The organism is Flavobacterium frigidarium DSM 17623, assembly GCF_000425505.1.
Classification (GTDB): domain Bacteria; phylum Bacteroidota; class Bacteroidia; order Flavobacteriales; family Flavobacteriaceae; genus Flavobacterium; species Flavobacterium frigidarium.
In genome coordinates this window covers 1-57,671 of the sequence record NZ_AUDO01000015.1, presented here as the reverse complement: position 1 = coordinate 57,671, position 57,671 = coordinate 1, and the positions used below count along the sequence as shown (strand labels likewise).

53 protein-coding genes and 4 tRNA genes (1 of these 57 running past the window's edge) are annotated in these 57,671 nt (G+C 34.2%); 22 read left to right on the top strand and 35 right to left on the bottom strand.

The window, feature by feature from the left end; all coding sequences use genetic code 11:
* The 13 genes from rplK to H603_RS0110540 form a co-directional block, all read right to left on the bottom strand.
* A protein-coding gene (gene rplK, locus H603_RS0110600; RefSeq protein ID WP_026708576.1) for a 50S ribosomal protein L11 crosses the window boundary here: on the bottom strand, window positions 1-24 show its start. 414 nt of this gene lie to the left of the window's left edge; the window shows 24 of its 438 coding nt (coding positions 1-24); the start codon lies at window positions 22-24; its stop codon lies off the left edge, out of view.
* 70 nt (window positions 25-94) lie between these two features.
* Window positions 95-646 (bottom strand): transcription termination/antitermination protein NusG, encoded by a 552-nt coding sequence (gene nusG / locus H603_RS0110595; protein WP_026708575.1) that lies wholly within the window; start codon window positions 644-646, stop codon window positions 95-97.
* A gap of 8 nt (window positions 647-654) precedes the next feature.
* Window positions 655-852 carry a preprotein translocase subunit SecE gene (gene secE, locus H603_RS0110590; RefSeq protein WP_026708574.1) on the bottom strand — a complete coding sequence of 66 codons (198 nt, stop codon included), beginning with the start codon at window positions 850-852 and terminating at the stop codon, window positions 655-657.
* Between the two features lie 17 nt (window positions 853-869).
* Window positions 870-940 (bottom strand) — tRNA-Trp (locus tag H603_RS0110585).
* Window positions 941-993: 53 nt separating this feature from the next.
* Entirely contained in the window at window positions 994-2,181 is a 1,188-nt protein-coding gene (gene tuf, locus H603_RS0110580; protein ID WP_026708573.1) for an elongation factor Tu, read from the bottom strand.
* 58 nt (window positions 2,182-2,239) lie between these two features.
* Window positions 2,240-2,311 (bottom strand) — tRNA-Thr (locus tag H603_RS0110575).
* 37 nt (window positions 2,312-2,348) lie between these two features.
* Window positions 2,349-2,429, bottom strand: a tRNA-Tyr gene (locus H603_RS0110570).
* 57 nt (window positions 2,430-2,486) lie between these two features.
* A tRNA-Thr gene (locus tag H603_RS0110565) sits at window positions 2,487-2,560 on the bottom strand.
* A gap of 90 nt (window positions 2,561-2,650) precedes the next feature.
* Window positions 2,651-2,953: a ribosome hibernation-promoting factor, HPF/YfiA family gene (hpf, locus tag H603_RS0110560; protein WP_026708572.1), complete on the bottom strand. Its 303-nt coding sequence runs from the start codon at window positions 2,951-2,953 to the stop codon at window positions 2,651-2,653.
* 38 nt (window positions 2,954-2,991) lie between these two features.
* Window positions 2,992-3,885, bottom strand: a complete 894-nt coding sequence (locus H603_RS0110555; RefSeq protein WP_026708571.1) for a tyrosine-type recombinase/integrase — start codon at window positions 3,883-3,885, stop codon at window positions 2,992-2,994.
* A 77-nt stretch (window positions 3,886-3,962) separates the two neighbouring features.
* Entirely contained in the window at window positions 3,963-4,157 is a 195-nt protein-coding gene (gene rpsU / locus H603_RS0110550) for a 30S ribosomal protein S21 (protein ID WP_007137807.1), read from the bottom strand.
* 258 nt (window positions 4,158-4,415) lie between these two features.
* A complete protein-coding gene (locus tag H603_RS0110545) occupies window positions 4,416-5,585 on the bottom strand; it encodes an acyl-CoA dehydrogenase family protein (RefSeq protein WP_026708570.1) in 1,170 nt (389 codons plus the stop codon).
* A gap of 177 nt (window positions 5,586-5,762) precedes the next feature.
* Window positions 5,763-6,647 (bottom strand): ComEA family DNA-binding protein, encoded by an 885-nt coding sequence (locus tag H603_RS0110540; protein ID WP_026708569.1) that lies wholly within the window; start codon window positions 6,645-6,647, stop codon window positions 5,763-5,765.
* Between the two features lie 290 nt (window positions 6,648-6,937).
* Here H603_RS0110540 and H603_RS0110535 point away from each other — a divergent pair, with 290 nt between their 5' ends.
* Window positions 6,938-8,419, top strand: a complete 1,482-nt coding sequence (locus tag H603_RS0110535; protein WP_026708568.1) for an amino acid permease — start codon at window positions 6,938-6,940, stop codon at window positions 8,417-8,419.
* A 76-nt stretch (window positions 8,420-8,495) separates the two neighbouring features.
* On the opposite strand, the gene H603_RS0110530 is transcribed toward H603_RS0110535, so the two are convergent.
* From H603_RS0110530 to H603_RS0110490, 9 genes are all read right to left on the bottom strand, one after another.
* A complete protein-coding gene (locus H603_RS0110530; RefSeq protein WP_084157740.1) occupies window positions 8,496-8,735 on the bottom strand; it encodes a PspC family transcriptional regulator in 240 nt (79 codons plus the stop codon).
* 58 nt (window positions 8,736-8,793) lie between these two features.
* Window positions 8,794-10,074, bottom strand: coding sequence for a DUF2851 family protein (locus tag H603_RS0110525; protein ID WP_026708566.1), 1,281 nt, complete (start codon window positions 10,072-10,074; stop codon window positions 8,794-8,796).
* Window positions 10,075-10,132: 58 nt separating this feature from the next.
* Entirely contained in the window at window positions 10,133-10,615 is a 483-nt protein-coding gene (locus tag H603_RS0110520) for a 3'-5' exonuclease (protein ID WP_026708565.1), read from the bottom strand.
* 111 nt (window positions 10,616-10,726) lie between these two features.
* Entirely contained in the window at window positions 10,727-12,088 is a 1,362-nt protein-coding gene (locus H603_RS0110515) for a pyridoxal-phosphate dependent enzyme (RefSeq protein WP_026708564.1), read from the bottom strand.
* A 198-nt stretch (window positions 12,089-12,286) separates the two neighbouring features.
* Window positions 12,287-14,245, bottom strand: a complete 1,959-nt coding sequence (locus H603_RS0110510; protein WP_026708563.1) for a putative porin — start codon at window positions 14,243-14,245, stop codon at window positions 12,287-12,289.
* Window positions 14,246-14,360: 115 nt separating this feature from the next.
* Window positions 14,361-15,848 carry a RagB/SusD family nutrient uptake outer membrane protein gene (locus H603_RS0110505; protein ID WP_026708562.1) on the bottom strand — a complete coding sequence of 496 codons (1,488 nt, stop codon included), beginning with the start codon at window positions 15,846-15,848 and terminating at the stop codon, window positions 14,361-14,363.
* 17 nt (window positions 15,849-15,865) lie between these two features.
* The gene (locus H603_RS0110500) at window positions 15,866-19,093 is read right to left on the bottom strand and encodes a SusC/RagA family TonB-linked outer membrane protein (RefSeq protein ID WP_026708561.1); all 3,228 of its coding nucleotides are present in this window, start codon (window positions 19,091-19,093) and stop codon (window positions 15,866-15,868) included.
* Window positions 19,094-19,694: 601 nt separating this feature from the next.
* Window positions 19,695-21,308 (bottom strand): RagB/SusD family nutrient uptake outer membrane protein, encoded by a 1,614-nt coding sequence (locus H603_RS0110495; RefSeq protein ID WP_026708560.1) that lies wholly within the window; start codon window positions 21,306-21,308, stop codon window positions 19,695-19,697.
* A 29-nt stretch (window positions 21,309-21,337) separates the two neighbouring features.
* Window positions 21,338-24,478: a SusC/RagA family TonB-linked outer membrane protein gene (locus H603_RS0110490; protein ID WP_026708559.1), complete on the bottom strand. Its 3,141-nt coding sequence runs from the start codon at window positions 24,476-24,478 to the stop codon at window positions 21,338-21,340.
* Window positions 24,479-24,681: 203 nt separating this feature from the next.
* Between H603_RS0110490 and H603_RS0110485 the strand changes: the two genes are divergently transcribed.
* Complete coding sequence (locus H603_RS0110485) at window positions 24,682-25,347, top strand: ribonuclease HII (RefSeq protein ID WP_026708558.1); 666 nt, start codon at window positions 24,682-24,684, stop codon at window positions 25,345-25,347.
* A 60-nt stretch (window positions 25,348-25,407) separates the two neighbouring features.
* Here H603_RS0110485 and H603_RS0110480 read toward each other — a convergent pair whose 3' ends face one another.
* The 4 genes from H603_RS0110480 to H603_RS0110465 all read right to left on the bottom strand — a co-directional run bounded on the left by H603_RS0110480 (window position 25,408) and on the right by H603_RS0110465 (window position 28,847).
* Window positions 25,408-26,379: a transporter family protein gene (locus H603_RS0110480; RefSeq protein WP_026708557.1), complete on the bottom strand. Its 972-nt coding sequence runs from the start codon at window positions 26,377-26,379 to the stop codon at window positions 25,408-25,410.
* Window positions 26,380-26,383: 4 nt separating this feature from the next.
* Window positions 26,384-27,421, bottom strand: coding sequence for a cytochrome-c peroxidase (locus H603_RS0110475; RefSeq protein ID WP_026708556.1), 1,038 nt, complete (start codon window positions 27,419-27,421; stop codon window positions 26,384-26,386).
* Window positions 27,422-27,564: 143 nt separating this feature from the next.
* Window positions 27,565-28,362 carry an MbnP family protein gene (locus tag H603_RS0110470; protein WP_026708555.1) on the bottom strand — a complete coding sequence of 266 codons (798 nt, stop codon included), beginning with the start codon at window positions 28,360-28,362 and terminating at the stop codon, window positions 27,565-27,567.
* Window positions 28,363-28,472: 110 nt separating this feature from the next.
* Window positions 28,473-28,847, bottom strand: a complete 375-nt coding sequence (locus tag H603_RS0110465; RefSeq protein WP_026708554.1) for a hypothetical protein — start codon at window positions 28,845-28,847, stop codon at window positions 28,473-28,475.
* A 126-nt stretch (window positions 28,848-28,973) separates the two neighbouring features.
* Between H603_RS0110465 and H603_RS16710 the strand changes: the two genes are divergently transcribed.
* Window positions 28,974-29,450 carry a hypothetical protein gene (locus tag H603_RS16710; RefSeq protein ID WP_084157739.1) on the top strand — a complete coding sequence of 159 codons (477 nt, stop codon included), beginning with the start codon at window positions 28,974-28,976 and terminating at the stop codon, window positions 29,448-29,450.
* 36 nt (window positions 29,451-29,486) lie between these two features.
* Here the strand turns inward: H603_RS16710 and hemL are convergent, their stop codons facing one another.
* The 4 genes from hemL to H603_RS0110440 all read right to left on the bottom strand — a co-directional run bounded on the left by hemL (window position 29,487) and on the right by H603_RS0110440 (window position 33,057).
* Entirely contained in the window at window positions 29,487-30,773 is a 1,287-nt protein-coding gene (hemL, locus tag H603_RS0110455) for a glutamate-1-semialdehyde 2,1-aminomutase (protein WP_026708553.1), read from the bottom strand.
* A gap of 42 nt (window positions 30,774-30,815) precedes the next feature.
* Window positions 30,816-31,709, bottom strand: a complete 894-nt coding sequence (locus H603_RS0110450) for a glucosaminidase domain-containing protein (RefSeq protein ID WP_026708552.1) — start codon at window positions 31,707-31,709, stop codon at window positions 30,816-30,818.
* Window positions 31,702-32,598, bottom strand: coding sequence for a 1-aminocyclopropane-1-carboxylate deaminase/D-cysteine desulfhydrase (locus H603_RS0110445; RefSeq protein ID WP_026708551.1), 897 nt, complete (start codon window positions 32,596-32,598; stop codon window positions 31,702-31,704). The genes H603_RS0110450 and H603_RS0110445 overlap by 8 nt, the downstream gene beginning before the upstream one ends.
* A gap of 129 nt (window positions 32,599-32,727) precedes the next feature.
* Window positions 32,728-33,057: a hypothetical protein gene (locus H603_RS0110440; protein WP_026708550.1), complete on the bottom strand. Its 330-nt coding sequence runs from the start codon at window positions 33,055-33,057 to the stop codon at window positions 32,728-32,730.
* A gap of 151 nt (window positions 33,058-33,208) precedes the next feature.
* On the opposite strand from H603_RS0110440, the gene H603_RS17545 reads away from it, so the two are divergent.
* From H603_RS17545 to H603_RS0110375, 13 genes are all read left to right on the top strand, one after another.
* Window positions 33,209-33,385: a DUF5522 domain-containing protein gene (locus H603_RS17545; protein WP_169628294.1), complete on the top strand. Its 177-nt coding sequence runs from the start codon at window positions 33,209-33,211 to the stop codon at window positions 33,383-33,385.
* A 257-nt stretch (window positions 33,386-33,642) separates the two neighbouring features.
* Window positions 33,643-34,173, top strand: a complete 531-nt coding sequence (locus H603_RS0110435) for a DUF4136 domain-containing protein (RefSeq protein ID WP_026708549.1) — start codon at window positions 33,643-33,645, stop codon at window positions 34,171-34,173.
* Between the two features lie 61 nt (window positions 34,174-34,234).
* Window positions 34,235-34,642 carry a group III truncated hemoglobin gene (locus H603_RS0110430; RefSeq protein WP_026708548.1) on the top strand — a complete coding sequence of 136 codons (408 nt, stop codon included), beginning with the start codon at window positions 34,235-34,237 and terminating at the stop codon, window positions 34,640-34,642.
* 6 nt (window positions 34,643-34,648) lie between these two features.
* A complete protein-coding gene (locus H603_RS0110425; RefSeq protein WP_026708547.1) occupies window positions 34,649-35,776 on the top strand; it encodes an esterase-like activity of phytase family protein in 1,128 nt (375 codons plus the stop codon).
* A 388-nt stretch (window positions 35,777-36,164) separates the two neighbouring features.
* A complete protein-coding gene (locus tag H603_RS0110420; protein ID WP_026708546.1) occupies window positions 36,165-37,145 on the top strand; it encodes a DUF3644 domain-containing protein in 981 nt (326 codons plus the stop codon).
* Window positions 37,146-37,323: 178 nt separating this feature from the next.
* Window positions 37,324-37,728, top strand: a complete 405-nt coding sequence (locus H603_RS16705) for a hypothetical protein (RefSeq protein WP_026708545.1) — start codon at window positions 37,324-37,326, stop codon at window positions 37,726-37,728.
* A gap of 181 nt (window positions 37,729-37,909) precedes the next feature.
* Complete coding sequence (locus H603_RS0110410) at window positions 37,910-38,896, top strand: hypothetical protein (RefSeq protein WP_026708544.1); 987 nt, start codon at window positions 37,910-37,912, stop codon at window positions 38,894-38,896.
* A 190-nt stretch (window positions 38,897-39,086) separates the two neighbouring features.
* Window positions 39,087-39,221 (top strand): hypothetical protein, encoded by a 135-nt coding sequence (locus tag H603_RS17745; RefSeq protein WP_262487961.1) that lies wholly within the window; start codon window positions 39,087-39,089, stop codon window positions 39,219-39,221.
* Between the two features lie 854 nt (window positions 39,222-40,075).
* On the top strand, window positions 40,076-40,660 hold the full coding sequence (locus H603_RS0110400) for a hypothetical protein (RefSeq protein ID WP_026708542.1): 585 nt from the start codon (window positions 40,076-40,078) through the stop codon (window positions 40,658-40,660).
* Between the two features lie 204 nt (window positions 40,661-40,864).
* Entirely contained in the window at window positions 40,865-41,866 is a 1,002-nt protein-coding gene (locus H603_RS16700; protein ID WP_051219272.1) for an IS30 family transposase, read from the top strand.
* 152 nt (window positions 41,867-42,018) lie between these two features.
* A complete protein-coding gene (locus H603_RS0110390) occupies window positions 42,019-42,519 on the top strand; it encodes a hypothetical protein (RefSeq protein ID WP_026708541.1) in 501 nt (166 codons plus the stop codon).
* Between the two features lie 1,140 nt (window positions 42,520-43,659).
* Window positions 43,660-44,181, top strand: coding sequence for a GNAT family N-acetyltransferase (locus H603_RS0110380; RefSeq protein ID WP_051219270.1), 522 nt, complete (start codon window positions 43,660-43,662; stop codon window positions 44,179-44,181).
* 410 nt (window positions 44,182-44,591) lie between these two features.
* Complete coding sequence (locus H603_RS0110375) at window positions 44,592-46,349, top strand: aromatic amino acid hydroxylase (RefSeq protein WP_026708538.1); 1,758 nt, start codon at window positions 44,592-44,594, stop codon at window positions 46,347-46,349.
* 524 nt (window positions 46,350-46,873) lie between these two features.
* Here H603_RS0110375 and H603_RS0110370 read toward each other — a convergent pair.
* From H603_RS0110370 to alaS, 4 genes are all read right to left on the bottom strand, one after another.
* Complete coding sequence (locus tag H603_RS0110370) at window positions 46,874-47,494, bottom strand: DUF4230 domain-containing protein (protein WP_026708537.1); 621 nt, start codon at window positions 47,492-47,494, stop codon at window positions 46,874-46,876.
* Window positions 47,495-47,496: 2 nt separating this feature from the next.
* Window positions 47,497-48,459, bottom strand: a complete 963-nt coding sequence (locus H603_RS0110365; RefSeq protein WP_394359127.1) for a GSCFA domain-containing protein — start codon at window positions 48,457-48,459, stop codon at window positions 47,497-47,499.
* Window positions 48,452-49,237: a hypothetical protein gene (locus H603_RS0110360; protein WP_026708535.1), complete on the bottom strand. Its 786-nt coding sequence runs from the start codon at window positions 49,235-49,237 to the stop codon at window positions 48,452-48,454. Before H603_RS0110360 ends, H603_RS0110365 begins: the two co-directional genes overlap by 8 nt.
* A gap of 112 nt (window positions 49,238-49,349) precedes the next feature.
* Window positions 49,350-51,995, bottom strand: a complete 2,646-nt coding sequence (gene alaS, locus H603_RS0110355; protein ID WP_026708534.1) for an alanine--tRNA ligase — start codon at window positions 51,993-51,995, stop codon at window positions 49,350-49,352.
* Window positions 51,996-52,318: 323 nt separating this feature from the next.
* On the opposite strand from alaS, the gene H603_RS0110350 reads away from it, so the two are divergent.
* From H603_RS0110350 to H603_RS0110320, 6 genes are all read left to right on the top strand, one after another.
* Complete coding sequence (locus tag H603_RS0110350; RefSeq protein ID WP_026708533.1) at window positions 52,319-53,296, top strand: M23 family metallopeptidase; 978 nt, start codon at window positions 52,319-52,321, stop codon at window positions 53,294-53,296.
* Window positions 53,297-53,778: 482 nt separating this feature from the next.
* Window positions 53,779-54,111, top strand: coding sequence for a MerR family transcriptional regulator (locus H603_RS0110340; protein WP_026708532.1), 333 nt, complete (start codon window positions 53,779-53,781; stop codon window positions 54,109-54,111).
* Between the two features lie 53 nt (window positions 54,112-54,164).
* Complete coding sequence (locus tag H603_RS0110335; RefSeq protein WP_026708531.1) at window positions 54,165-54,752, top strand: LemA family protein; 588 nt, start codon at window positions 54,165-54,167, stop codon at window positions 54,750-54,752.
* A 123-nt stretch (window positions 54,753-54,875) separates the two neighbouring features.
* The gene (locus H603_RS0110330; protein WP_026708530.1) at window positions 54,876-55,313 is read left to right on the top strand and encodes a TPM domain-containing protein; all 438 of its coding nucleotides are present in this window, start codon (window positions 54,876-54,878) and stop codon (window positions 55,311-55,313) included.
* 1 nt (window position 55,314) lies between these two features.
* Window positions 55,315-56,121, top strand: a complete 807-nt coding sequence (locus H603_RS0110325; protein ID WP_026708529.1) for a TPM domain-containing protein — start codon at window positions 55,315-55,317, stop codon at window positions 56,119-56,121.
* 170 nt (window positions 56,122-56,291) lie between these two features.
* Complete coding sequence (locus H603_RS0110320) at window positions 56,292-57,293, top strand: hypothetical protein (RefSeq protein WP_026708528.1); 1,002 nt, start codon at window positions 56,292-56,294, stop codon at window positions 57,291-57,293.
* A gap of 67 nt (window positions 57,294-57,360) precedes the next feature.
* On the opposite strand, the gene H603_RS0110315 is transcribed toward H603_RS0110320, so the two are convergent.
* Window positions 57,361-57,671 (bottom strand): IS3 family transposase (locus tag H603_RS0110315; protein WP_026708527.1); only part of this gene is annotated, 311 nt, incomplete at its 5' end.

Here is a 57,671-nt window from a genome sequence, read left to right as displayed (position 1 = left end):
TACTTTACTAATTTCTTTAGCCATTTTTTTAAAAATTTTATATTACAATCATTGGAAGCGATTGCAATAGATATTATAGGTAATGTAACAAAAATTATACTTTTTCAACTTGCATAAAACTTAACTCTAACGGTGTTTTTCTTCCGAAAATCTTAACCATTACTTCTAGTTTACGCTTTTCATCATTAATTTTTTCAACCGTACCGTTAAAACCATTAAAAGGTCCATCAATCACCTTAATCGTTTCACCTAAGTTGAAAGGAATAGCATGAGTATCTGTATTAACAGCCAACTCATCAACTTTACCTAACATTCTATTTACTTCCGAAAGTCTAAGAGGAACAGGCTCACCACCCTTAGTCTCACCTAAAAAACCAATAACACTAGTTATCGATTTAATAATATGGGGGATCTCACCAACCAAGTTAGCTTCAATCATCACATAACCCGGAAAGTAAACTTTCTCTTTAACTAATTTTTTACCATCCTTTACAGAAACTACTTTTTCAGTAGGAACTAAGACCTGAGAAACATAATCTTCCATTTCCAAACGAGAAATTTCAGTTTCTATGTAAGCTTTCACTTTATTCTCTTGTCCACTAACTGCACGAACAACATACCACTTTTTTACATTATTATCTGTCATCACAAAAATTAAGCTTTTATCCAATTAAAAAATCCAGCTAATGCTTTTGCAAAAAACTCATCTACTCCCCAAGTTGCCAAGGAGAATAATACTGAAAAAATAGCAACAATAATCGTTAGACGCTGTACCTCAGCCCAAACAGGCCAAGTAACATTTGACTTTAACTCCTCAAATGATTCTGTTATATAATTAACTATGTTTGCCATTTTGATATATTTTTTTGCACGGGCGGAGGGATTCGAACCCCCATCAACGGTTTTGGAGACCGCTATTCTACCCTTGAACTACGCCCGTAGAATTAACCAGCAACAACATAAGAAGTTGCTGGTTATATAATTTAATTTGAATTATGCTACAATCTCAGTTACCTGACCCGCACCTACAGTTCTACCACCTTCACGGATAGCAAAACGTAATCCAACATTCATTGCGATTGGGCTTAACAAAGCAACATTGATTGTTAAGTTATCTCCTGGCATTACCATCTCTACACCTTCTGGTAAAGTAATAACTCCTGTTACATCAGTTGTACGTACGTAGAACTGTGGACGGTAGTTGTTATGGAATGGAGTATGACGTCCACCTTCTTCTTTTTTCAAGATATAAACCTCAGCTTTGAAAGTGTTGTGTGGTTTTACTGAACCTGGCTTAATAATAACCATACCTCTTTTGATATCAGCTTTATCAATACCTCTTAACAATAAACCTACGTTATCTCCAGCTTCACCTCTATCAAGGATTTTACGGAACATCTCAACACCTGTAATAGTAGAAGTTAATTTTTCAGCTCCCATACCAATGATTTCAACTGGATCTCCTGTATTAGCAATACCTGTTTCGATACGACCTGTAGCAACAGTTCCACGACCAGTAATTGTAAATGAATCCTCAACTGGCATCAAGAAAGGCTTTTCAGTATCACGTACTGGCTCTTCAATCCACGCATCAACTGCAGCCATTAATTCAAGAATTTTTGGCACCCATGCAGCGTCATTATTCAATCCACCTAAAGCAGAACCTTGAATAACTGGACAGTTGTCACCATCATATTCATAGAAAGACAATAAGTCTCTAATTTCCATTTCAACAAGTTCCAATAATTCCTCATCATCAACCATATCCACTTTATTCATGAATACAACCATTCTAGGAATACCTACTTGACGACCTAATAGGATGTGCTCACGTGTTTGTGGCATTGGTCCATCAGTTGCAGCAACTACAAGGATAGCACCATCCATTTGAGCAGCACCAGTAACCATGTTCTTTACGTAATCCGCGTGACCTGGACAGTCAACGTGAGCGTAGTGACGATTAGCTGTTTCATACTCTACGTGAGATGTATTAATTGTAATACCTCTTTCTTTTTCTTCAGGAGCATTATCAATTTGATCAAATGATTTTGCTTGACAGTAACCTGCATCAGATAACACTTTAGTTATTGCAGCAGTTAATGTAGTTTTTCCGTGATCTACGTGTCCGATCGTACCTATATTTAAGTGTGGTTTCGAACGGTTAAAGGTTTCTTTTGCCATTTTACTTCGTTTTTAATCTTTTATTAATATTTATTAGTGTTCAAAATATATTTTCTTGAGCCAATGTCGGGAATTGAACCCGAGACCTCTTCCTTACCAAGGAAGCACTCTACCCCTGAGCTACACCGGCAGAGTTCTTTTATTAGACTCAAAAATCTTCTATTTCGTGGGGAGAGCAGGATTCGAACCTGCGAAGTTTACACAGCAGATTTACAGTCTGCCCTCGTTGGCCGCTTGAGTATCTCCCCTCACTTTTTATCTTTTAAATACTGCAATTAGCCTAATGCAATATCATCACTATTTAGAGCCGGCGGAGGGACTCGAACCCACGACCTGCTGATTACAAATCAGCTGCTCTAGCCAACTGAGCTACGCTGGCAGTATTGATAAAAAGTCCGCTATTTCTAACGGACTGCAAATGTAGAAATTTTATCCATGAATCAAAACATTTTTTTAAAAAAATTTCAATTTAAATATGTAACCTGACCTTTTCTTTCCTTTTTAGTAACATACGCTCTAAAGATTCAGAAGAAAGCTCTACCGCCTCTTCAAAAGTTTTACACTGTTTCTTCACCACAAAATCATCACCCGGAACATTTAATTTAATCTCGACAAGCTTATTTTCTTTATCACTTGTATTTTCCACTTTCAAATACACATCTGAACAAACTACCTTATCATAGTATTTCTCTAATCTATCAACTCTTGTTTGAACAAAATTTACCAATTTAGCATCAACCGCAAAGTTGACAGCATGAACACTTACTTTCATAATCAATATATTTAATAGTTACACTTCTTGAAATTTAATTATTTATTCCTGGGATGCGCTTCCTTATACACTTTCTTTAACTGTAATAAACTACTATGTGTATAAATTTGAGTTGATGCTAAGCTCGCATGACCCAATAACTCTTTAACCGAATTTAGATCAGCCCCATTGTTTAATAAGTGAGTCGCAAACGTATGTCTCAAAACATGAGGACTTGTTTTCACTTTTTCTGATGCAGTACTAAAGTATGAATTTATTAAGCGATAGACAAAGGATTCACTCAACTTTAAACCTTTTCTAGATAAAAAAAAATATTCGTCATTTTTCACTTCACTAAGTTCGCGACGCAAAACTTCATACTTTTTCACCTGAGCGATTACAACTGGTAAGATAGGAACCAATCTTTCTTTATTGCGCTTCCCTAACACCTTAACCACACCTAAAGAACAATTAACATCGTTCCACTTTAACGAAATCAACTCTGCCCTTCGTATTCCCGTAGTATAAAGAAAATCTAAGATTAGCTTGTTTCGAATGACTTCAAAATCATCTACTCCTATTTCGACACTTAGAACAGCATCTAGTTCCTTTTCAGAAAAAGGTATTTGGATTTTTTTAGCTGTTTTTAAAACCTTGTGCTTTAAAAATGGAGAAACATCAATCAGCTTGCATCTCATTGAAAACTTATAGAAAGCTTTTAATGACGCTAACTTTCTATTAACCGAAGCATTTGACAAACCCGAATCAACTAATACTACAATCCAAGATCGAATCTCACCATAGCTTGTTTTTATGAAATTATCAGAATCAAAAGTCAAACGGTAATATAATTCAAAATCCACAACATCCTTGAAATAAGCATTGCAAGTTAACTGAGAATATTTCTTCTCCTTGTGTAGATAATCATAAAAAGAATCAATTATAGGACTCATAGCAATAAAAAAAACCGTTAGCATCAAAGTTAAAAAACTTTAATAACTAACGGTAATTATCATGTAAAAAGAGTTACTTAGTTTTCTAAGTTGTCTTTCATGTTTTGAATGTAAGCTGCTTTTTGAACTTTAATTCTATTTTTTACAGAAGGTTTAATAAAAGCAGTACGTGCTCTTAACTGACGAACAGTTCCTGTTTTATCAAATTTTCTTTTATAGCGCTTTAATGCTCTATCGATATTTTCTCCGTCTTTAATTGGTATAATTAACATAATTTTGACACCCCCTTTCGTTAAGCCTGCAAAAGTAAACATTATTTCGACTTAAAGACTATAAAAAGCTAATTATTTTGGGTGTGCCGGCAAAAACACAACTAGATATCACCATTAATTTCGTTTGCCGTCAGGCTATTCGCTACAATCTTTTATTCCGTTACACTCCTTAAAAGGATTTCCACTGCTATCCTTCACACAAAAAAAAAGAGCCAATAATCAAATTGACTCTTTATATAGTTTAACTAATATCAAGAACTACTCAACAGCAGGAGTGTAATTTTTATTATCAATGATCATTTTCGATAAAATCTCTTTTAAAATCTCTGACGTACCGCCACCAATAGGTCCTAAACGGCTATCTCTTAATAAACGTGCCAAAGGATATTCTTCCATATACCCATACCCTCCAAGCATTTGCAAACAGCTATAAATAGTTTCGTCTGCAACCTTAGTAGATTTTAATTTAGCCATAGTAGCTTCTTTAACCACATATTCTTTTTTGTCCAATCTTGCTACCGCAGCATAATTAAACACTTTACAGTGCTCCACATCGGTTGCGTGCTCAACAAGCGTATGCCTCAAAGCTTGAAACTTATCAATTGTCTTTCCAAATGCTTCACGTTGAGACATGTATTCTATTGTATAATCAATAGCATATTCCGCACGTGCATGCGCATTGATTGCCATAATTAAGCGTTCTAAAGCAAAGTGCTGCATAATGTATGGAAAGCCTTTTCCTTCTTCACCCATTAAATTAGCAGCAGAGATTTCAACATTGTCAAATGCAATTTCAGCAGTATCAGAAGCTCTCCATCCTAATTTATCCAACTTAGTCGCCGAAACACCTAATGTATCCGTATCAACTAAAAATATACTTATTCCTTTATTACCCAACTCAGGACTGGTCTTAGCAGCTACAATATAATAGTCAGCATAAACACCATTTGTGATAAAAGTTTTTGAACCGTTAATAACATATTTATCCCCTTGCTTAATAGCAGTAGTTCTCATTCCTGCAACATCGCTACCTCCAAATGGTTCTGTAATACATAGTGCTCCTATTTTATCACCTAAAATACTTGGCGCTAAATAATCCTGTTTAATGCGCTCATCTCCTTCAGCATTTAAATGAGTCATAGCTAAATAAGAATGCGCCCACATAGCCGCAGCAAAACCTGATGACTTAATTTTTTGCAGTTCTTCTAAAAATATAACTGTGTAGAATAAATCCAAATTTAATCCCCCGTATGCTTCAGGATAATTAATCCCAAAAAAACCCATCTCACCAAACTTCTTCCAAATAAAGCGTTCGATAGATCCTGTTTTCTCCCATTTTTCAATATGCGGAACCACCTCTTTTTGCAAAAATTCTTGCAAACTCTTCCTAAATAATTGGTGTTCCTCTGTGAAATAAATTGATTCCATATAAATGTTTTTTTAAACAATCTGAGTTCATCGAAATAAAAAGCAGCAGCTCCTCATATCATTATAGTTAATTTCTTGGTTAATTAATTCATTTCCAATTAGAAGGTTTACTATGCAAATTTAGATAATGAAAATTTACTAACCGCACACTAAACCATACCTTCTAATTACAAACATCTAATTAAAGTCCAAATATAAGGCAATTATTTTTGCTTTATCAACAGGAAATCCCTTAATTTCTAATAAATCCTCAATCTTTTTAAATTCACCATTCATACTGCGATAAATAACTATACTCCTAGATAATTTATAATTAAAGTAAGGAAACTTGCTAATTTCCTTTATTGAAGCGTTATTGATATCTAGCTTATTTACTACGATGCGTTCACCAATTTCAAAACGCTCTCTAACACCCTGAACAGCATCATCAGACAAACCCCAAACTTCACCTATTTGATCCATCGAGACAAAAGCTCCTACCTTTGAACGATAATTTAAAATTCTTTTCGAATATGCCTCTCCTACTCCGTATACTTTTATCAATTGCTCTGCAGTAGCTGCGTTTATATCTTGTTTTACGAGAGCCATCTTAACGCGTTTGCGATCACTATAATTAATGTACGGAGTATTTGATTTTTTGTTTTTAACCCATTCGGGAAATTTAAAATACGACACCATTGTACTTAATAACGAGTCCGAAACTTTCGTGAGCGCCTGAAACTCTTCTGCTGAATTCACAAATTTATTCTTTTCTCGATATGCATGCAAACGATCTATTTCCTCAACCGACATTCCTAAAGTATAACCTTTATAATCAGAAATGAAATTTGGATTGAAAGGATACCGTTTATAAACTGTCGCTTCCTTGCTTCTTTTCAAAGAATCGATATCTACTTGTAATGACAACCATTGTAGCCTCTCATGACTATCTACATTTTCAATATTAAAATCCACAAAAAACACAACTCCCTGCATACAAAAGATAACTGTTAGCAACAATAGAAGCGCCTTACGTTGTTCTTTGTGATAATTAAAGAATTTGTAAAACCGTTGAAAATTCATAAGCATTCAATTTTATATCAGATTGATTATAACACATTTATTAACAACATTATACACTCATAACATTGTGAAATTGAGTGTAACAAGATACAAAAACATAATTAACAACAACGTATCTAAATACCCAATAAACAAACATATTCGCAAAGTAGACTATCAGAATTTTCTATATTCTAAGTTATGTGCGATGAAGACTAGCAATTTTATTTAAAAGTTATCTTATAATATTATTTTTATATTTTATAAAAAACAATACATTTGGGCACTAATAACAATAAACCTAAAAATATATGTCAATTTGGAAAACAAAGCCACTTTCGGTTTTATTAAATGAAGCTTCTGACGATGAGAAAGGTCTAAAGAGGACGTTATCAGCACGCTCATTAGTCGCACTTGGTGTAGGAGCAATCATTGGTGCTGGATTATTCTCATTAACAGGTATTGCTGCCGCAGATAATGCTGGCCCAGCAGTAACATTATCTTTCATATTAGCAGCCGTAGGTTGTGCTTTTGCAGGATTATGTTACGCTGAATTTGCTTCTATGATTCCTGTTGCAGGTAGTGCCTACACTTACTCTTACGCTACCATGGGAGAATTCGTAGCATGGATTATAGGATGGGATTTGGTACTTGAATATGCCCTTGGAGCAGCCACAGTAGCAGTTAGTTGGTCACAATATGTCGATAAATTCTTAGCCAATTACGGCCTCCATATTCCGCAAGAAATACTTCATGGACCCTGGGACACTAGCCCCGGGTACATCAATTTACCAGCGATACTAATCATTTTTGCACTTTCCTTATTGTTGATTAGAGGTACAAAAGAATCTGCTTTACTAAACAACATTTTAGTTATATTAAAAGTGACCGTTGTTATTGTATTTATAGCTTTAGGTTGGGGATTTATAGATGGAGCTAACCACACACCATTTATTCCTGTAAATGAAGGTGAAGCACTTTTAAGCTCTGGTAAAATGACATTTTTAAACTTCTTTAGTAGTGACTACTTTGGTCATTATGGATGGAGCGGTATTTTAAGAGGTGCAGGAGTTGTATTTTTCGCATTTATTGGTTTTGACGCTGTTTCTACAGCTGCGCAAGAAGCTAAAGATCCTCAAAAAGGAATGCCTATAGGTATTTTAGGGTCATTAATTATATGTACAATTCTTTACGTTCTTTTTGCTTTTGTATTAACAGGTTTAGAGAACTACTTAAATTTTAAAGGCGATGCAAGTCCAGTGACTACAGCATTTGCTAAGACAGGATATACTTTCTTAAATTCTGCTTTGACAATTGCTATTATAGCAGGATATACCTCAGTAATGTTAGTAATGTTAATGGGACAAAGTAGAGTATTCTACAGCATGAGCGTTGATGGTTTATTACCTAAATTTTTCAGTACATTACATGCAAAAAACAGAACACCTTATAAAACAAACTTACTATTCATGGTTTTTGTTAGTGTCTTTGCTGGTTTTGTTCCAGTGTCTGATTTAGGTCACATGGTAAGTATAGGTACCTTATTTGCTTTTGCTCTTGTGTGTATTGGAGTTATTGTAATGAGAAAAACCAATCCAGATGCCGAAAGAGGTTTTAGAGTTCCATTTGTACCAGTATTCCCTATCATAGGAGTGGTCATTTGTTTGATATTAATGGCTGGATTACCTATTGTAAGCTGGGAGAGACTTGCAATTTGGATGATTATTGGTGTGGTGATTTATTTCTTATACGGAAAGAAAAACAGTATATTAAATAACCCAAATAAAAAGTAACATTCCAAACTAATTGTAAAAAAGGGATTATAAAGTACCAACTTTATAATCCCTTTTTTTTATCTATTTTTAAATACTACAAGTCAAATACTGAACTTCGTTTTGCACGTATAAGATCTTTCAATTTAAGCCAAAAGGCAATTGTCAAATACACTCCAAACCATAAGCCAGCAGTAACAAATGAGATATAAATAAAAAACAATCTAACACTCGTTACACGCATTCCCAATTTATCGGCTAAGCGTGAAGAAACATGAAAACCATACTTTTCAAAAAAATATTTTATCTTAATTACATTTCTAATTTTCTCCGCCATAAGGACTATCTTCTAATGTTCAAATGCAAAAATAAGCTTTTATTATAAAAAAACATTATCATGTCACTCTAGCTTTTTTTAGTAGCTCCATCCCTATTCCACATTCCAAACATTTCCCCTTATTACAGTATTCGTTCTTTAACTGTAACAAAGACTGCGAATCAAAGGCACTTTTTGAATCTAGCCCAAAATAGCTAAATTTTTGAATAATTGTATTCTTTTCGGGTGCTAGTTGCTCCATTAAAGTGACAAGCTTATCTGTATCACTAAAACCCATAGTTTTGCTATAAGCAAATTGCAACGGAATAATTGTATTGATAATTACTAAATCTACAAATCCCTTTGCTATTTTTTTATGTTTAAAATCACTTTCATTATCAAACGTATAATGTGTTTTCCAATAAGCAGAAACGGCTACCTTGAATACATCATATAAATCCTTTGCAGAAAATGTATTAATTATTTTCGAAAATAAATTTTGTTGAGTAGCATATAAAGACGCTAGTTGGGCTAACCGAATTGTAGGGAAGTTGTCCGGCCGGTGCTTGAAGAATTGCAGAGGCTCGACTATTGTGGTCTCAAGCTGGTATTTATTCAATAAATAAAAATATCTAAATTTAAGATCCTTAAAATACAAATCCTCTTTTTGGACTTCAAGAAGGTGAGCAGTACCAAAGAACAATGCTTCTAAATTTTCAATCTCGCTGGATTCTTTCCTTATTATTTGAATAGGTATTTGTTGTGCAATTTTAAAGAAAGTAGCCCCATTTGTATTTAAACCAAAATTCTTAGCAAGCAAGCAAAACAACACTGCTTCCCAATCATTATTTGTTTGAATCAGTAAATCATTTATAAAAGTAGATTTTCGTTCTAAGCGCTCAAAAAACAACCGCTCTTGCCAATTTTTAATAGTAAAATCATCAATCGTGCTCAAATCATTTTCGCAGTTAATCCAAGACTGAGGCGTCATTAAGGATTGATAACTTGTAAGTGTCTCGTGAGTAACATAATGTTTTAATTCTAAAACAGGTATCTCGGAATTATCTTTTCTAAAGATTTCTGTATCGTGGTTCCAAACCACATGCAATATCACGTTGTCGTAGTTAGCGTCGCGCTCGTGATTATGAACATACCAATCAGAAGAGTTGATGTGTATTTCGACATTACCAGCCCACTTTTGATTTCCTATTATGATCTGCGCATTAAAAAAGTCTGGACCAGCCAGTTCTAAATATTGACCAACATTAGAAATTAAGATTTCCTCATTCTTTACAGTCCGCAAATTCAATGTGTCAAATTTTTTGAATTTCCAAAGGTGATGTAAAAAAGCTTCTTTCATAATACAAGTTGGTTAAACCACTAATATAATGAAAATAAATGCTTTAACAAATCGAAATTTATTTCAATAGGTATAATTGAGCACAAGCTCTTGCATCAGAAAGTGCCTCATGATGATTTAAAGCAATATTCATTTCGCGACAGCAATCACTTAATTTGGTAGGTTTTAAACCTTTTGCTTTATATATTTTGACAGTACACTCCCACTTAGCTGCAATATTCAAACAACTATAATCTAAGTTATATAGCGCCATTGATTTACTTAAAACATTTCGATCGAAGCTTTCATTATGAGCTACGACTACTTTACCTTGAAGCCTTCTTTGGATTTCGGGAAATACCTGAGAGAATGTTTTTGCGTTTGCGGTATCCCTAGGGTGTATACCATGTACTTGAATGGTATAAGGCGAGTACAAATTATTTGGCGGCTTAATTAAAGTAACATATTCATCTGTAATTACGCCGTTTTCGACAGTAACTATTCCCACTGAACAAGGGTGATGTCCTATGGCAGTTTCGAAATCTATAGCAGTAAAAGTCATTTATATTTTTTTATTTATATCGTAAAATCTTAAGCATAAAAAACCACGAATTTTATTCTAAATATAGATCTTGAATAAAAACTCGTGGCCCAATAAATTATTTGATATGATTTATTTTATAGAACCAATAATATCATACTTAGTAATAATATGATGTTTACCATTTCCTAGATCAACCAGCACTGCTTGGTTTTCCTTACTGAATAATTTAGAAACCTCTTCAATCGTAGTTCCTAGTTGTACAATAGGATATGCTTTCCCCATCACTTCTCGTATTGGTCTTTCGGCAGTATTTTTATCAGAAACATAGCTTTGAAATAAATCAGACTCGTCTAACGAACCCACAAAACCTGTAATATCCATTACTGGTATTTGAGAAATCTTATATTTACGCATTCGCTCGATTGCATGAGAGACTAACTCTTCTGTTCTTGCCACTATTAACTGCTTGTCAATATGATCTTTGATTACATCTTCTGCCTTTGTAATTGTTTCGTCTAAGAAACCTCTTTCACGCATCCAGTCATCATTAAACATCTTCCCTACGTAGCGACTTCCTGAATCATGAAACAACACAACAACGACATCTTCTGGCTTGAAATGATCTTTTAATTGCAAAAGTCCTTTGATGGCTGCACCAGCTGAATTACCAACAAATATACCTTCTTCTAAAGCTATTTTTCTGGTATAAACCGCCGCGTCCTTATCCGTCACTTTTGTAAAACCATCTATTATAGAAAAGTTTACATTTTCTGGCAAAATATCTTCCCCAATACCCTCTGTGATATATGAATAAATTTCGTTTTCATCAAAAACACCCGTTTCGTGATACTTTTTAAAAACAGAACCATAGGTGTCGATTCCCCATATTTTAATATTTGGATTTTTTTCTTTGAGATATTTACCAACTCCTGAAATTGTACCTCCAGTTCCCACACCAGCAATAAAGTGTGTGATTTTCCCTTCTGTTTGCTCCCAAATCTCTGGACCAGTTTGCTCGTAGTGAGCTATTGCATTTGATGGATTGTCATATTGATTTACATACCAAGAGTTAGGAGTTTCCGTTGCTAATCTTTTAGAAACTGAGTAGTAAGAGCGTGGATCTGTAGGCTCTACATCCGTAGGGCAAACAACAACTTTTGCTCCTACAGCTCTAAGAATATCCATTTTCTCTTTTGATTGTTTATCAGAGATAACACAGATAAGTTTGTAACCACGTACAATCGCAACAAGTGCTAATCCCATTCCTGTATTACCAGAAGTCCCCTCAATAATAGTTCCTCCGGGTTGCAAGCGACCATCGGCTTCAGCATCATCAATCATCTTGATAGCCATACGATCTTTTACAGAATTACCTGGATTGAAAGTCTCCACTTTTGCCAAAACCAAAGCATCAACATCTTTAGTTACTCTATTTAATTTAACTAATGGAGTATCTCCTATAGTCCCTAATATATTTTCTGCGTACTGCATTTAGTTTTACTTTTTAGATTGTAATTTAATAATAAATACTTTTGCAAAGATAGTATTTTGAATTAAATAACCACAAGCAATCCTAGCTGCATTCAAATCATGGAATAAATTATTCTAGATTTTCACGCATAAAAACAAAGAATAAATAACGGATTATAGATATTACAGAGCAATCTTTATATTTAAATCAATGAGGTCCTAATTGAAAAAGTTCCAGATTAAACCAAAACGCAACATAAAATCTCTATAAGGATTATTAGGAGAAGCGTAAAAATTGTTACCCGTAAGTGAAGAGTTAAAATGTTCTGCTTTAAAATAAATACGAGTGCGTTGAATTTTTGCATTGATAAAAAAATCTAAATTGGGATAATTCCCGATCTCTTTTTTGTCTTGCACAAAAAACTCTCCTACAACCGGATTATATTCATTTGCATAGTATTTAGAGAAATAATTTAATGTAATTCCCGTTTGCAAGAACAATGCTTTTTTAAATAAAAAGTCAGTAAAGTAAATTGTGTTTCGAGTTACAATTTTTGGAACATTTAAAATATTATCATCCTGACTCGCATTTTGGTACAAAATTGTGTTGTCTAAAGCAAACTTCCCATACTTGAATTCGCGACCTAACTTAAGAGAAACGTAGTTGATTGTTTTATCATATTGCTGTGGAGACACGATTTGTTGCGCATCGTCTAAAGCAACATCATTAAAATAAAGATGATCATTTAAGGTAGAGAATTTAGCAGAAGCAGTTAACCACGGTGTTATAGCCTCAGCAGATATTTCATTTACTTTCTCGTTCTTAAAATCATTCGACCAGTTGTAAGCCACATAACTACTTTGATATAAATTGTAATTATCGTTGGGCAATTTATTTAAATTTTGGTATTCAAAGTTAAATTGAAAATCATCATTTAAATCGTATTTCATTTTCGCATCTAAATTCGATAATGATTGGTTAGTTATCGATCTTGAGTATAAAAATTTACCAGTCCATTTATTCTTTTGGTAATCATATTGCCCACCTGCGCTATTGATATTACGAGATAGTGAAGCTGGAATCGTACCATCAGTTCTAATTAATATTTGGTTGTAATAAAAATTACTTTGGTAATCATCCACAAAAAATTGAAATTTACCTAAAGTGAGATTCTCATAAGTTAAACCTACTTTGTTGTACATTTTATTATAATGTGTTTGATCATTGATACCACTATCTTTATATGAATCTCCAAATCTTATAATCGAAGTCGTACCAACAGTAGAGGTAACGGTTGGTTGGTTGAATTCAAAAAATTTATTCTCATAATTAAATTGATGGTTTACATATAAATTATTTGCACCTTTTTTAGAGTTAACTCTAAAATAGTGATCGGCAAACAATCTTCTACCTTTTAAAAATGATTGTGCATCTGAGAAATAAACTTGTAAACGCTCACGATTATCATAATCAGAGTTTTCACCTTCGAAATCAGTAATTGTAGTGATTCCACCATTTTCTTCATTCAAGATATCCTGATATGTATAATGCGCATTTAAAACATAGCGTTCATCCTTGGCACTATAACTTGAAGTAAACCTAAAATTCCCTGTACTTGTCAGTTGGTTAATATAATTCCCCTCTGATCTTAAACCTTTGTAGGCTATCGAAAAATTTAATCTAGGATTGATATTTAAGGTAAAGAAAGCATCTAGGTTTTGTCCTTTTTGCATTACTGACCTAAAATATAATTCGGTTACAGGAGTTGCGACAGAACTGTATTTAATATCGTTAGCCTCAAGAAAGTTAAAGTGCTTAGCTTTAAAACCCATCTCTGGATAAGGGCTGTATTTATCAAGTCCGTATTGTAAGGTATTATATGTTTGACCTTCATTCGGGAATGCTAGTAACCCAAAATTATCTTTATGTAAATAGTTAAATGAATACTCTCTTTGAATCGTCAAAGATGTATCTAGATATGTGGTATCCCTATCAATATTGATAAAACGATATTGATCAATGTTGGCTATTTTTTCTGGTTTGATAGAGTCGGACGAACGTTCATTACTATCTGCCTTAACATTTGTTTTACCAATGCTATTTATATTATTTAAAGTACGTTGGCCAAGTAAGCTTGCTGGCAATATCAATAAAATTACAAAAAGTAAGCTCCTCATGAGATGAAATATATGATTGGATAAAATACAATTAAAATCCAAAGGTAAATTAAAAAAGCAATAGAAAACAAAAAACCCGCTCGAAAGCGGGTTTAATTGATCAGTTAATCAAAACTTAATTGATTAATGGATTATTCAAAATCTCATTTTGTGGAATCTCAAATGTTAACTTATCGTCATTGTATTGAAAACTATCACCTGCAAAATACAAGTGATTAGATCCTCTTGTTACAGTTGCTTTGTTTCTTTTCATTGCTAAGTAAGTTTTACCTTCACCCCAGAATTCAATTCTTGTTTGTAAGTAAATCTCTTTTTGCAAAGCAACTCCCGCTAAAGCGTCTAGGTAAGCACCATCAACTCCTCTAATTGTAAGTAAAGTTTTAAGCATTGTTCTAGCATCTTGATCACTACCTAACATTGCTTTAGCTTCAGCATTTAAAAGATACATTTCTTCAATTCTCATGTATACATAATCTGTAGTAACTGTTCTTTGTCCTCCAATAACTCTGGCTGGATCAAAGAATTTAAAAGAAGGTCTACCGATAGAAGTAAATTGACCTTTTCTAATATCAGTATCTTTTATTTGATCTTGAAGTTTTTTATCCATTGTTTTTGGATCTCCAGCCCAAGCATAACTATATGTATAACGGTCAACCTGTCCCCACCACGATACTAAATCTAAATCGTTAGCAACAGTTAAATCAACTCCCCACATCCAACTAGCTGTAGCAACATTATTAAATCCTGAATCACTATTAAGCAATTTACCATCAGCATCTACTTTGCCCACTAGTTGTGATGCTGTAGTCAAAGGAAATTCATTCTTAGCAATAATTTTATTAGTTACTTCCATAACTTTTTGGTAATTACGTTGTGCACCATAAACATAAGCTAGAAGTCCTTGAGCTACAGATTGATTTAAACTACTTTTATTGTCTCTTTTAAAAGTTGCTAGCAATGTTTCTGCTTCAGTTAAATCTTTAATCATTAAAGCATATACATCAGCGGCAGAACTCTTAGGCTGATTTGGAACCTTTGTATCAGTATAGATTGGTAAAATCAACTCATCAGCTATGTATTCTTTTTGATACAGCTGTGTTAAGTAGAAATATGCATAGGCACGTAATGCTTTTGCTTGTCCAATTATGTGCTTAGCTTCATCAGTTTCTGGTGTAGCATCATTTCCACCAAAAGCTTCAATAATTTGATTACTAGAAAGTACAATTCTATAGTAATACCTCCAAGGTTTGTAATTATTAAGGTCAGTAAAATTGGTAGTTGTTTGGTAATTTACAATATTAGTATACCAACCATAGTTCAACCCTGCTAACACCATATCAGATGCAAGCATATCAGTATAGATATCATAACCTTTTTGTCCGAAATCATCATGACTTGTAGTACCACCAGAACCAGCAGTATACATAGTAGTGTAAATACCTGAGAGCAATGCATTCACAGCTTCTGGTTTAATCTCAGCAATCTCTGATAATTGATCAGAAGAGACAAGCTCTGTAGGCTCTGCTACTAAATAATCTTCACTACACGCAGTAAAGACTAATACAGCTGAGAATGTTAAAATTAATTTTATATTTTTTTTCATTTTTCTTTATTTTAAAATTAAAACTTAGCCTTCAATCCTAATGAGATAGTAGACATTGGAGAATAACTATAAGTACTAGAAGCTCCTGATAAAGATGAAGAAGGGTTAAATCCATCTCTTTGAGAGAATAATAATAAGTTATCTCCTGAAACATAAACATCTAGAGAATACATGTTTAATGATTTCAAAAAGTCATCTGGCATAGAGAATCCTACTCTAACGTTATTTAAAGACAAATAATCAGCTTTAGTAATGAATCTAGATGACACACCATTTCCACTTATATCTTCATTATTAGATAAACGAGGAACATTAGTGATGTCACCAGGCTGTTGCCATCTGTTTCTAATATCTTCACTCCAGTTGTTTGATCCAATTAAATCACTGTGCATTAATTGAGCATAAGCACCGTCATAAGAATAACCACCTAAGCTATATAAAAACTGAGTGCTTAAACTAAATGCTTTGTATTTTGTGCTTAAAGTGAAAGCTCCTCTAACTGCAGGAATAGCTGACTTACCAATGAATTTTGTAGCGGCATCAGCATAATTATTAGTAGTAGTTTCCACGATTCCAGAAACATTATTAGGATTTTGCACTCCATAATCATACAATGACTTAATAAATGCTTCTCCTGTATCTTGAGCACCGTTACCATTAGCATCATAGTAATAAGCGTTCCACTGTGGCGCTCCCGTTTGCACGTCAACTCCTGCCCATTCTCTTACATAAAAGTCATACAAAGATTTTCCTGCAGCTCTTCCGTAATTACCGCTTATGTCAATAATTTTTTGTTCTCCTGTAGCAGGATCAATTGGCATTTTCAACAATTCATTTTTAGGCAACTCCCCATTTACAGAGAAATCAATTGAATAGTCATCACCTTTTAAAACGTGTGCAGTAACATCAAATTCTAAACCACGGTTTAATAATTGGCCATCATTCACCTGTATTAATGCATAACCTAAAGATGGACCTACTCTTCTATCAAAAATTAAGTCTTTTGTGTTTTTAGAATAATAATCTACAGCAACATCTAAATATTTACCTAAACCAAATTCAACTCCAGCCTGAAACTGATTTGATTTTTCCCATGTTAAATCTGGATTACCTTTGTAGTAATCTCCAAGAGAAGCTTGATCATTTAAATTATTGATACTGTATGTATCTTTACCAGGATAATATGATAAGTTACCATTTGCATCTTGAACACCTTGCTCTCCTGTGATACCATAACTAGTTTTTACTTTTAAGAAACTAAATAATTTTTGATTCTCCATGAATGATTCGTTAGAGATAATCCACGACGCTCCTACTGAACCAAAAGTTCCCCATTTATTATTAACAAATTTAGAACTACCATCTCTTCTTACTGTTCCAGATAGGAAGTAAGTGTCTTTGTAATCATAGTTAATTTGTCCAAAGTAACTTTCCAATGAACTCTTGTCAACATAAGAATTAGAACTTTGTTGAACAATAGCATTATTTAATTCTAAACCATTAGGATCAAACAGATTCGTTCTATACGCACTTAAATAATTATTAGTCAACTTATTATTTTCGTGAGCAGCTAAAACTTCTAATGAACTTTCTCCGAATCTAGTTTTGTAACGTAATAAATTCAATACATTATAGTTTAAAAACTCTGTTTTAGATTTGAAGATTGAACCACCTTGAGACGCTGAGCTACCATAAAATGCATCTCCTTTATTGTCTCTTGAAGAGTTGTAATATTGTGCTCCAATTCTGTTTTCGAAAGTTAAAGATTTAGCAAATTTAATATCGAATGAAACATTCATATTAAGTTCGTGTCTACCTGTTTTGTCAATTTCTCTTGTAGCATCAGAAATCGCATTTGTTAATCCACCAAAACGTCTACCGTTTTCACCGTAATCATATTTGTTACCACCGTATATTGGATCTTGTATAATTGATCCATCTGTATTTCTTTCAAACAATGGGTAGATAGAAGGCATATTATCTGCAAACCAAAACACACTTCCTGAATCTGAAGACTGTCCGTTATTATTTGATTTAGAGTAAGAGTACCCAAAATTAATTCCACCTTTTAACCAATCTTTCACTTCATGGTTTACACTTAGACGTGTAGATAAACGTTCAAAGTCAGAGTTGATTGAATATCCTTTATCTTTCAAATACCCAAATGAACTAAAATAGTTCGTTTTTCCTTCACCTCCACCTAATGTTAAATTAGTTTCAGATCTAATAGAAGCTTGGAAAGCATAATCTTCCCAATTTTCTGGTGTATATTTTTTAGTAACATCTGCTCTAACGGTGCGCGTAACTGGGTCAATTAGTTCCCCACCATTACTTACATTCCATGAGTTATATTGTTGTCCACCTAAACCATTCTCCAAGAATAAATTTGTATTTGCATATCCAATTGGGTCAGCATTACCATTTATCACACCTTGATTATACAAAGATTCCCAACCTAGTGCAATGTACTCATCTGCAGATTTTATAGTTTTATATCTTGGCAATAACGCAACGTTATTTCCAAGTTTAGTCTCTACTTGAATGTAAGACCCACCAGCTCTACCTTTTTTAGTAGTAATAAGAATTACACCATTTGCACCTCTAGAACCATAAATAGCTGTAGCAGAAGCATCTTTTAACACTGTAGTAGATTCTATATCTGAAAAGTTGATTGAACTTAAGTTTCCTAAGAACGGAACTCCATCAACAACGTATAGAGGATCAGAATTAGCGTTAACTGAACCAATACCACGAATTTTTACTGTAGCGTTTGATCCTGGTTGTCCAGAAGTATTTACAACTCTTACCCCAGCAACCTCACCAGCTAAAGCTTGCGTAATATTAGTAACGTTTTTACGTTCTAATACTTCAGCCTTAATTTGTTTGAAGGTACCTGTAAAAGCTTTATCTGTAGTAGAACTATATCCTACAACAACAACTTCGTCTAAAGACACTCCACTTTCCATCGTCATGTTAATAGAACTTGATGATCCAACCTTAGCCGATGATTCTTTTAGTCCAATAAATGAAAACACTAGTACATCACCAGTATTTGCCTTTATAGAATACTTACCATCAAAGTCAGTTTGCACCCCTTTTATAGTTCCTTTGACAATTACATTAACACCCGGTAGTGGACCTGTATTATCTGTTACAATTCCTGAAATTGTTTTCTCTTGTGCAAAAGAAAACTGAATACTTAACACTGTTAAAAGTGTCAAAATCCATTTGAATTTTAATCTCATATTTTATGAATTTGAATTAGTTGGCACAAACATCATAAATATATCTTAAAAATAAAATTTTAAAATCATAAAATTTATGAATTTCCACCTCTATTTTAACAAATTCGTCGTTTTTAACGTTATTTAAAACTTAAAACGGTCATTACGCAGTAAATATTCAATGTTTTTATTTTAAATAACTTTAATATAACATTAAGATAACACTTTTAAAAATACAATTAGTTGCTGATTGAGTATTCATGTTTTGGAATAAGTAGTTGTATGTCTTTAGGTATATTTATAGCTAGGTTGTACCTGTAAACCCTCACCTATATTCTGAAGAGAAAATTAGCATTACTTAATTTTGGATCTTTTCCATGTCACCACTATTATAACAAGACTACCTTAAAAAAACCTAAGGAATAATTCTAACAAAATAATTAGACATTATTTGCTTTTAAAATTATTAGAGAAATGCAAGACACGATAAGTCTCACTATAATTCCAAGACTACAAAACGCAAAAAGAGGCTGCCTTTATAAGACAGCCTCTTCTTTATTTAAAACTAATTACTCTAATGTACTGAGAACTGTTTAAGCTCTAATTTTAGTATTAAAACCAGTTAATTTTGATCAGCATTTGTGAGAAATGGATTTGCGTCAAGTTCTTGCTGAGGAATTTTCCATATCCAATTATTATTAACAGAAGGTTTTGCTTGCATAAATCCATCACCGTACAATACTAAAGAAGCACCAGATTTGGATTGATCGATACCCTCGTCCCATCTAATTTGATCATGGAAACTGAATCCTTCTCCCCACAACTCAACTCTTCTTTGCCATTTGATATGGTCCATAAGAGCTGTTTTGGTAGTGTAGATACTTGAGTTATATGCCGTGTCTCTTGATTTACCAAAAGCTTGTAAAACTAATTGAGCACCAGCGATATCATTCATCATAGCTTTAGCTTCAGCTTCAATCAAGTACATTTCAGCAGAACGCATGTAGATTACATCATCAGGATCAATAGAACCAGGATTTTTTTGCTTGAACTTAACGTTCATATAAGGATGTGTATTGTGTCCACTTGTCGCTCCATATTTAGCAATAATTGCAGCTTTTGCAGCGTCGAAAGATGCTTTATCACTGTAATTTGGATCCGTTGTAAAACTTCCACCTTGACCATTAGATGCAGCTCCATTTGTATTAGGCGCTTTAGGCAACCATTCTTTATTTCTAAAATCTGTAGCAGGAATTGCGTCATATAATTCTTTGCTAATAAGTTTAGGATTACTTCTATTTTGACTACCATTAAAAGCAAAAGCGACATAGTAAAAGTAAGATGAAAAGAAAGCAGATTCAGCATCAATTACACGTCCTCCCCAGATAACTTCCGGCAAATCATAAGTATTGAATCCTGAGTCCCACTGAGTTTCATTTAACAATGGAAAACCAGTTCTAGCAAGTGCTGCATTAGCAGCCGCCACAGACCAATTTCCTCTTGACAACGCGATACGTGCTTTAATACCGTAAGCTGCATTTATTGAAATGTTAGATTTATTATCAGGGCTACTTGCATTTTTAAGATAAGCTATTGACTGGTCAATGTCTTTTTCCATTTGAGTATAAACTTCTTGCACTGTTCCTCTTGCAGCCCCCACATAAGGAGTACCAGCAGTAAGCAATAATGGAACTCCCGGATCTGTTGCAGGATTTCCTACAAGATATCCTTTAGAAAAAGTAGTAACTAATCTTAAATAAGACCAAGCACGGTAAGCATAAGCTTGTCCTAAAACATTATTAAGTTGCGGAGTTACAGGAAAACTAGACTCATCAACTTTACTTATTATAGCATTTGAACTCTGTATAAAGTGATATCTTTGGAACCAAAAATTAAAGTTGGTCCCAGAGGTTGGTAGCGTATGACTGTTCCATTTTAGATCAGCAGTCATCCATCCATTCCCAGGAGACGAATGAATTATATTTCCACCAACTGCATCTAAAGCAGGTATAAAATGACTTTCACCTGATCTACTGCTTGTAGCACCAGTCAAAGTAGACTGAGCATACATTTGTCTGTGCAACCCATTTAACACAAGAGCCATGTTTTCTGGAGTAGACAATGCTGCATCTTCTGCTATAGAATCGGTCGGCACCGTATCAAGATATGTATCCGTACAACTTACAATCGTCAACATTGACAATGCAAGTAGTAATTTATATTTTTTCTGTATCATTTGTTTATTTTTTATTTAATAATTCTACTTTAAAAAGTTGCATTAACACCAAAAGATATTACTCTATTTGGATTATAATCAGTACCATCTGGCGTACCAGCAAGATTATACTGTGGATCCAAACCAGTTCTCTTAGCTGCTATGAACATGTTCTCTCCTGAAACGAAAAATTTCAGCTTATCCATTCCAATTTTATCAGACACCGCTTTAGTCAAACTATATGAAAATGTTACGTTTCTAAGAGCTATGTAATCTGAATCTGTAAGCCATCTAGAAGATAAAGTAGGAGATAAATTTGTATTACCATTTTGCAATCTAGGAACATCTGTTATATCCCCTGGATTTTTCCAAGCATTAAGAGCATCAGGATGCAAAGCAGCTCCATAATCTCCTTCATGCATTAAATTTGCATATCCATAATCTAAAGTTTTACCACCTAATTGATAAGTAAATAAGAAACTAAGATCCATATTTTTAAATTTGAAGCTATTAGAAATAGAACCAATTAAATCAGGTAGAGAACTTTCTCCTACATAACCTTTTCCTGCTGTGTTCCAACTGTTTGAAGTTTTTTGTGTTCCATCCTCGTTTAATACAGGTACACCTACAACACCGTCAATTTCCTCATACATATTATATAAAGCATCCCCATTAGTTGGGTCAACTCCTGCAAAATCATAAAGAAAATAATCAAACCTAGAACGTCCCACTTCCCAACGTTTAGAACCAGTAACAAACGGGCTAGGAAGATTCGTAACTTCGTTTTTAAGTGTAGAAGCTTGTAAACCTAAGTCCCAAGAAAAATCTTTAGCTCTTATTACACCTAAGTTTAGACCAAGTTCAAAACCTTGATTGTACATGTCTCCAATATTATTAGGCGCTTCAATTTGACCTTCTGATGCAGGAATAGGCACATTGTACAATAAATCAGAAGTTTGTTTTTTGTAAAATTCAAATGATCCAGATACGCGATTGTTAAATAATCCGAATTCTAATGCAACATCCCAACTAGTAGATTTTTCCCACTTAAGATCTGCATTACCAGTTGTATTCCAGTAAAGGCCAGGAGCACCAGCATTAGGATAGATACCATATAACGGCTGAGAAATATAGTAATTTCTTGAACCATTACTTAATAGATTATCATTTCCTACTTCTCCGTAAGACCCTCTTAATTTTAAATCATTTACAAATGAAACATCTTTAAGGAAATCCTCTTTGTTAATTCTCCAAGATCCACCTACAGAATAAAATGTACCCCATTTATTATTTGTAAATACAGATGAACCATCCCTTCTAACACTTCCACTCAAATAATACTTATTACTCAAATCGTAGTTAAGTCTTGCAAAAAAACCTTCTAGTCTATAATCAGTGCTACTACCACTTGCTGCTGAGATTACAGAAAAGTTATCTAACTCATAAATTCCAGTAACTGTTTGATTCGTTTTAAATGCTCTATTGTTATTGAATTTTCTATTAAAACTTTCATGTCCTAATATCACATCAAAATTATGATTAGCTATAGATTTTTTATAAGAAAAAACTTGACTGAAATTTTCTACGTTTCTTGTGAAACGACTGTCATCTAATCTACCATTAGATCCAGCACCATCTCCTACAAAAGCATTTTCATAACTTTTAGTAACACCTGATTGAGTATCTTGACCGTATACAAGAGCTAAACCTAAACCTTCAACAATCGTTAAATCGGCATTAAACCTGTAACCAATATTATTTCTTTTAGTTGAATTTACATTTAAGATAGCCTCTTCAATAGCATTACGCCCCACATTTGTTGGTCTAGATTGAATTCCAAGATCAGATATACTTTCCCCTCTGTCCCATCTTACATTACCGGCTTCGTCATAAATATATTGACCTGTTACAGGATCTAATAAGTAAGGTGAATAAATCGACCCCATATCTTTGGCAAAAGAAAATACATTTGCAACGCTAGCTCCTCTGGAAGCTGGACCACTACTTACCTCATCTGTAAAACTTAAATTACCACCTAAAGACAACCATTCTTTTGGTTTAAAAGTACCACTCAATCGACCTGTCGTTCTTTTGTAATCACTTTCAATTACATATCCTTTTTCCTCTAAATCCGAAACAGATAAAAATACCGTGTGATTATCACCACCGCCAGAAACATTGATCGAATGATTTTGTCTCGTACCTGTTCTTTCTAATGCATCGTACCAGTTTAGGTCTTTAGCAATTACTTTCGCATTTGGATTTAATACACCATTTGCATCTACTATTTGATCATTAGGAACATTAAAAGGATTTCTCCCCAAACGATTGAAGATATTTGCAGCAGCAGTAGCTCCTGCATTAGCACCAGTTAAAGTATTTTTATATGCTTGAAACATCAACTCATAATACTGCCCAGGATTAACTGCATCATACTCATCAATACCTTTAGTTATAACACCAAATTGACTAGTAGCATTTACAGTAATACCACGACCTTTTTTACCCTTTTTAGTTGTAATAATTACAACTCCATTTGCTGCACGCGAACCGTAAAGAGAAGTTGAAGCTGCATCTTTAAGTACCGTCAATGAAGCGATATCATCTTGATTGATAGTGTTTAAACCTCCTTGAAAATCTACTCCATCTAAAATGATTAATGGATCTGAACTACCATTCAATGTACCTACACCTCTAATTACTATACCTGGTGAAGATCCTGGCTGACCTGAAGCAGAAGTAAACTGAACTCCTGTCACATTACCTTCAATGGCTGCTATAGGAGACGTTAAAGCTCTCAACTCAAGCTTCTCAGCACTTACCACACTAGCAGCACCTGTGAAGGCTTCTTTAGTAGTTGTTCCATAAGCAACAACTATAACCTCATCAAGGTCCTGAGATGAAGATGTCATCTTTACATTAATTGAATTTGAAGCTCCTATTGTAACAGAAGAATCATTCATGCCTAAATAAGAAAATACTAAAGTCTCACCCGACTTTGCTTTAATTGCATACTTACCGTCAAAATCTGTTTGAGCAGATCTTTTGGTCCCTTTGATGATCACATTGACTCCGGGAATTGGACCCGTAGCGTCCGAAACCACCCCTGAAATAGTTTTCTCCTGAGCGAACGAAAACTGTACAGACATTGCTAATAATAGCATGAAAATCCATTTAAATTTTAGTTTCATTTTTTTGTATTTTGAATTAGTTGTTACAAACATCTTAAAATTATCTTAAAAACGAAACAAAAAATTCATAAAATTCAGCTATTTGATGCGAATTTTTAGCGCTTTTTGCAAAATAGTCGCCATTATCCTTCAAAACATTGTCATATGTTGTGAAAATTCGTACTTTTGCAATAAATTAATTTTAATTTTAACTTAAATTAACAATGCTACAAAACAGCTTTTCTGAGTATAATTTAGAGGCCGGCGCTGACGAGGCTGGTAGAGGCTGTTTAGCGGGTCCAGTAACTGCCGCGGCAGTAATTTTGCCAACAAGATTTGTTAGTAATATCTTAACAGATAGCAAAAAACTTTCAGAGAAAGCTCGGGACCTATTAAGACCCATTGTTGAGGAAAATGCAGTCGCATTCTCAGTGACACATCTTGAGCCAAATGAAATTGACGAAATCAATATTTTAAACGCGTCTATAAAAGGAATGCAGGAATGTGTCTTGAAATTAAAACCAGCTCCTCAATATGTAATCATTGATGGTAATAGTGCGTTCATCCAAAAGAAGTGGAGAGAAAATAAAAATGGTAAAATTTTTACTACTAGAGAAAAAGAAACACTTACTGCAATTCCTAATCTTGCTATAGTAAAAGGTGATTCAAAATATTTGAATATTGCAGCTGCCTCAATTTTAGCAAAAACATATCGCGATGAATACATGAATCGCATTCACGAGGAATACCCTATGTACAATTGGAAAAAAAACAAAGGCTACCCCACTAAAGAACATCGGGCAGCAATTGCAAAATACGGTGTCACTAAGTACCACCGCTTGTCATTTAAGTTATTACCTGATCAATTAAAATTAGATCTAGAACAATAAATACAAAACCCCTAAAAGTAATTTACTTTTAGGGGTTTTGTATTATCAAGAGTTTTATAACTACAAACTGTAATTTAAATTAACGCTCCATCTGTAATTGGCCTCTATTTTACCATTTGATAAATGTTGATTAATTGGCAACATGGCATTTACGCCAAGCGAGAATCTATCTTTCCCTAATTCGAAACCAAATTTACTAAACAATATGTCTCCCGCAGTGTTCAATACATTTTCGCCGTATTGCTTATTGGTTTCATAAACCTCCCCCGCGATTCCAACCTGCGGTACAAACTGAAGAGAATTGAAATCCAAAAGATAAAATAAAGTGGATCCATAGTTCAATTGATTCCCGAATTGGTACTTTTTATCATTTTCGGTTTTAATAGTATAATTAAGCATCGTATTTAAACCAAGGCTTTTTCTTTTAATAACATATTCGGTTAATAGTAAGTAGTCCCAACTTCCGGTTCCTAATTGAAAACTTTGATTTACCGTTCCTGCATTGTTCGCTTCCTTGAATTGTCCTGTAGGCAGCTTCACTCCCCCACCTAATTGCACATCATGCACAAAAACTGCACTGTCTTTCTGAGTTTTGAAAACAGAATAAGTAGCCATCACTGTAATATCCCCCAGACCATTTATATTTTCGCTTCCCGTACTTAGCTCGCGATTATGAAAATGATACGGAATTAATGCAGTTACTTGAATCTTATCTGTCACTGGAATTTTTGCCCATACTTGCGTAGTATTGAAATTTTCATCAACCCATGGTGAGTTGTTAAATATGCCGTCTTTACTTGAATAACTTTGATAAAAGTATCTCACTCCCACAAAATTTGAATTTAGCATCGAACTAAAACCCATACTTCCTCCACTTGCCGAACACCCACAAGCATCGCAATCGAAATCTAAGGCTGCTTCAAACTGCAACTTCTGAAAAGTAAAGCTTGAAATACTATCTTTAATAGGCGCCGCAATTGAAAATTGAATGGAACAAAAGCTGACTAAAAATATAATTATTGTATTTTTCATTGTTTTAATATTCTGAGAATCGTTTATCGGTGAGATATTGATTATCGGTTAGTGTTTTTAAGAAGGCGATTAACTGCAGTTTCTCTTTAGCAGAAATTGCAATTCCAATCTTTCCGTCTTTTTGTAAAATGGGATCTAATGTCAGTGAGGCATTGACTCCTGATGAATAGTGATCTAAAACGGCTTCTAAGGTTCCAAATCTTCCATCGTGCATATAAGGCGCTGATTTTTCTACATTGCGTAAACTTGGCACTTTAAACTTGTAGTAATCTTGAACTTGTTCAGTTACGCGATAGCGACCCACATCATTTATTAAGGGGTTAATCGCCAAACCGTTATTCCTGAAAGAATCATCTGTTTGCAAATCGGTCGCGTGACATGAGGCACACTTTGTTTGAAATAAGGCATAACCCGCGCTTTCATCTATTGTCAATTCTCCACCAGCTTCATTGCGCCTATAGTGATCAAATTTAGAGTTTGACGAGGTCAACATTACCATAAATTGCGAAAGTGCTTTGAGCATATTCTCGATAGAAACAGCTCCATCAGTAAACGAAGCTTTAAATAAGTTTTGATATTCTTTATCTGCTTTCATCATGGCAAGAATAGCAGTCAAATCACCATTCATTTCGATTTCGCTTGTCAATGGAATTATGGGTTGCAAGTCTAAATGGTTAGCAGCACCATCATACATAAATATAGACTGATAAGCTAGATTTTGAATCGAAGGAGCGTTTCTCGTTCCTAATGCATTATCAACACCATGGCTTACTGTATGTCCGTGATGCGTGAACGCGTCGGCTTGAATGTGGCAAAACCCACAAGAGACTAAACCGTCTGATGCCAACCGCCCATCGTAAAACAATTTTTTCCCAAGTTCGAATCCTTTCTCTGTGGGTGGATTTGCAGCTATATCGTACTGTAGATTAGGGAAGTTTGAAGGAACAGCAAAATCCAAAGGCAAGTTTACATACTCTTCTCCCTCATTAGAACAACTTAGTAATAGCGGAATTAAAAGCCAAAGAAAATAGTTGATTTTCATGGTTGTAAATTTTAAAAGAACCACAAGAGGTGTCGTCTAGCCCCGGTTGCAGCGGCATCCTTTTTTTAATTTCAAAAAAAGATACAGCGGAAGACGGGACTAATGTGCTTGATAAACCAACTCTTGTGCTCCTAAAAATGAAATTAATCGTTATGTACGTGGTCTACAGTAAACATTGTAGCAATATTTGCTGTGATCAACGATAGATTAGCTCCTGCCATGATGTTTGCTCCGGTTCCGTTAGGATTGTTATCAGATAGTTTGATAACGTTTGTACTGTTTAAAATTTTAGATAAGTCGGCTTTAATGTGAACCTGAGGCGTAATCGTCTCTCTCACTAATGCTTTGCTATTTAAATCAAGCGAAACGGTAGTGTAATTATAATCTGTTCCCGTTTGACCAGTGTGTACTTTAAATGGGACTGCAGTTGTGTATTGGGCTGAAGTAAAGGTCCCTTCAAGAGCTAAGAATTTATATCCTGCTGACCATCCCCACATCATTCCAGCCGCATCTGCTGTGGCTAGAAAATCACCTTGACCAGTAGCTCCTGCTTCGTATTGTGCTTTATCTACTCCTATCCCAAAAGTTACTTTTGTATAATTTGCCGCAGGAATGTCTTTTAGATTCAGTACATGGGTAGCTGCGTCTGATTCATCTACAATAAAATAGCTACTGCTTTTTGGGTAGGTGAAAATTGAACCATCTTCGGCAGTTAAAACTATGTTACTAACAATGTATTTTATCGAACTTATCTTAAGGACTTCGCTGCTAGCAGTAGTATTTGCTTGCGTGTCTAATATTAAATCGTTTCCTGAGAATGAATTATCAAATTCTAACCCTAAATTTCCTGTTCCTACAATAACCTCATCGTCATTTGAACATGCTGTAAATGTTGCGCTCAAAGCTAAAACAGCTACGGCTTTGTATACTAAATTTTTCATCTTTTAAGTTTAATTTTCTTTCTATAATATTTTAAAACAGGTCACATCACTACTGATCCTTTAGGCTTTCGCCAAAGAACATAGTAATACAACAATTTGCTCGTATGTAATTATGAAAGGAAAATTGGGGGATGAAAAATAGTGTAACCATCTAAATGAGAATATAGATTAGTGTACGCAATAGTTTCGTTATTTGAAGCTTTAAAATCAAACCCAATAAAATGATAAGAGGCAACTTCGGCGACAAGGATATCTACTAATTGATTTGAGTTTTGTTTTTTATTAGAAGTAAGTGGTTTATCGTCGTCAGCTGCTTTTGCAAGCTCCTTCATTAAATGACACTTTCCGTTACAATGCATTTCAGGTTTGGCTTTATTGATACAAAGTACTTCGGTGATGTAGTCGTAATTAATAGCATAGTCTATAACCGGAAAGATTGGCTTTAGAAACAAGACTAATAGAATGATGACTGCAATTTTTTTCACAGTGCAAATATAATATTCAAAATGAAATTACGCAGTATAAAAATGATGCTATTATTAAAATTTTGTTAAGCATTAAACCTTTGAGATACAAAGCTGTCTTATACTTATAACTTTAAAACAAAGAAAATGAAAAAATTATTTATAGCTGCATTATTAGCGGTTAGTATAGCAAACTTTGCTCAGGACAAAAAGGACATGCCAAAAAGAGAGAAAATGGAAAAATTCACTCCAGCGCAGCAAAATGAATTGATGTTGAAAAAAATGACATTAGAGTTAGATTTAACGTCAAAACAACAAGATCAAATGAAAAGCATCATCGCAGAAAAAACAGCCAAAAAAGAAGCCATGATGAAAGAGCGTGAAATGAAAAAAGACGCTAAAACAAAACCTACTCGTGACGAACGTTTTGCAATGAAATCTAAAATGCTTGACGAGCAAATTGCAATGAAAAATAAAATGAAATCAATTTTAAATGCAGAGCAGTTTACAAAATGGGAAACTATGAAAGCCAAACATCACAAACGTGGCGGTAAAAGAATGCATAAAAAAGGAACTGAAGTTGCCTCTCACAAAATGGATGACAAAAGAAAAACTCAGAAATAAAAAAAAACTTCCGGTGAAAGCCGGAAGTTTTTTCGTTTAAAAGGTTTTACTCACTTTATCAATTGCGTTAATTGTAAAGTCTAAATCCTCATATGTCAACGCATCTGTTATAAACCAAGTCTCATAAGCAGAAGGCGCAATATAAATTCCCTCTTGTAACAAACCGTGGAAGAATTTCTTAAAAGTTTCGTTATCTCCCTTTGCAGCTGACTTAAAATCTACTACAGCAGCTTCATCAAAATGAACAGAGATCATCGAACCTATTCTATTTATGGTATGCACCACATTGTTCGCTTTTAATACTTTTTCGATACCTGCATGCAAGTAGGCTGTTTTTGCTTCTAGTCTTTCAAAAATCGCTTTGTCATTATGTAATGTTTGCAACATTGCTAAACCTGCCGCCATCGCCAATGGATTTCCAGACAAAGTACCTGCTTGATAAATCGGCCCTAGAGGTGCTAGATAATTCATGATTTCGTTACGCGCTGCAAATGCACCTACGGGTAAACCACCACCAATTACTTTTCCAAAACAAACGATATCTGCTTTAACACTAAATAACTCTTGAACACCACCTGCCGCTAGTCTAAATCCAGTCATCACCTCATCAAAGATCAATTGGATGCCGTTTTCTGTACAAAGCGCACGCAAACCTTCAAGAAAACCTTTTACTGGAGGAATGCATCCCATATTTCCTGCAACTGGTTCTACAATAATGGCAGCGATCTCGCCTTGGTTTGCAGCTATTATGCTTTTTACATTTTCTAAATCATTGTAAGTAGCCAGCAACGTATCTTTTGCTGTTCCTTCTGTAACTCCTGGGCTGTTAGGCGAACCAAAAGTTACCGCACCACTTCCTGCTTGAATTAAAAACGAGTCAGAGTGACCGTGGTAACATCCTGCAAATTTTATAATCTTATCTCTCTTTGTAAAACCACGAGCTAGACGCACCGCACTCATACAAGCTTCTGTACCTGAATTTACAAAACGTATTTTATCAATATTTGGAACCATCTCCACAGCAAGAGCTGCAATTTGAGTCTCTAGTTCTGTTGGCATACCAAAAGAGGTTCCCAACTTTGCTTTTTCGATTACCGCCTGAACGACTGGTTCAAAGGCATGTCCTAAAATCATAGGTCCCCATGAATTGATATAGTCAATCAAGCGATTGCCATCTGCATCATACAAATAGGCACCGCTAGCACGTTCTACAAAAATAGGCGTTCCTCCCACTGCTTTAAAAGCTCTTACAGGCGAATTTACACCTCCAGGAATTACTTTTTCTGCTTCAGCAAATAGCTGACTACTTCTTTTATATAACATTGTAATTATTGTTTTTTTAATAATTTCTTTTTTCGAATTGTATTAATTCACAATCAGTCTCTGACCTATCGAAATGATATTTTCAGAAAGATTATTTTTGAGCTTTAAATCAGCAAGTAATAGATTGTATTTTTTTGAGATCGAATATAAGGTATCTCCTTTTTGAACTTCGTGATAGGTATTGTTTGGGTTGTATACAATAGCAGTACTTACTGTTCTAATAATCGAATTATTGTCTAACGGGATGTATTTATTCCCTAGAACCATCGCATCGTATTGCCCTAAATCGTAGCGCTCAATATACGAGATTAGCTTATCTGGATAACGGGGATCTGTAGCATAACCTGCTTTTCTTAAGCCTTTGGCCCAAGCCTTATAATCGTCTTTATCTAAGGTAAACAATCCTGAATACCTGCTTCTACCGGTTAAAAATGTCGCATGATCCTTGAACGATTCTTCTGCAGCAGTGTATTTTCTAAAGCATTCTTGACTGGCATCATCATCGTGTTTCACACTATCGCCAGTCCATCCTGCATGACATTTAATTCCAAAATGATTGTTTGCAGTTTGTGCCAAGTCGCCTCTCCCTGCACCCGACTCTAAGATTCCTTGTGCTAAAATAATACTGGCCGGAATGCCGTATGCTTTCATATTACTCATCGCAATATTTCTAAAACGCAGGATGTAATCTCCTATCACATCGTTAGACACTATAGTTCTTGAAGTAGACTCAATAACCTCAGTACTCGTATTTGATCGTGTTGTTGTATTACTTTTGGCACTTACAACGGGCTTATAAACCTTGGTGCTTTTACTTTTAACCGTTGCTTTCTTAGTAGTTGAAACTGTAGATTTAGACGTCTTTATGGGCGTTTTTGTCGCATTGCAACTTACAAGAGTAATCACTACTAAAACAAGTAATATTTTTTTAAACATAGCCATTTATTAAAGGTAATTGCTTTTTTTTCAATAAGGTATTCATACCGCGGATTCCTTGTAATCCTCCTGTATGAATCAACAAAATTTTTGACTGCGGTGGAAAATAATTGTTCGTAATCAAGTCGATAACGCCAAAAAACATTTTTCCAGTATAAATTGGGTCTAAAAGAACGCTAGTATCTTCAAAAAACTGATTTATAAAGACAATTAATTCTGCCGTAACTTTCCCATAACCACCAAAATGATAATCAGTTAGTAGTTCCCAATTTTTATTTTCGACAAAAATACGAATTTCATCTTGTAAAAAGTCTCCTTTTAAAGCAGGAAACCCTAAAACTTTTTGATGTGGCAAGGAGCTGTTAATAATTCCAGAAATTGTCCCCGCTGTTCCCACCGCACAACAAACATAATCAAACGCGGCATCATCTGGAGTTAAAATCTCCTCGCAGCCTTTTATTGCTAGCGCATTTGTACCACCTTCCGGAATGATAAAACAGTCATCAAAGCGATTTTGTAATTGCTCTAAGTAGACTTCTTCGTTTTTACTGCGGTACACTTCTCTAGAAACAAATTCGAATTGCATGCCGCATTCTTGGGCAAATTTTAATGTGGGATTTTCTAAAATTTTATCTGCTAATTCATCTCCTCTTATCACCCCAATGCTTCTCATACCCGCTTCTTTAGCAGCATATGCGACAGCGGCAATATGATTAGAATACGCACCACCAAAGGTAAGTAACCCACTCTTATTCTGATTTTTAGCTTCGAGTAAATTGTACTTTAATTTCCTAAATTTATTCCCTGACACAAAGGGGTGCAGCAAATCCTCCCTTTTAACAGTGAGTGTGATCGAATGCGGTAAATTTAAAGTGAGATGCTGATTCAAGTTTTTTTTCAAAGGTAAAAACTTATGTATAAAAACCCGGCCATTTGTAGAGGATAATATAGATGTTGCCTAGTTCTTTTTTTCGAAAAGAAAGTAGCAAGAAACCTCCTGAACCAAGACAAACTCAGTCTAGAAAATGAATTTAGCAAAGGAAAACAACTTTCGATTAGTAAGATACTGCAAGTTTTTTTCATTCGAATAGGCTTCTCTTTCAAAGCTGATGTTGCGATAGGCGGTATTGAAATTTTTATATTCGAATAAACGAAAGACAAACTCCAAACCATAAAGTATAAAAAAAGGCAGTATTAGCAGCTCTAGTTGCTGCCTTAAATGAATGCGCTCGTGATTTATCAAAACTACATTTTCACGATCTTCTTTGTACCTGATAAATACAAACGGAAAAATGGTAAGTCCGCGATACCCTCTAGGAATAAGAAATTTTGTAACTATTAATAACATCTTCAGAAATATAATTGTGACTAAAAGTAGTAAAAATTATGTGGGAATCTAAAAAGACAATCGTTTTAAAAATCCTAAATTTGCAGTAGTGAAATGATTTTTATCGAAAGCCAGGTTCACGATTACCACAAAATTAAATAAGAGATTAAAAATGCTTGAATCAGAAAGTCCAAATAAATTAGTTGAAGGAGAAGATTTCTATTACACTCCCGAAGGATACAAATGCTTTACTGAGAAGCACCATTTAAAAAGAGGGTACTGCTGTAAAAGCGGCTGTCGCCACTGCCCGTATGGATTTGATAAAAAAACAGGAACCATCAAAAAGTAAATTTCAAGTCTCTTTATCGAAGTTACACCTATAGAGAACTGTTCCTACATTTTATGGCCACCTTAAAAAAATGACACTTTAAAACAGTAATTAAAAGCAAGTTAACACTAAAACCAAAAGGATTAAATACCTCCAATTCAACATTATTTTGGTACGATTCTTGATTAATATATTAGAGAATCAAATCACTTAATATCAGTGCTTTTACAGCGGTTAAACCCCATTTTCTAAAGTACCCATTAATAAAACACATCATTATGAAATCATTAAAAATAATCCCCGTTTTACTCCTCTTAGTGTTATCAGCCTGCAGCGCCGTGCGTGTGAATGCCGATTATGACAGAGGAACCGATTTTACACAGTATAAAACCTATGCTTTTCATAAAAGCGGTATCGACAAAGTCGAAATATCTGAGTTTGATAAAAAAAGAATCCTTCGTGCTATTGATACGCAATTGAGCAGCATGGGAATGACAAAAAGCGAAACTCCAGATTTACTAGTTAACATTTTCACTAAAGAGCGAGAAAAAGTTGAAGTAAGTCAGTTCAATGCTGGTTGGGGTTACGGATGGGGATTTGGTTGGAATCCTTACCTTTGGGGCGGTCAAAATTTTGTAAGCTCTTCTACTGAAGGAACCTTATACATCGATTTAATCGACGCCAAGAAAAAAGAACTAATCTGGGAAGGAAAAGGTGTTGGAAACTTAACCGAAAACAGAACTGATAAAGAACAACGCATTAACGAATTTGTCGCAAAAATATTAGCGCAATTTCCACCGCAGGAATAAAAAACAAGCCCTTTTTATATTAAATGGCCTACCTTTGTGTAGGCCATTTTTATTTGCTATTATGACAGTATTACAAGACATTTCGACATTTGAAGACATCAAACTTCTCGTAGATACTTTTTACGACAAGGTGCAAAAAGACGATTTTATCGGTCCTATATTCAACGAAAAAATTGGCCACCGCTGGCCAGAGCATCTGGAAAAAATGTATCGCTTTTGGCAGACTGTTTTATTAGAGGTGCACTCCTACTCTGGCAGCCCGTTTCCTCCGCACAAACACCTACCTATTGACAAAGAACATTTTGATCGCTGGATGCAACTTTTTATCGAAACCAACGATACTTTGTTTCAAGGCCCAATCGCCGAAGAAGCAAAATTGCGCGCTAAAAACATGGCCGAAATGTTTAATTATAAAATCAATTACTTTAGAGATCAAGGTCAAAAAGGCGATTTACTAAATTTAAAATAATATTCCATGCGCAAATTTATCCTTGCATTAATTCCCTTAGCATTAGTTTCTTGTTCTTCGATTAAAACTGCCGTAAACAACAATTCCAATCCCAGACTTAACTATATCAATACCATTGAAGTCCCTTTTAACCAAGAGTTTAAAAACACCGTTGTAGGTGGGTTATCGAGTATTGATTACGATCAAAAAAACGATCTATATTACTTAATTTGCGACGATCGAGCAGTTTATAATGATGCTCGTTTTTATACTGCAAAAATTAGAATTCAAGCAGACAGCTTAAGCAGTATTGATTTTCAAAATGTTGTGTCGTTACAAAATCAAAAGGGAGAAAAATACAGCAACTGGGAGAAGTACCCGGATAGCTCCATCGACCCCGAAGAGATGCGCTACAACGCCAAAACAAAATCAGTGGTTTGGAGTAGCGAAGGCGCACGAGTAGTTGCAAAAGATTTTGCTGTTATTCAAAATCCATCTTTGCAAACGGCATCGCTTACCGGAAAATTTGTCAATGAATTCCACTTACCCGCAAACCTCAACATGCAAAAAGAGGAAAAAGGGCCACGCAGCAATGGCGTTCTAGAGGGAATCACTTATAACAGCGATTTTAGTAAAGTGTACACCAACGTTGAAGAACCACTTTATGAAGACGACAACCAAGCGACTACTGCAAAGGGTGGAATGGTTCGAATATTTGAATTTGACACCAAAACCAGAAACAATACCGCACAATACGGCTATTTACTAGACCCCATTGCAATCGAACCCAATCCAAGCACTAGTTTTGCAGTAAACGGAATTTCGTCGATTCAATATTATGGCGAAAACAAACTGTTGGTTGTAGAGCGTTCGTACTCTGTAGGAAAACAAGCCTGCACAATCAAAGTTTATCTATGTGATTTTACTGCCGCTACAAATGTGAAAGACGTTGCTTCACTACAAAATGAAGGCGTTACGTTAGCCACTAAAAAACTAGTTTTAAACATGGATAATCTTGGGATCTTTACTGATAATATCGAAGGAATAACCTTTGGACCCAAATTAGCCAATGGCAAGCAGTCTATCCTTTTCGTCTCAGACAACAACTTCTCCGACAAACAGAAAACTCAAATTTTACTTTTCGAAATAGAGTAATTTATAAGCATTTATTATACCTAGATCCGCAGCAGTTTGTTGCGGATTTTTTTTGGTCATTTTTCGAAGTGGTTTGTGGGTTACTTCCTTTTCTGAGCAAATCACCTTTAGAATTTAATTAAAAATAATTCTGTTTTATAGGATTTATATTGCGAATTAATATACTTTTATGATTATTAATACTACATGACAAAATTTCGTCAATACAGCCAGTATTGGGTGGATTTGTGAAGGTTTATTTCGTGTGTATGGTAGTTGGCGGTAATTTACCCATATCACGGTAAATTGATAGATTAGATGATTTCAGTGAAAATAGAATTCAAAAGAGTATTAAAATCTTAAATGCTTAAATTTCGAAAAAATAAATTGGTTGTAAATTACATTAACCATGGCAATGAAAAGAAATAGAAAAATTGGCTCTTTTAAAGAAGAACTTCTTGTAAAATCGCGAGAATCAATGCTGAGTGCAGTCCAAATATTCAATAATCCAAATATTCACTTCAAATCTGAAAATTTTATCATTTTAGCAAATATATCATGGATGTATTTACTTCATGCTCATTATCGAGATAAGAAAATTGAGTATAGATATTTTAAGCAAACAGGACAAAGGAAAAAATTTGATAAAACGAAAAAAGGTGCGTTTAAATTTTGGGAATTGGAACGTTGTCTAGACGATAATAATTGCCCTATAGATAACATTACAAAAGCCAATCTAAAATTTTTAATTGGGTTAAGACATGAAATTGAACACCAGATGACTACAAAAATAGATGAATATCTGAGTGCCCGATTTCAAGCTTGCTGTTTAAATTATAATGCCTTTATTAAACAATTATTTGGCGATTCTTATGGTATAGATAAACATTTGTCCTTTTCATTACAATTTTCAACTATTAAAGAAGAACATGCAAATCAACTTAGAAAGTTTACTGACTTGCCTTCAAATATTGCATCTTACATAAATGACTTTGATGATGAATTGAGTGACGATGATTACAACAACATAAGATATTCATATAGAGTATTATATGTACCTAAAGCTGTAAACAGAAAAGGCCAAGCAGATAAAGTTATTGAATTTATACCTGCGAATTCGCCTGAAGCGGAAGGATTAAATAAAGAATATGTTTTAGTTAAGGAGAGAGAAAAGAAAAAACATTTACCAGGAGAAATATATGAATTTATGCAAGCAAATGGATATCCTAGATTTACAGCTTATCAGCATACATTATTGTGGAAAGAAAGAGATGCTAAAAATCCAGTATTAGGTTATGGCACACAAGTCGCAAAAACTTGGTATTGGTATGATAATTGGCTAAATGAAGTAAAAGAATATTGTAAAGAAAGTGGAAATTTCTACAAATAAACTACCGCCAACCGCCATTTAGCAAGATTGTGGTTTTAGTAGAATTACCGTTTTTAAAGAACTTTTACGTTAAGCAGAAAGTAATCGTTTTCATAACTCCACAACTTAGCTAAGTGGCAAACCGTTATACGACAGCTAAAAACAAAACTTACCAAAAACAATTAAAAATTACAATTAAATGAAAAAAAATATATTTTTAGTAATCTTATTGACACTTAATATTAGTTTGTTTGCGCAAGCTCAAATTGAAAAAAAACAAAATGATTTACGTCAAGTAAATGAAAATTATATTAAAACATATAGAATTTTCCCAACCCAAAATACATGGCATTTTATAAAATTGAACACTCAAACTGGACAAATGTGGCAAGTTGAACTTAGTCAAAAAAGATCTAATCAATTAGAAACTCCTATAAATAGTTTATCGTTAGTAGAAAAACAAGATGAAGTAGATAATAGGTTTACACTATATTCTACTAATATTAGTTGGAATTTTTTTCTTCTAGATCAAATAAATGGTAGAGTATGGCAACTAAATTGGTCAACTAAATCTGGTAAAAGTGAAATTATATCTATCCAGTAATTAATTTATAATTACGAGATAGAATAGCCGATCGCACAACAGCAGTTTGCAAAAATGGCGAAACATGTAGTAAATTCAGGTTTATCTTTCGCAAGAAATTTTATCTTAACCAAAAGATCTTGGTCAAGAAGTTCGCCACTTCTGCAAGCCGTAAAACGTTGTGAAATTTTAAAAAAACTAAATGGCAAAAATATATTTATTCGGTCAAAAATTAGAATCAGACAAAAATGTAAGCCTTTATTATGAACTTACTTACAGGTTAAAAGCACTAGGTCACGAAATTTTCGACGAAGAAACAGATTATGGCAAGGAACAAGAATATTCTTTTAAAAAAGCTATTACTTCATCTGATATTATTATACCGATAATTACATCATATTCGACCAAATCAAAATCTTTTTTAAACGAACTAGTTCAGTTAAGAAATTATACAGTTCATAGAGATGACAAATTACTATTACCTATTGTTGCTGGAAAAATAGATACTTTAGATTTCCCCGAAAGTCTTTTTAGAATAAATTTCATAATTATCGAAAATAAGCTTGAAGAGAAACAAATTGAAATTGCCGTAAAAAAAATAAATGACTCAATAAATTCTTTTTTAGGAAAAAAAATCGCTTTCGATGAAAAAGCACTGGAAATAAAAGAAAAAATTGAAAAAACAGCACCAACATATATTGCGGAAACAATTAATGAATTAAACAAGCGCGAAAAATATCAAAAATATTCAGCTCAATTTTGGTATGTTTTAGGGTTTATAGCTTTAATTAGTGGTATTGGAGTAGCGTTTTGGTTTTCAAATATTACTTTGAGTGTCTTTAATGAAAAAGAAAATTGGAGCTTAACCACTTTCTATGCGTTAAAGAGCATTTTTATAATAATTTTATTAATCACATCATCAAAATACTCGTTTACACTAGCCAAATCTTATATGAGCGAGTCATTGAAAATAGCAGATAGAATACATGCTATTTCATTTGGGAAATTTTATCTACAAGTATTTAACGATAGAATTAATCCAGAAGATATAAAAGAAATATTTAGAGATTGGAATATAAATAATCACGTTAATAATTTTTCAAATCAATCTGCTTCAGATTACGATCCGAAAATTTTTGAAAAAGTAATTGAAATTATAGACAAAGTTAGAAATAATAATAAAATATAGAATACTTCGCATAAGATTCATTTTGAGCTAGCTGGAATTTAGTGATATTACCGTTTTTAACCCTTAATTTTCAATCTCAATACCAGGTGTTGATTGGGATAGAGCCAGAAACTGTGCAAGCTTTGCATTAGGCATAGGCGGTATAAGATCACTATAAACAAATGCTCTGGCTCTAGAAGCTGCTGAAACAATGATAGGGGCTCTAAAGTTGATTGGTAAACGATATCAAGGATATATTGGTATTGCATTAATGATGTATGATTTTACAAGCTGTGTTACTAAACCAACCAAATACCATGAACCTATTTATGTACAACCAGAGTAAATTGAATAACCGTCTATCTGAAATTGTAAATGTTCTATTTATAATTGGCTACATCCTAGATTTTATTGAGAGAAAAATAAACTTACAAGTATCAATCAAGTATATATCGATAATACCTTTTATAGTAAACGTCATCATACTTTTTTATTTATTATTTTATAAACTGAAGGTTAAAAAAATAGAGGAAAATTGTGATGTGAAAATATCATCAGTCATATTTAGGTTAGTACTGAATTTATTATTTTTATTACTGATATTATTTATTTGATAATTTATGGAAATAACTATGATCCTTTGTAGCTCAATAATTCGTACAAAAAAGCATAAAACTTTAATCTAAACTATTGTAAAATAAAAGCAGTTCTATCTTTACCAACAATGCTTTTATAGTTAATGGAATTTTTAAAAAATGACTTAAAAAAAAATTAGGAAAAGTAATTCTTCTACAAATAAAGTAAGTAGAAGTGTGTGGTAGCGTGGAGAAGATTGTGCAACTTACTGTACTATATATACAGATGATACATTAGGAGATTCAAATTTTACTTTCCGAAATAGGGTAATTTACAAATCTTTATTATAACTAAATCCGCAGCAGTTTGTTACGGATTTTTTTTGTTGATTTTTTTAGGTGGTGTATAGATTACTTCCTTTCATGAGCAAATTCCCTTTCAAAATTTTAATAAAAAATAATTCTGTTTTATAGGATTTATATTTCGAATTAATATACTTTTATGATTATTAATACTACAGGACAAAACTTCGTCAATACAGCCAATATTGGGTGAGTTTGCGAAGGTTTGTTTCGTGTGTATGATAGTTAGGTGCAAGTTTTGACCACGAAACCATAAACTAAGATGAAACTATATTTATCATTAAAAACTGCTTTCTTGATTTTAATATCGATACAAACTTGTGCTCAAATTAAAGCACCAGTTAAATTGGATAAAAACGAAAAGTATTGCGCAGATTCTCAGCAAAAAGGGAATTTTTTTCGAGTGGCTGCAGTCGTTTTTAATGAAGAACAAACACAGACAACTGGAGAGGAAACAAATATCCGAATTTACTTTCCCGAGAATTTTTATGTTGAAGGAGTAAATGGAAATAAGTATGCTAAAGGTTACTTGGAAAATAATACTTTGAACAATATTGAAGTTAACAGAATTGACTCAACAATTGATTTTGTTCAAGAATATTTTCTCATTAATGACAAATGGATTTCTGGACAAGAAAACGGAAAATCAGATTGCGGAAATAGTTATTTCAAAAAGGAATTAAAAGCAAAAAGGAAAATTGAATTCCAATTGTCAATTAGTGATTTGGTTTATGGAAACATAAAAGTTCCATTTAAAATTGTGATGACAATAAACGGAAAAAAGGTAGAATCAAATGTAATAGAGGTTAATCTTTTTGAAAGTCAAATTAAAAACTTAATAAAATAAACCTGCACCTAACAGCCGTTTCTCGCAATTTCGAATTTTGTGGTAAGTTAACGTTTGCGTTTCGCAAGAATTTTTAGCTTTAACAGAAAATAATTCTTTCCGAAGTTCGCAACTGACGAGAAGCGGCAGAACGTTGTATGCAAGCTAAACGCAGAGTCAAGAATCTAACGCAATTTTATAACAAAAAATGTATAAAATTGTAGTATGAAAACAGCTTACAAAAGACTCAATCGTGATCATAGAATTGAGATTGAAAAACTCATTGCTTTAGGCAGAAATAATAAGCAAATTGCCACTGCTCTATCCGTTCATCCTAGCACCATTACTAGGGAACTAAGAAGGGTTAAAAATGAGCCTTATAATAACATAAAAGCAGAAGTGAATTACGTTCATAATCTTATGGATAAAAGGTTAGGGAAATCTAAAATTAACAGTAATCCAAAGCTTAAAAATTTTGTACATTCACGCTTAGAATTACACTGGTCTCCTAAGCAAATTTCGGACGCTCTAAAACAATTTTACCCATTCGATTCAACAATGCAAATTTCACACGAAAGTATCTATTATCACATCTATATTCAACCAAAAAAAGAGGTAGAAAAACTACTAATATCACAACTTAGGCAGAAGAGAAAATATCGTGGAAACACACGTAGAGGCGTTGATAAAAGAACGACTATAAAAGACCCAATTCGTATTGATGTAAGACCTTCTGAAGTGCTTACTCGAGAGATACCAGGACACTGGGAAGGTGACTTAGTGCTAGGAAAAAGCAGAGAAAGTGCCATTGGAACACTTGTAGAAAGAACCACTCGCTTTCTAATAATTGTTCACCTAAAAAAGAAAGACTCAACTGCTGTTAGAAAGGCTTTTGAAAGAGAATTTAGAAAGCTTCCTACTAACTTGAAACTTTCTCTTACTTATGACAATGGAACCGAAATGGCACAACACAAAACATTTACTAAAAACAGCAAAGTTAAAGTGTATTTTGCTCATCCATATAGTCCTTGGGAAAGACCTACAAATGAAAATACAAATGGACTAATTAGAGACTATTTTCCTAAAGGAACAGACTTTAATTTAGTGACTAAAAAACAACTCAAAGAAGTCCAAAATCAAATCAATGAAAGGCCACGACAAACACTTGAATATGAATCGCCTTTGAATACAATTAGCAGATTGTATATGAATCAAAATTTTATTTAATACGTAGGTAAATTCAAAATAAATCGTAGCTTTATTTTTTGAATTTAGAAAGCCTAAACACAATCAAAATTGCTTTCTGAATTAGAAAAATAAGGCAAAAATAAAACCCAATGAAATTGCGCTAGAAACTTGAATCCGCCAAAAATAACTGTATGAAAAAAATCCTATTTATTATTTCAATTATATTTTTTCAGTGTTCAATTTTTGCGCAAGATTATATTAAATCTGATTCGTTAAAAATTGACGGAAAACTCTATAAAATGAAACATTTGAGTTTTGGAAATTCAAGTGGATTAAAATTATTCAAAGTAATGACTTGTGAAGCTTTAAATTCAAAGAAAATAGAACAAGAAATAATTAATTGTCATAGAAACCATAAACTTGAATTCACAGAATTTTACGTAATTTCTATACCAACTTATGAAAAAGTATCGGTAGAAAAAGAAACTAATATTTTGACGAGTTTTTTAGATGTGATTGATGTTGAAAGAATGAGTTTAAAACTCTCAACTGCTTTAATTATATCAAAATTCAAAATTGATAATTTTACTCACGAATATTTTTTAGATCAAGCAAAAAATGATTTAAGCGTTTTTAAATATTATAAATTGAACACAAAAGCTACAGATGTTTGTACCTTTTTAAGAAAATAAAAGCCAGCATACAACAGCCATTTTGAACTAGCTGGAATTTAGTGGAATTATCGTTCCGTAGTAACTTTAGTAACGCCGAAAATTGAGTGGTTATAAAATTCCATCCATCTAAAAGAGAGCAAAGCCTTATGTGTTTGTTTGTACAATCAAGACGACAAAATAAATTCTAATAAAATATGATGAGTGGCGAAGTTGAAGGAGAAATAAATCTATTCATTTCTCAAAATGAAGATTAAAGAGATTGCGCTACTAAAAACTGGAAAGGGCTGCTAATTCACGAAAATCTAAAAGATCTAGAATCGATTGCAATTCTTTTATTAAAAATAGCATAGCTAAGTCAAGAAATAGTAGAAGACAAGTTTTTACTAAATTGTACCTTAAAACAACTTTATTTATAGTCCAATATCGACTTATATAGAAGTTCGAACGATGTTATAACTGGAAAAACTGAGGTAGAGACAAGAGAAGAATTCTATAAAGAAATATTCCTAAAATACTTGAACAGTATATGAACGAAATTACAATTCCATATCACTTGGTTTTACCCACAATTATTTGTTTGATCGGGTTACTAGCAATTACAGTTAACCGTAGAAAACTGTTATCGAAGAACAAATTACTATGGATAAGCATAATTACATTTTTAATTATATATCTATTTATTGTTGGGACTTCATCTTATTACGCAATTTATTATCAGTGGGATCTGAATCGGTACGACCTCGACAAAAACGGTGTCTTTAATGCTGCCGAAATAACAGATGCTCAACAAATTGCAATGAGTAAGTTAATAACAGATACAGGAAGAAATTTTTCATTTATAACTGGTTTTATATTCGCTTTAATAATTTCGATAATCGTTTACATATTTGGACGAATAAGATTGAGAATAAAAAACAATAAAAAAAATCGCAGCTAACTACAACTTTGAGCCACTTAGAACTATCGTTTCGCACCAATTAGTAATGCATTTGAAAATGAAGTTTCCAGAAATTCCCTCGCTCCTACAGCAGCCAATTTACAATAAATAGTATAATGGAAAAGAAGGAAAACCAAAACCATACCTTTTTATTTAATCGCAAAACTGGGTTTTAAAAACTAGAAACTAGCTAATGTGACAAAATTTTACAACTTATAAACATGGACGAAAATATTAAACTTAAAGTAGCAACTACTGCAGATATAGCTGGCATAATAAAACTACAGTCTGAAAATCAATTATCTCAAGGTGGAACATTATCAAGTGAATTGAACCACAGTCAAATTGTAGAGATGATGAAAGATATGCCGCAAATAGTGGCTTATTTATATAGTGAAATTATAGGTTTTATTTTGACAACTTCCCAAGCTGTGCACAGCAATCGGGATGTACCCATTGTAAACGCAATGTTTGCATCGTACTCTGGAATTAATACTGACTCGTACATTTATGGCCCTGTTTGCGTTAATGAAAAACAAAGAGGAAAAGGTGTTGCTCAGCAAATGTTTAAAGAACTTTTACATCAAGAACCTCATAGAGAGGGAATTCTATTTATTAAAAGCGATAACGCATCTTCCTTACGAGCGCATGAAAAAATGGGGATTAAAAAAGTGGGCAATTTCAACTTTAATAATGCGGAATTTGCTGTTTGTGCCTATTTGTTTTCATCGAATGAAGATTAAAAGAAATAAGATAAAACAAACATTTCCAAAAGTTTGTAAATTCTAAAGAGTGATTGTTTTTGTCTTATTTTCATTTGGCTAGACAGACTTTACTATGCAACACACCAACGATTATAAGTGCAAATAGTATTCACAAACACCCTCTGCTGTGGAGAATAAGGTCTTGTGATAATTAGGCAAAATCATATTAAAAAAGTCTTACGTTAAATCTCAACTCCCCTAGCCGCGATTGCAATGGAAAGCTTTTTATACAAGCCGTTTTTTGATTTTTCTAGTTTATAAAAAGCGACCGCAGGAAGCTCTTTTAGAAACTTTAGAAAAACAAACGGCTAAATAAAAACTTGTAGTGAAAAGCGGGAAATGGCTTCTATAATGCGTACTTTTGTGTTTTAAACTACAACGTTTTAGATATGAATGCAACAATAGAAAGTAATCCCTTATTAGACCGATTACCAAAACATTTAAAGCAATTTATTAAAGCTCAAGATTACAACGATTATTCACCTATCAATCAGGCAGTTTGGCGCTATGTGATGCGTAAAAATGTGGCGTATCTTTCGCAGGTTGCTCACAATTCTTATTTAGATGGCTTGAAAAAAACCGGTATTGAGATCGATAACATTCCAAGCATGTATGGTATGAACCGCATTTTGACCGAAATTGGTTGGGCTGCAGTTGCTGTAGATGGCTTTATTCCGCCTAATGCATTCATGGAATTTCAAGCGTACAACGTTCTAGTAATTGCATCAGACATTAGACAACTCGAACATATAGAATACACTCCTGCTCCAGATATTATACACGAAGGAGCTGGACACGCACCTATTATCGCTAATCCCGAGTATGCAGAATATTTACGCCGTTTTGGTGAAATAGGCTGTAAAGCAATTTCGTCAAGCAAGGATTACGAAATGTACGAAGCCATCCGACTACTATCAATTGTAAAAGAAGCCGAAGGGACTCCACAAGCTACAATTGATGCTGCCGAGAAAGCGGTAGAGGACTTGCAGAATAATATGGGCGAACTTTCTGAAATGGCTCAAATACGCAATTTACACTGGTGGACTGTAGAATATGGCTTGATAGGAACTGTTGAAAATCCTAAAATTTATGGTGCTGGACTACTTTCATCTATAGGAGAAAGTGCGCATTGCATGACGCAAGAAGTTAAAAAAATACCTTATGATATATCAGCAGCATATCAAAGTTTTGATATTACCAAACTGCAACCACAATTGTACGTAACACCTACCTTTGCATACTTGAATTTGGTTTTAGAAGAATTTGCTAATAAAATGGCGTTGCGCACCGGTGGTTTATCTGGAATTGAGAAACTGATTAATTCGGCTGCTCTTGGAACGATTGAACTAAGCACTGGCTTGCAAATATCGGGGGTTTTTACCAATGTGATTGCGCACGAAGGCAAACCAATTTACATACAATCTACCGGAAAGACGGCACTCGCTTCCCGCGAAAAAGAATTAGTTGGTCATGGAACTTTGACGCATCCTGATGGTTTTGGAAGTCCGATTGGGAAACTAAAAGGCATCAACTTAGCTATTGAAGATATGAGTCCGAAAGACTTACTCGCTTACAACATACTAGAATCTAAAACAGTAAAATTAGAATTTGAAGGAGGAGTTGTTGTTGAGGGCGAGATTGTAACGGGTTCTAGAAACTTACAAGGTGAGATCATCTTGATTCGTTTTAGAAATTGCACCGTTACGCATGGAGAAACAATCTTGTTCCAACCGGAGTGGGGTGTTTATGATATGGCTGTGGGTAAAAAAGTAGTTTCGGCTTTTTCTGGCCCTGCCGATGTGAATAGTTTTGACTTAATCACACACATGCCTTCTAGCACAACAATTAAAGCGCAACAGAGCACAGAACGCGATGATCTTGAGGTTTTGTATCAATCTGTTCGAATGATTAGAGAAACTAAGGATTCAACGTCTTCATTAGTGGTGATTTTTGGTGACTTACAACACAATCATCCAAAAGACTGGTTGCTATCTGTAGAAATTGCAGAGTTGTTGCAAGAACGCAATGACATGTTCTTAATGGAAGAGGTTATTGCTTATCTCGAAACTCAAAAACAAAGACGACCAGAAGTAGCGCATTTAATTTGTGGTGGACTGGATTTGATTTTCGAACAAGCCAACGCATAATCAGAATTATAGATTCACAAATTGATATGAATCAACACTTTACAAAAACCGCAGATTCGCAAAGTATTTTAGCGCACTTGCGGTTTTTTGCTGAAACAATTTAAAGCGGTAAGTGAGAGTTACTCGCCATTTTGCTCAAAAAAATTAACCGCAAATTTGCTAATTTTTTTAGCGCACTTGCAGTATTATTTTATAGCGATACAAAGCACAATTGAACTCTTTTTAATTTGTGAATTTGCGGTAAAATTTAAAAGCTTTTACTGCTGTCAAAAAATTAACCGCAAATTCGCTAATTATCTTAGCGCACTTGCTCTATTATTTTAATCCAATATAGAGCAGGATTGAACTACTTTTAATTTGTGAATTCGCGGTAAAATTTAAAAGCTTTACTGCTGTCAAAAAATTAATCGCAGATTCACTAATTATTTTAGCAGACTTGCGTTTTTATTTTAATCCAATATAGAACAAAATTGAGCTACTTTTAATTTGTGAGTTTGCGGTAAATAAAAACGGTAAATAAAAAATTAAAGCTTTATCTGTTGATTCAAAGCTTCATTATTTTCAATAACTTTTCCATCGTATTTTAAGGTCCAGCCTAAATTACTTGTGGTGATTAACAATTGCGACAATTCGCTTATTAATCGGTTTTGTGCATTTGATTTTAAAGTAGATTTTTCGATCTTTTTAGCTAGATTCGCTTTCACCGATTTGTTGATTTTGTTGTAGTCATCTGCTGTAAAAGGATTCAGCTTACTTTGTTCTACATCATAGAATTTAATATCTGGATTGATCTTTATTTCCTCTTTAGGAATATAAACTATCGAGATGATTTTACTTGGTTCGTCAATCTCATATTTCATCTTATGCAAGTCGTAAGCCACAGAAACATCTGCGTTAACTATTACTAGTGCTTTCTTGTCAAAATGGACCATCCCCATTAAATACTTCTCTTGGTTTTTGTACGTGATCACTTCTGAGAAATGCCCTTCGGTAACGATTAGCTTTCCTACGTTCAGGATTTGTTGCTGGATTAAACCTGCACTATCTATTGTAGTTGTATCATCAGATTTTTTAAAATCACAAAATTTGAACAGCAATAATACCGTTCCAATTAATCCTATAAATATGAAGAATCTCTTTAACATAATTAAAATTTCATAAATGAATATTGCGAAACCACCTTAGCTATTTTAGCTCTCAAATTGGCTTCGAATTTTTGGTGACTCTCAGATGTTGGATTGAAAGATCGGTGTTGTAATGATTTTTGAATGGTACTAACTGCTTCCATAGTTTCAAAAGCTGACGAAGCGATATGAGCCTCTTTAAAGTAATCCCAAATATAATTTACCGCTAACGCTGATGGATGTAACATATCTTCATTATAGAAGCGATAATCGCGCAATTCGTCCATCATAATCTCGTAACTAGGAAAGTAATTTACAGCTGACTGCTCAAAATCTAAACTCGCATGCAAGGCACTTATTAAATGCGCTTTACTTAATTGGTTTTCGACAAAACCATCTTTGATATGGCGAACTGGCGATACCGTAAAGATAAAAGTTGCCTTTGGATTTATGGATTGAACCAATGTAACAGTTGCCGCAATGCTTTCCTGAATTTTAGCTATAGAAAGTAACTCTTTATTAAATTGTTTTTGAGGTACTTTATGGCAATTAGCCACTACGGCATCACTTTCTATAAGGCGATAGACCCACGAAGTTCCATAAGTAATAATAATGTGTGAAGCCTCTTGCAGATGTTGTTTTAAATCTTTTACAATGCTATTTAGATTTTCTAATAACTCTTGTTGATTTGCCGTACTTAAATCAGAATGTGCGTCGTAACAATGCCAGCGTTCGTTATGAAAAAAAATATCTTCTGCTTTAAAAAGCTTGCCTAAAACAGCGTAGCGAACGAGCTTTTCTATGGCTACTGGATGAAATAAAATCCCAAACGGATTGCAACTATTTCGAAACTTGAAATAATCGAATTTCTCCGCCATATTTACTGCAAAGCAAGAACCCAAAGACACCACCTTTGCATCGTAATCAATTGCATGACCACATTTAAGAATGGGTATTTGGGTTCTAAATTGCATGTCTTTATTCATTATAAAAATAAGCGGTTTTTAAAGCGCCTGATTTTCCTTTTTGTGGTCTCACATCTGAGGTGATTTGCTCTGTAGGAAGCTTTCCTTTAGCATCATACGTGTAGCTATACATATATAAATTTGCAGCAGAAATCTCTTGCTCTCCTTCTTTTTTACTATTTGTCACCGCAATAATTGTTACATTATTTGCCGAGGCTACTTCTTTGTAATCTAATAAATTTACAAATCCTTTTGCTGTCGCTAAGGGGTTTACTTTATCGTCGTACTCATAATCTACCGTTTCTTTTTCTACAGTTGTACCCTCGTTAGAAACCGTTGTATGCTCTTCCTTAGCAAGATTGCCTTTTTCATAAATTAATAGTCCGGTAAACAAGACTTTTTGATTATTATCAGCGTCAATATCATACTGCTCAAAAGTAATAGAATCTTTACTTTTATAAGTATACTTGACTCCATTAGAATCTGTCTTTACTTCAACTAGCTTACCATTATCGTACAAATAAGTAGTTACGACAGTTGCTTTAGTTTCCTTATTTAAAACAGATTTCTTTGTGATTAATTCGTTCGTATATGTAAAAGTTGTTACAGTAGCTACGGCATCTATTGTTTTAATAAGGTCGCCCTCATAAGTGTAAACCGTAGCAGCTTCTTTGCCGTCCTCAGTAGTTTCTACAACTTTTTTAACCAAGCTAGCTGCAGATTTATTCTCTCCAGAGCAGGCAAAAATTAAACTAATGAACACGATAAATAAACTTATAACCCCTTTACTTTTCTTCATCTTTATTTTTAAATATTATGCTTTATATACTAATACTGCAACAATCATGCAACTTTACGTTTGCAAACTTAGTCGAGACACGACTATGATGTTAACGCTATACGTTCGATTATTAGTCCAAAAAATCTTTGGCTTTAGCCAGAGCTTCCGCGATTCCTTCTACTTTTTTACCTCCTGCGGTTGCAAAAAATGGTTGCCCACCTCCACCACCTTGGATGAATTTACCTAATTCACGAACGACAAGTCCTGCGTTTAGATTTTTGTCAGCAACTAATTCTTTCGAAATGTAACAGCTCAACATTGGTTTTCCTTCTTCGGCTGTAGCCAAAACCAAAAACATGTTGGTTCCTAATGTTCCTAATTCGTAAGCCAAATCTTTAGCCCCTTCCGGATTTAAGTCTACTTGTTTTGCTAAAAATTGTACGCCGTTGATTTCTTGGATTTCTTTAGCCAAGTCACCTTTCATATTTTTTGCTTTGTCTTTCAACAAACCTTCTAATTGCTTTTTCAGTTTTGCGTTATCGTCTTGCAAAGCCACAACTGCCTTTAAAGTATCTTGTGGATTTTTTAAAGATAATTTAATTTCGCTTAACAACTCTTCTTGATTAGCAAAATGCTTTTTAACTGCATCAGATGTGATTGCTTCAATACGACGAATTCCTGCCGCAACTGCGCCTTCCGATACAATCTTGAAAGACCAGATTTCAGCGGTATTGTTAACGTGAATTCCTCCACAAAGTTCCATGCTGTCACCAAATTTAATCGCACGAACTGAATCTCCATATTTCTCACCAAATAAAGCCATAGCGCCTTCAGCTACCGCTTGCGCGAAAGGTATGTCTCTGCGTTCGATTAACGGCAATTGCTCTTGAATTCTTGCATTGACAAAATCCTCAACTTGCTTTAATTCTTCATCTGTTACTTTAGCAAAATGCGAAAAGTCAAATCGCAAATTGTTTGGCGTTACTAATGATCCTTTTTGTTCTACATGCGTTCCTAAAACGGTACGCAATGCCAAATGCATTAAATGCGTTGCCGAGTGATTCTTAGCAGATGCTGCTCTCAAATCAGTATTAACCTTAGCTACAAAACTAGCATTTACATTTTCAGGTAACTGTTTTGCTAGTAACAATATTAAGTTATTCTCTTTTTTAGTATCTATAATTTGGATCGTCTCATTTGCCGAAACCAACGTTCCTTTATCTCCTACTTGCCCTCCTCCTTCTGGATAAAAAGGACTGTTATCAACAACGATTTGGTATAAAACACCGTCTTTTTTAGAATCCACTTTTCGAATGCGACTGATTTTCACATCTGCTTCTGTTTGATCGTATCCTACAAATTTTTCTACGTTTCCAGGAATCAATACAGACCAGTCTTCAGTTGAAACTTCAGAGGCAGCGCGAGAACGTGCTTTTTGTTCTTGCATTGCTACATCAAATCCTGCTTCGTCAAGAGAAAATCCTCTTTCTCTCAAAATCAAAGCTGTTAAATCCTTTGGAAAACCAAAAGTATCGTACAATTCAAATGCTTTTGCTCCTGCTACTTCCTTACCGCTTGTTTCGCTAATAACGTTTTCAAGCAATTGCAACCCTTGATCTAATGTTCGAAGAAAAGAAGCCTCTTCTTCACGAATAACATTAGTTACTAAATTTTGTTGCGATTTGATTTCAGGGAAAAACTCACCCATTTGATCAGATAGAACCGCTACTAGTTTGTAAATAAAAGGTTCTTTAGTATCTAAGAATGTGAATCCGTAACGGATGGCACGACGCAAAATACGACGAATCACATAACCTGCACCTGTATTAGACGGCAATTGACCATCGGCAATAGCAAAAGCTACCGCACGTACGTGATCAACAATCACACGTATAGCGATGTTGATTTTATTTTGCTCTTCACCTTCAGCTCCGCTCAGAACAATATCGTTAGTAGTATATTTTAAGCCCGTAATCTCTTCAACCTTATTGATAAGTGGTGCAAAAACATCTGTATCGTAGTTTGAAGTCACATTTTGAACTGCCATACACAAACGCTCAAATCCCATTCCGGTGTCTACGTGTTGCGCTGGTAATTTTTCAAGTGAGCCGTCTGCTTTACGGTTGAACTCCATGAATACGTTGTTCCAAATCTCAACAACTTGCGGGTGATCTTCGTTTACTAAACTGCGTCCTGAAACGGCAGCTCTTTCTGCATCTGTACGTAAATCGATATGAATTTCAGAGCAAGGTCCGCAGGGTCCTTGATCTCCCATTTCCCAAAAGTTGTCTTTTTTATTCCCAAGAATAATACGGTCTTCTGGTACAAATTGTTTCCAAATATCAAATGCTTCTTGGTCAAAAGGCACATTCTCTGCCTCGTTTCCTTCAAAAACAGAAACATACAAACGATCCTTATCTAATTTTAAAACCTCTGTTAAAAATTCCCAAGCAAATGGTAATGCTTCCTTCTTGAAGTAATCACCAAAAGACCAGTTCCCTAACATTTCAAACATGGTGTGGTGGTACGTATCAAAACCTACATCCTCAAGATCATTGTGCTTTCCTGAAACACGAAGACATTTTTGCGTATCTACAATTCTATTACTTTTTGGCGTGGCATTCCCTAAAAAATACTCTTTAAACTGAGCCATTCCTGAGTTGTTAAACATCAAGGTAGGATCGTCTTTAAGAACAATAGGTGCAGATGGAACGATTAAGTGCCCTTTACTTTGAAAAAAATCTAGAAATTGTTTACGTACGTCTTGTGATTTCATTATTTATTTTAGTTTAAAGTTTGAGGTTTAAAGTTAATTAGACCCGAAACCATCTCATTTTACTATTATATTTCTTGCCCCAGATAGAAGTGAAAAGCTTTGAAGTTTTGAAATCTATTTTTTTCTTGAGGTAGTAGAGCGACTAAAGGAAGCTCCTACTAGCGCAGTAGAAAAAATGATTTCAAGACGAGAACTTGAAACGAATAGCTGGAATAGGCACATTATTTATTTTATTCCTAAAAAAGGGCGTCCCCAAATGAAACATTTATTAAATTTGTTGTCCTAACCTTTTTATAAGGTGCAAAAATAGGGTATTTTAAAGTATGGCGAAAGTAAAATATTATTACGATTCTGAAAATCTAGCATATCGAAAAATCAAGGTTAAAAAAAGGAAGAAATTTGGTTACATCGTCTTGTTTCTAGTTGCTTCAGCCTTATTTGGTTTTTTGAGTTTTGTGGTTTTACTTAACAGTCCTTATTTTAAAACGCCAAAGGACTTAATTCAAGAGCGAGAGATTGGGAATTTGAAATTGAATTATGCCGTTTTAAATAAAAAAATGGATCAATTTGATGCTGTTTTGAGTGCGATTGAAGATCGTGACAATAATTTGTACCGAACGTATTTTAATACAGCAGCAATTACAGAAGAAGATCGAAAATCAGGCTTTGGAAAATTAGATAGCTATGCCGCTCTAGAGGGATACAATAATTCGCAGTTAGTTTTAAATACAACCAAACGTGTGGATGATTTATCAAAAGAGCTGGCGATACAATCCAAATCTCTAGACTACATTTTAAAATTAGCCAAAGAGAAAAACAAACTATTGGCAGCTATTCCTGCCATTCAGCCAGTTAAGAACGAAAACTTAAAACGCATGGCTTCTGGTTTTGGATACCGAACCGATCCTTTTACAAAAGCACGTAAAATGCATGAGGGCATGGATTTTACAGCTAATACAGGGTCACCTATTTACGCTACAGGAGATGGCGTTGTAGCTCGCGCTGACAATACCGCATCAGGTTATGGTAATCACGTAGTAATTAGGCATGGTTATGGATACGAAACATTGTATGCGCACATGAGCAAGTACAACTGTCGTGCTGGTCAAAGAGTAAAAAGAGGTGACATAATAGGTTATGTAGGAAGTACAGGAAGATCTGAAGGTCCGCATTGCCATTACGAAGTGCATAAGGATGGCAAAGTGGTCAATCCTTTGAATTTTTATTATGGAAACATTTCTGCTGTAGAATATGTAGCGATTGCACAAATTGCCAATCAAGAAAATCAGTCTCTGGATTAATTTATAGCTAAGTGTACGGGGGCTAGTTTGCAGGGTTTAGTAGGCAGTCTCGGTTTGCAGTTTTCAGGTGTTGCTTGCGGGGTTTAGTTGGCAGTCTCAGTTTGCAGTTTTCAGGTGTTGCTTGTGGTATGTAGTTTGCGGTCTTAGTTTGCAGTCACGGTTTGCAGTTTTCAGGTGTTGCTTGCGGAGTTTAGTTGGCAGTCTCAGTTTGCAGTTTTCAGATGTTGCTTGCGAGGTATAGTTGGCAGTCTCGGTTAGCAGTTTTCAGATGTTACTTGCGGGATATAGTTGGCAGTCTCGGTTTGCAGTTTTCAGATGTTGTTTGCGAGAAGTAGTTGGCAGTTTCAGGTTGCAGTTTTCAGATGTTGTTTGCGAGTATTTCTTGGCAAAATTCATCTTTGAATATTAATGAATGCCAAAGTTTAAAAGAAGATAAAGCTGGTTTTTGAAATCAGTTTTCAATATAAATTATAATAAATAATATGCACATAGAGCTTTCTAAAGATAAAAGGTATTACAGTATAGGAGAGATTGCGAAGGCTTTTAATGTGAATGCATCGTTAATTCGGTTTTGGGATAGTGAGTTTGATATTTTGAAACCAAAAAAAAATGCCAAGGGTAATCGAATGTTTACTCCAGAAGATGTTACTAATCTCCAATTAATTTACCACCTTGTAAAAGAAAGAGGTTTTACACTTGAGGGTGCAAAGACACACTTGAAAGAAGGCCAAAAACAAACCTTAGATAAGTTTGAAATTATAAGAAAATTAGAAACTATTAGAACACAGTTAACCAACATTAAAAACGAACTATAAAATTTTAAAAATTACAAACAATCAAATAACAAATCAATTAAAAAAAAGCAAACATGAAAAAGTTTTTACCATGGATTATTTTAGCCGTAGTTGTCATAGGAATGTACAGCTGGGTGAAAGGAATTAATAATACAGCTGTAGAGTTAAATCAAAACGTAGAGCAATCTTGGGGAGATGTACAAACGGCTTACCAAAGACGTAATGACTTAATAGGAAATTTAGTTAATACCGTGAAAGGTGCCGCTGAATTTGAAAAAAGCACTTTAACTGCAGTAATTGAAGCACGTGCAAAAGCAACTCAGGTTACTATTGATCCTACAAATATTACTCCTGAGCAACTGGCACAATTTAATCAAGCACAAAGCGGTGTAAGTAGTTCTTTATCTCGTTTACTAGTTTCGGTAGAGCGTTATCCTGAACTAAAGGCAAATCAGAATTTCTTGAAATTACAAGATGAACTAGCGAGTACTGAAAATCAAATCTTGACAGCTAGAACTCGTTTTAACGAATCTGTTAGACCATACAATACACATATTAAAACTTTCCCTAACAGCATGTTTGCCGGAATGTTTGGTTTTCAAGAAAAAGCGTATTTCAACTCAGTTGAAGGTGCTGACAAACCTGTAGAAGTACAATTCTAAACAATTAGAGTAAAATATTTTACTTACAAACCATTAAGAAATTTAGATTATTAAGAAATAATGAATCTTGTTTCTTAATGGTTTGTTCTTTTAACAACATACTAATCACATAAATAGCAACTCATGTCTAAAGTAGAAGATTTTTTAACGCAAGAAGAAGAGCTAGAAATTGTTGAAGCGATACGTGTAGCCGAAAAAAACACCTCTGGAGAAATCAGGGTACATCTAGAAAAAACAACCGAGCTAGATCCTTACGATCGTGCACTAGGAGTTTTTAACGAATTAAAAATGGATGAAACACAATTGAAAAATGGTGTTTTAATTTACCTGGCTGTAGCCGACAAAACATTTGTTATTTGCGGAGACCAAGGAATCAATGATATCGTTGCTAATGATTTTTGGGACAGCACAAAAGACATTATGGTGGCACACTTTAAGAACGGCAACTTTAAGCAAGGTTTAATAGATGGGATTTTGAGAGCTGGTGAAGAGTTGAAAAAACATTTTCCGTGGTCTGAAGATGATACGAATGAATTATCAAACGAAATATCTAAAGGATAATATGATTTTACAAAAAAAGAATACAACGTATTTTTTGCAATTACTAATTTGTCTATTTATCACAAATTTGGGGTTTGCACAATTTACAATACCTAAAAAACCAGACTTCCAAACGAGTGTTTACGATTATGCTAAAGTTCTTAGTGCGTCAGAGAAAACACAGTTAGAGGAAAAACTTATTAAGTATGCTGATACTACTACAACCCAAATAGTTATTGTAACTATCGAAAGTTTAAAAGGAGAAGACATAGGTATCCTTACTCCAAAATGGGGACACGAATGGGGAATTGGTGGTACACAGAAGGATGATAATGGTGTATTTATATTATTAGCAAAAGCGGAAAGAAAGATTTGGATCTCAGCAGGATACGGACTTGAAGATCGCTTAACAGCTGGAATTGGAGGAGAAATAACTAGAAATATCATTATTCCAGAATTTAGAGCTGGAAGTTATTACAATGGCTTAGACAAAGGTACAGATGCGCTTTTTGACGTGTTTAAAGGAAAATATAAAGGTCAGAGAAAAGTAACTCAAGAAAAAGACTTTCCTTTTCTTCCCCTCATCATTATTATCGTAATTATCATTGCCCTAGCATCAAGAAATAAAGGTGGCGGTGGAAACTCAGGTAATCGTAGTGGCGGTCCAAGTTTATTAGATGTTATCATTTTAAGTAGTCTTGGCCGTGGCGGCGGAGGTGGCGGTTTCGGCGGAGGTTCATCAGGTGGTGGATTTGGCGGAGGAGGTGGCTTCGGTGGTGGTTTCGGCGGAGGTGGATTCTCTGGTGGAGGATCTGGCGGAGGCTGGTAAACACAATAAAACTTAAAAAAAGCTGCTGTATAGCAGCTTTTTTTGTGGATAATAATTAGCATTATTATGGTAAAACAACTTCACATAATAAGATAACCATTTGGTAAATAGACTCAAATTTAAACTTAACAATATTATTTTATCTTTGAAGAAACAAAAAATAACCAATTATGAAAAATTTGAAGTTAACCCCTTTAACTCTCATCCTGTTCCTATTTTGTAATGCAATAGGACACGCTCAATTTAGCGGATGGAAACAAAAGGTCTTAGAAGCAGGTGCTGCACTGGGTTCGCAAAAACTTGGACTCACCGAAGTTCTTAAAAAACCGGCCGCAATTACTACTTCATTTGAAGATGTCGATCGAACTGGTTCCAAATTTCCAGATGAGATCACTGTAAAAAACATACAACCTTTGTATTTACTACCCAAAGCAAGTACCGGTGGTTTTGTTTTATGCGAAGGCTTTTATGAAATGACCACTAAAAGTTATTGTTTGAAAGCAGGAACTTACGCACCGTCAAAAGGAGACGGATACATGTATGCTCCCATTTTAGGCCCTCAAAAAGACATTGTAATTGCTATACTTAAAAGTGCAGAAAAGCACCCTGAAATACAGCAAAATGACATTCAAGTTTTATTATGGACGATAATTGCAAGAGCTCGTTTTGCCGATTATAGCGGACAAGTGAAAGCAACTGCAGTTACACTATTAACGCCTATACAACTCACGCAACTCGAAGGTGGAATGCTAGGCGTTTTACCTAAAAGCTTGATGGAAAAAGCCAAATCTAAATTACCAGCAACGGTTCAAGATGCGTTTGAAGCCGAAAATAATATTAGAAAAATGGTTGCTTCAGGTAATTCAAGTTTTGCCGAGATGGAAAAGTATGCTATCATAGCAGGAATGGCAGCAGCGCGCACGGATGTTCCTAGCGGAACTTGGACATTACACCCAGATGGGTATTATATTCGTTACGACCCTTTTGGTTATTCGAGAACAAAAGTTCAAATTTATGTTCCTAAAGAATTGATTGCAAGAGAAACAACAATTATCTACGATGCAACAGATGATATTGCTTGTCCTGCAAATACGGGTTCGCAACGTTTAGCACAAACAAACGAACCTATCAATCCAAAATATGATATTGTCTTGAAAACTTCTTGCCAATAGCATCCTATATAAACTAAAAAAATCCCGACTCGCTAGACTGCACCCAAAAGTTTAGACAAATTTATAATTAATTTTGATAATAGTGAGCTCGATATTGTATCGGGCTCATTTTGTTTAAATTTGATTTAATTCTGTCGTTATTGTAATATAATATGTACTCTTTAATCTCTTTTTTTAATTGATTTATAGAGTTGTACTTTTTAAGATAAAACAACTCCGATTTTAGTATTCCAAAGAAGTTTTCAATGATTGCATTATCTAGACAATTGCCCTTTCTTGACATACTTTGTTTAATTCCTTTTTCCTTTAAGAGTTGCTGATATTGTCGCATTTGATATTGCCATCCCTGGTCTGAGTGTAATGTTATATTGGTATTAT

Coding starts and splice junctions, on each gene's coding strand:
- H603_RS0110360 (WP_026708535.1), bottom strand. CDS start 49,237: ATGAAGAAAAGTAAAGGGGTTATAAGTTTATTTATCGTGTTCATTAGT.
- H603_RS0110320 (WP_026708528.1), top strand. CDS start 56,292: ATGAAAAATTTGAAGTTAACCCCTTTAACTCTCATCCTGTTCCTATTT.
- H603_RS0110495 (WP_026708560.1), bottom strand. CDS start 21,308: ATGATACAGAAAAAATATAAATTACTACTTGCATTGTCAATGTTGACG.
- H603_RS0110380 (WP_051219270.1), top strand. CDS start 43,660: ATGGACGAAAATATTAAACTTAAAGTAGCAACTACTGCAGATATAGCT.
- H603_RS0110510 (WP_026708563.1), bottom strand. CDS start 14,245: ATGAGGAGCTTACTTTTTGTAATTTTATTGATATTGCCAGCAAGCTTA.
- H603_RS0110540 (WP_026708569.1), bottom strand. CDS start 6,647: ATGAATTTTCAACGGTTTTACAAATTCTTTAATTATCACAAAGAACAA.
- H603_RS0110515 (WP_026708564.1), bottom strand. CDS start 12,088: ATGCAGTACGCAGAAAATATATTAGGGACTATAGGAGATACTCCATTA.
- H603_RS0110490 (WP_026708559.1), bottom strand. CDS start 24,478: ATGAAACTAAAATTTAAATGGATTTTCATGCTATTATTAGCAATGTCT.
- H603_RS0110555 (WP_026708571.1), bottom strand. CDS start 3,885: ATGAGTCCTATAATTGATTCTTTTTATGATTATCTACACAAGGAGAAG.
- H603_RS16710 (WP_084157739.1), top strand. CDS start 28,974: ATGAAAAAATTATTTATAGCTGCATTATTAGCGGTTAGTATAGCAAAC.
- H603_RS0110340 (WP_026708532.1), top strand. CDS start 53,779: ATGCACATAGAGCTTTCTAAAGATAAAAGGTATTACAGTATAGGAGAG.
- H603_RS0110450 (WP_026708552.1), bottom strand. CDS start 31,709: ATGTTTAAAAAAATATTACTTGTTTTAGTAGTGATTACTCTTGTAAGT.
- H603_RS0110480 (WP_026708557.1), bottom strand. CDS start 26,379: ATGAAAAATACAATAATTATATTTTTAGTCAGCTTTTGTTCCATTCAA.
- H603_RS0110505 (WP_026708562.1), bottom strand. CDS start 15,848: ATGAAAAAAAATATAAAATTAATTTTAACATTCTCAGCTGTATTAGTC.
- H603_RS0110485 (WP_026708558.1), top strand. CDS start 24,682: ATGCTACAAAACAGCTTTTCTGAGTATAATTTAGAGGCCGGCGCTGAC.
- H603_RS0110525 (WP_026708566.1), bottom strand. CDS start 10,074: ATGAAAGAAGCTTTTTTACATCACCTTTGGAAATTCAAAAAATTTGAC.
- H603_RS0110330 (WP_026708530.1), top strand. CDS start 54,876: ATGTCTAAAGTAGAAGATTTTTTAACGCAAGAAGAAGAGCTAGAAATT.
- H603_RS0110370 (WP_026708537.1), bottom strand. CDS start 47,494: ATGTTAAAGAGATTCTTCATATTTATAGGATTAATTGGAACGGTATTA.
- H603_RS16700 (WP_051219272.1), top strand. CDS start 40,865: ATGAAAACAGCTTACAAAAGACTCAATCGTGATCATAGAATTGAGATT.
- H603_RS0110470 (WP_026708555.1), bottom strand. CDS start 28,362: ATGAAAAATTTAGTATACAAAGCCGTAGCTGTTTTAGCTTTGAGCGCA.
- H603_RS0110410 (WP_026708544.1), top strand. CDS start 37,910: ATGGCAAAAATATATTTATTCGGTCAAAAATTAGAATCAGACAAAAAT.
- H603_RS16705 (WP_026708545.1), top strand. CDS start 37,324: ATGAAAAAAAATATATTTTTAGTAATCTTATTGACACTTAATATTAGT.
- H603_RS0110335 (WP_026708531.1), top strand. CDS start 54,165: ATGAAAAAGTTTTTACCATGGATTATTTTAGCCGTAGTTGTCATAGGA.
- rpsU (WP_007137807.1), bottom strand. CDS start 4,157: ATGTTAATTATACCAATTAAAGACGGAGAAAATATCGATAGAGCATTA.
- H603_RS0110400 (WP_026708542.1), top strand. CDS start 40,076: ATGAAACTATATTTATCATTAAAAACTGCTTTCTTGATTTTAATATCG.
- nusG (WP_026708575.1), bottom strand. CDS start 646: ATGACAGATAATAATGTAAAAAAGTGGTATGTTGTTCGTGCAGTTAGT.
- tuf (WP_026708573.1), bottom strand. CDS start 2,181: ATGGCAAAAGAAACCTTTAACCGTTCGAAACCACACTTAAATATAGGT.
- hpf (WP_026708572.1), bottom strand. CDS start 2,953: ATGAAAGTAAGTGTTCATGCTGTCAACTTTGCGGTTGATGCTAAATTG.
- H603_RS0110545 (WP_026708570.1), bottom strand. CDS start 5,585: ATGGAATCAATTTATTTCACAGAGGAACACCAATTATTTAGGAAGAGT.
- H603_RS0110535 (WP_026708568.1), top strand. CDS start 6,938: ATGTCAATTTGGAAAACAAAGCCACTTTCGGTTTTATTAAATGAAGCT.
- H603_RS17545 (WP_169628294.1), top strand. CDS start 33,209: ATGCTTGAATCAGAAAGTCCAAATAAATTAGTTGAAGGAGAAGATTTC.
- H603_RS0110325 (WP_026708529.1), top strand. CDS start 55,315: ATGATTTTACAAAAAAAGAATACAACGTATTTTTTGCAATTACTAATT.
- H603_RS17745 (WP_262487961.1), top strand. CDS start 39,087: ATGATAGGGGCTCTAAAGTTGATTGGTAAACGATATCAAGGATATATT.
- H603_RS0110430 (WP_026708548.1), top strand. CDS start 34,235: ATGACAGTATTACAAGACATTTCGACATTTGAAGACATCAAACTTCTC.
- alaS (WP_026708534.1), bottom strand. CDS start 51,995: ATGAAATCACAAGACGTACGTAAACAATTTCTAGATTTTTTTCAAAGT.
- H603_RS0110425 (WP_026708547.1), top strand. CDS start 34,649: ATGCGCAAATTTATCCTTGCATTAATTCCCTTAGCATTAGTTTCTTGT.
- H603_RS0110475 (WP_026708556.1), bottom strand. CDS start 27,421: ATGAAAATCAACTATTTTCTTTGGCTTTTAATTCCGCTATTACTAAGT.
- H603_RS0110530 (WP_084157740.1), bottom strand. CDS start 8,735: ATGGCGGAGAAAATTAGAAATGTAATTAAGATAAAATATTTTTTTGAA.
- H603_RS0110365 (WP_394359127.1), bottom strand. CDS start 48,459: ATGAATAAAGACATGCAATTTAGAACCCAAATACCCATTCTTAAATGT.
- H603_RS0110350 (WP_026708533.1), top strand. CDS start 52,319: ATGGCGAAAGTAAAATATTATTACGATTCTGAAAATCTAGCATATCGA.
- H603_RS0110520 (WP_026708565.1), bottom strand. CDS start 10,615: ATGACTTTTACTGCTATAGATTTCGAAACTGCCATAGGACATCACCCT.
- H603_RS0110375 (WP_026708538.1), top strand. CDS start 44,592: ATGAATGCAACAATAGAAAGTAATCCCTTATTAGACCGATTACCAAAA.
- H603_RS0110440 (WP_026708550.1), bottom strand. CDS start 33,057: ATGTTATTAATAGTTACAAAATTTCTTATTCCTAGAGGGTATCGCGGA.
- hemL (WP_026708553.1), bottom strand. CDS start 30,773: ATGTTATATAAAAGAAGTAGTCAGCTATTTGCTGAAGCAGAAAAAGTA.
- H603_RS0110435 (WP_026708549.1), top strand. CDS start 33,643: ATGAAATCATTAAAAATAATCCCCGTTTTACTCCTCTTAGTGTTATCA.
- secE (WP_026708574.1), bottom strand. CDS start 852: ATGGCAAACATAGTTAATTATATAACAGAATCATTTGAGGAGTTAAAG.
- H603_RS0110420 (WP_026708546.1), top strand. CDS start 36,165: ATGGCAATGAAAAGAAATAGAAAAATTGGCTCTTTTAAAGAAGAACTT.
- H603_RS0110390 (WP_026708541.1), top strand. CDS start 42,019: ATGAAAAAAATCCTATTTATTATTTCAATTATATTTTTTCAGTGTTCA.
- H603_RS0110500 (WP_026708561.1), bottom strand. CDS start 19,093: ATGAGATTAAAATTCAAATGGATTTTGACACTTTTAACAGTGTTAAGT.